The 57,164-nt window shown below is 53.6% G+C and carries 53 protein-coding genes and 4 tRNA genes (1 of these 57 running past the window's edge); 44 read left to right on the top strand and 13 right to left on the bottom strand.

All coding sequences use genetic code 11. From position 1 onward, the window contains the following. The 11 genes from rffC to OGX94_RS03320 all read left to right on the top strand — a co-directional run. Nucleotides 1-317: the 3' portion of a dTDP-4-amino-4,6-dideoxy-D-galactose acyltransferase gene (gene rffC, locus OGX94_RS03370; RefSeq protein ID WP_286568715.1), read on the top strand. It extends 361 nt beyond the left edge of the window; only the last 317 of its 678 coding nucleotides appear in the window; its start codon lies beyond the left edge, outside the window; the stop codon is at nucleotides 315-317. 4 nt (nucleotides 318-321) lie between these two features. After that, nucleotides 322-1,452, top strand: coding sequence for a dTDP-4-amino-4,6-dideoxygalactose transaminase (rffA, locus tag OGX94_RS03365; RefSeq protein WP_286568713.1), 1,131 nt, complete (start codon nucleotides 322-324; stop codon nucleotides 1,450-1,452). 1 nt (nucleotide 1,453) lies between these two features. Further along, the gene (gene wzxE, locus OGX94_RS03360) at nucleotides 1,454-2,704 is read left to right on the top strand and encodes a lipid III flippase WzxE (protein WP_257662377.1); all 1,251 of its coding nucleotides are present in this window, start codon (nucleotides 1,454-1,456) and stop codon (nucleotides 2,702-2,704) included. After that, complete coding sequence (locus OGX94_RS03355) at nucleotides 2,701-3,780, top strand: TDP-N-acetylfucosamine:lipid II N-acetylfucosaminyltransferase (RefSeq protein WP_257662376.1); 1,080 nt, start codon at nucleotides 2,701-2,703, stop codon at nucleotides 3,778-3,780. Before wzxE ends, OGX94_RS03355 begins: the two co-directional genes overlap by 4 nt. Next, on the top strand, nucleotides 3,777-5,132 hold the full coding sequence (wzyE, locus tag OGX94_RS03350; RefSeq protein ID WP_257662375.1) for an ECA oligosaccharide polymerase: 1,356 nt from the start codon (nucleotides 3,777-3,779) through the stop codon (nucleotides 5,130-5,132). The genes OGX94_RS03355 and wzyE overlap by 4 nt, the downstream gene beginning before the upstream one ends. Continuing rightward, a complete protein-coding gene (gene wecG, locus OGX94_RS03345) occupies nucleotides 5,132-5,872 on the top strand; it encodes a lipopolysaccharide N-acetylmannosaminouronosyltransferase (protein WP_003828982.1) in 741 nt (246 codons plus the stop codon). Before wzyE ends, wecG begins: the two co-directional genes overlap by 1 nt. Nucleotides 5,873-6,150: 278 nt before the next feature. Beyond that, on the top strand, nucleotides 6,151-7,536 hold the full coding sequence (thrP, locus tag OGX94_RS03340; RefSeq protein WP_003828980.1) for a bifunctional threonine/serine APC transporter ThrP: 1,386 nt from the start codon (nucleotides 6,151-6,153) through the stop codon (nucleotides 7,534-7,536). A gap of 102 nt (nucleotides 7,537-7,638) precedes the next feature. Then, nucleotides 7,639-7,715 (top strand) — tRNA-Arg (locus OGX94_RS03335). Nucleotides 7,716-7,771: 56 nt separating this feature from the next. Then, nucleotides 7,772-7,847 (top strand) — tRNA-His (locus tag OGX94_RS03330). A gap of 20 nt (nucleotides 7,848-7,867) precedes the next feature. Then, nucleotides 7,868-7,953, top strand: a tRNA-Leu gene (locus OGX94_RS03325). Between the two features lie 41 nt (nucleotides 7,954-7,994). Then, nucleotides 7,995-8,071 (top strand) — tRNA-Pro (locus tag OGX94_RS03320). A gap of 455 nt (nucleotides 8,072-8,526) precedes the next feature. Here the strand turns inward: OGX94_RS03320 and hemY are convergent. The 4 genes from hemY to hemC are packed head-to-tail and all read right to left on the bottom strand — an operon-like array spanning nucleotide 8,527 to nucleotide 12,604. Continuing rightward, a complete protein-coding gene (gene hemY, locus OGX94_RS03315) occupies nucleotides 8,527-9,726 on the bottom strand; it encodes a protoheme IX biogenesis protein HemY (RefSeq protein WP_257662385.1) in 1,200 nt (399 codons plus the stop codon). Between the two features lie 2 nt (nucleotides 9,727-9,728). Continuing rightward, entirely contained in the window at nucleotides 9,729-10,904 is a 1,176-nt protein-coding gene (gene hemX / locus OGX94_RS03310) for a uroporphyrinogen-III C-methyltransferase (RefSeq protein WP_257662374.1), read from the bottom strand. Nucleotides 10,905-10,925: 21 nt separating this feature from the next. Next, nucleotides 10,926-11,666: a uroporphyrinogen-III synthase gene (gene hemD, locus OGX94_RS03305; RefSeq protein WP_079939629.1), complete on the bottom strand. Its 741-nt coding sequence runs from the start codon at nucleotides 11,664-11,666 to the stop codon at nucleotides 10,926-10,928. Beyond that, a complete protein-coding gene (gene hemC, locus OGX94_RS03300) occupies nucleotides 11,663-12,604 on the bottom strand; it encodes a hydroxymethylbilane synthase (protein WP_003828972.1) in 942 nt (313 codons plus the stop codon). The genes hemD and hemC overlap by 4 nt, the downstream gene beginning before the upstream one ends. Nucleotides 12,605-12,998: 394 nt before the next feature. On the opposite strand from hemC, the gene cyaA reads away from it, so the two are divergent. Beyond that, a complete protein-coding gene (gene cyaA / locus OGX94_RS03295; protein ID WP_032934207.1) occupies nucleotides 12,999-15,545 on the top strand; it encodes a class I adenylate cyclase in 2,547 nt (848 codons plus the stop codon). 75 nt (nucleotides 15,546-15,620) lie between these two features. Here cyaA and cyaY read toward each other — a convergent pair whose 3' ends face one another. Next, nucleotides 15,621-15,941, bottom strand: a complete 321-nt coding sequence (gene cyaY, locus OGX94_RS03290; RefSeq protein ID WP_181633065.1) for an iron donor protein CyaY — start codon at nucleotides 15,939-15,941, stop codon at nucleotides 15,621-15,623. A 138-nt stretch (nucleotides 15,942-16,079) separates the two neighbouring features. On the opposite strand from cyaY, the gene lptM reads away from it, so the two are divergent. The 8 genes from lptM (at nucleotide 16,080) to corA (ending at nucleotide 23,137) form a co-directional block, all read left to right on the top strand. Then, a complete protein-coding gene (lptM, locus tag OGX94_RS03285) occupies nucleotides 16,080-16,283 on the top strand; it encodes an LPS translocon maturation chaperone LptM (protein WP_003017937.1) in 204 nt (67 codons plus the stop codon). A gap of 49 nt (nucleotides 16,284-16,332) precedes the next feature. Next, nucleotides 16,333-17,157: a diaminopimelate epimerase gene (gene dapF, locus OGX94_RS03280; protein ID WP_003017933.1), complete on the top strand. Its 825-nt coding sequence runs from the start codon at nucleotides 16,333-16,335 to the stop codon at nucleotides 17,155-17,157. Continuing rightward, nucleotides 17,154-17,861: a DUF484 domain-containing protein gene (locus OGX94_RS03275; RefSeq protein WP_008787084.1), complete on the top strand. Its 708-nt coding sequence runs from the start codon at nucleotides 17,154-17,156 to the stop codon at nucleotides 17,859-17,861. The genes dapF and OGX94_RS03275 overlap by 4 nt, the downstream gene beginning before the upstream one ends. Next, the gene (gene xerC, locus OGX94_RS03270; protein ID WP_257662373.1) at nucleotides 17,858-18,760 is read left to right on the top strand and encodes a tyrosine recombinase XerC; all 903 of its coding nucleotides are present in this window, start codon (nucleotides 17,858-17,860) and stop codon (nucleotides 18,758-18,760) included. The genes OGX94_RS03275 and xerC overlap by 4 nt, the downstream gene beginning before the upstream one ends. Continuing rightward, nucleotides 18,760-19,476, top strand: a complete 717-nt coding sequence (gene yigB / locus OGX94_RS03265) for a 5-amino-6-(5-phospho-D-ribitylamino)uracil phosphatase YigB (RefSeq protein WP_257662372.1) — start codon at nucleotides 18,760-18,762, stop codon at nucleotides 19,474-19,476. The genes xerC and yigB overlap by 1 nt, the downstream gene beginning before the upstream one ends. An 88-nt stretch (nucleotides 19,477-19,564) precedes the next feature. Next, nucleotides 19,565-21,727, top strand: coding sequence for a DNA helicase II (uvrD, locus tag OGX94_RS03260; protein ID WP_003828957.1), 2,163 nt, complete (start codon nucleotides 19,565-19,567; stop codon nucleotides 21,725-21,727). 247 nt (nucleotides 21,728-21,974) lie between these two features. Beyond that, complete coding sequence (gene ysgD / locus OGX94_RS03255; protein ID WP_212723238.1) at nucleotides 21,975-22,031, top strand: YsgD/CorL family protein; 57 nt, start codon at nucleotides 21,975-21,977, stop codon at nucleotides 22,029-22,031. Nucleotides 22,032-22,186: 155 nt separating this feature from the next. Continuing rightward, complete coding sequence (gene corA, locus OGX94_RS03250; RefSeq protein WP_003017920.1) at nucleotides 22,187-23,137, top strand: magnesium/cobalt transporter CorA; 951 nt, start codon at nucleotides 22,187-22,189, stop codon at nucleotides 23,135-23,137. Between the two features lie 73 nt (nucleotides 23,138-23,210). Here corA and rarD read toward each other — a convergent pair whose 3' ends face one another. Both rarD and yigI read right to left on the bottom strand, forming a co-directional pair. After that, nucleotides 23,211-24,104, bottom strand: a complete 894-nt coding sequence (rarD, locus tag OGX94_RS03245; protein ID WP_003828953.1) for an EamA family transporter RarD — start codon at nucleotides 24,102-24,104, stop codon at nucleotides 23,211-23,213. Between the two features lie 51 nt (nucleotides 24,105-24,155). Further along, nucleotides 24,156-24,623: an acyl-CoA thioesterase YigI gene (yigI, locus tag OGX94_RS03240; RefSeq protein WP_003828949.1), complete on the bottom strand. Its 468-nt coding sequence runs from the start codon at nucleotides 24,621-24,623 to the stop codon at nucleotides 24,156-24,158. A 165-nt stretch (nucleotides 24,624-24,788) separates the two neighbouring features. On the opposite strand from yigI, the gene pldA reads away from it, so the two are divergent. The 3 genes from pldA (at nucleotide 24,789) to rhtC (ending at nucleotide 28,260) form a co-directional block, all read left to right on the top strand. Beyond that, on the top strand, nucleotides 24,789-25,658 hold the full coding sequence (pldA, locus tag OGX94_RS03235; protein WP_003828947.1) for a phospholipase A: 870 nt from the start codon (nucleotides 24,789-24,791) through the stop codon (nucleotides 25,656-25,658). 88 nt (nucleotides 25,659-25,746) lie between these two features. Continuing rightward, complete coding sequence (gene recQ / locus OGX94_RS03230; RefSeq protein WP_008787089.1) at nucleotides 25,747-27,576, top strand: ATP-dependent DNA helicase RecQ; 1,830 nt, start codon at nucleotides 25,747-25,749, stop codon at nucleotides 27,574-27,576. A 63-nt stretch (nucleotides 27,577-27,639) separates the two neighbouring features. After that, nucleotides 27,640-28,260 carry a threonine export protein RhtC gene (gene rhtC / locus OGX94_RS03225; RefSeq protein ID WP_003828942.1) on the top strand — a complete coding sequence of 207 codons (621 nt, stop codon included), beginning with the start codon at nucleotides 27,640-27,642 and terminating at the stop codon, nucleotides 28,258-28,260. Between the two features lie 45 nt (nucleotides 28,261-28,305). On the opposite strand, the gene rhtB is transcribed toward rhtC, so the two are convergent. Then, complete coding sequence (gene rhtB / locus OGX94_RS03220; protein WP_257662370.1) at nucleotides 28,306-28,926, bottom strand: homoserine/homoserine lactone efflux protein; 621 nt, start codon at nucleotides 28,924-28,926, stop codon at nucleotides 28,306-28,308. 110 nt (nucleotides 28,927-29,036) lie between these two features. Here rhtB and pldB point away from each other — a divergent pair, with 110 nt between their 5' ends. From pldB to OGX94_RS03205, 3 genes are all read left to right on the top strand, one after another. Beyond that, complete coding sequence (gene pldB / locus OGX94_RS03215) at nucleotides 29,037-30,053, top strand: lysophospholipase L2 (protein WP_286568707.1); 1,017 nt, start codon at nucleotides 29,037-29,039, stop codon at nucleotides 30,051-30,053. A gap of 15 nt (nucleotides 30,054-30,068) precedes the next feature. Further along, entirely contained in the window at nucleotides 30,069-30,866 is a 798-nt protein-coding gene (yigL, locus tag OGX94_RS03210; RefSeq protein ID WP_191221989.1) for a sugar/pyridoxal phosphate phosphatase YigL, read from the top strand. An 82-nt stretch (nucleotides 30,867-30,948) separates the two neighbouring features. After that, complete coding sequence (locus tag OGX94_RS03205) at nucleotides 30,949-31,848, top strand: carboxylate/amino acid/amine transporter (protein ID WP_003828930.1); 900 nt, start codon at nucleotides 30,949-30,951, stop codon at nucleotides 31,846-31,848. Here the strand turns inward: OGX94_RS03205 and metR are convergent. Further along, on the bottom strand, nucleotides 31,736-32,689 hold the full coding sequence (gene metR / locus OGX94_RS03200; protein WP_003017908.1) for an HTH-type transcriptional regulator MetR: 954 nt from the start codon (nucleotides 32,687-32,689) through the stop codon (nucleotides 31,736-31,738). The genes OGX94_RS03205 and metR overlap by 113 nt on opposite strands. Before the next feature lie 248 nt (nucleotides 32,690-32,937). On the opposite strand from metR, the gene metE reads away from it, so the two are divergent. Then, nucleotides 32,938-35,199 (top strand): 5-methyltetrahydropteroyltriglutamate--homocysteine S-methyltransferase, encoded by a 2,262-nt coding sequence (gene metE / locus OGX94_RS03195; protein WP_257662369.1) that lies wholly within the window; start codon nucleotides 32,938-32,940, stop codon nucleotides 35,197-35,199. 96 nt (nucleotides 35,200-35,295) lie between these two features. Here the strand turns inward: metE and OGX94_RS03190 are convergent, their stop codons facing one another. Continuing rightward, nucleotides 35,296-36,102: a dienelactone hydrolase family protein gene (locus OGX94_RS03190; protein WP_003828924.1), complete on the bottom strand. Its 807-nt coding sequence runs from the start codon at nucleotides 36,100-36,102 to the stop codon at nucleotides 35,296-35,298. Between the two features lie 265 nt (nucleotides 36,103-36,367). Here OGX94_RS03190 and udp point away from each other — a divergent pair, with 265 nt between their 5' ends. The 9 genes from udp (at nucleotide 36,368) to tatD (ending at nucleotide 44,309) form a co-directional block, all read left to right on the top strand. Beyond that, nucleotides 36,368-37,129: a uridine phosphorylase gene (gene udp / locus OGX94_RS03185; RefSeq protein ID WP_003828923.1), complete on the top strand. Its 762-nt coding sequence runs from the start codon at nucleotides 36,368-36,370 to the stop codon at nucleotides 37,127-37,129. A gap of 140 nt (nucleotides 37,130-37,269) precedes the next feature. After that, nucleotides 37,270-38,700 carry a DNA recombination protein RmuC gene (rmuC, locus tag OGX94_RS03180; protein WP_095533171.1) on the top strand — a complete coding sequence of 477 codons (1,431 nt, stop codon included), beginning with the start codon at nucleotides 37,270-37,272 and terminating at the stop codon, nucleotides 38,698-38,700. A gap of 94 nt (nucleotides 38,701-38,794) precedes the next feature. Further along, nucleotides 38,795-39,550: a bifunctional demethylmenaquinone methyltransferase/2-methoxy-6-polyprenyl-1,4-benzoquinol methylase UbiE gene (gene ubiE / locus OGX94_RS03175; protein WP_003017897.1), complete on the top strand. Its 756-nt coding sequence runs from the start codon at nucleotides 38,795-38,797 to the stop codon at nucleotides 39,548-39,550. A gap of 13 nt (nucleotides 39,551-39,563) precedes the next feature. Continuing rightward, entirely contained in the window at nucleotides 39,564-40,169 is a 606-nt protein-coding gene (ubiJ, locus tag OGX94_RS03170) for a ubiquinone biosynthesis protein UbiJ (protein WP_003828918.1), read from the top strand. Beyond that, entirely contained in the window at nucleotides 40,166-41,806 is a 1,641-nt protein-coding gene (gene ubiB, locus OGX94_RS03165; RefSeq protein WP_003828916.1) for a ubiquinone biosynthesis regulatory protein kinase UbiB, read from the top strand. The genes ubiJ and ubiB overlap by 4 nt, the downstream gene beginning before the upstream one ends. 78 nt (nucleotides 41,807-41,884) lie before the next feature. Beyond that, nucleotides 41,885-42,139, top strand: coding sequence for a Sec-independent protein translocase subunit TatA (gene tatA / locus OGX94_RS03160; protein ID WP_003017888.1), 255 nt, complete (start codon nucleotides 41,885-41,887; stop codon nucleotides 42,137-42,139). A gap of 3 nt (nucleotides 42,140-42,142) precedes the next feature. Then, complete coding sequence (gene tatB / locus OGX94_RS03155; protein ID WP_257662368.1) at nucleotides 42,143-42,691, top strand: Sec-independent protein translocase protein TatB; 549 nt, start codon at nucleotides 42,143-42,145, stop codon at nucleotides 42,689-42,691. 2 nt (nucleotides 42,692-42,693) lie between these two features. Next, nucleotides 42,694-43,485 (top strand): Sec-independent protein translocase subunit TatC, encoded by a 792-nt coding sequence (gene tatC, locus OGX94_RS03150; RefSeq protein ID WP_003828911.1) that lies wholly within the window; start codon nucleotides 42,694-42,696, stop codon nucleotides 43,483-43,485. Nucleotides 43,486-43,526: 41 nt separating this feature from the next. Then, nucleotides 43,527-44,309, top strand: coding sequence for a 3'-5' ssDNA/RNA exonuclease TatD (gene tatD, locus OGX94_RS03145; protein WP_257662367.1), 783 nt, complete (start codon nucleotides 43,527-43,529; stop codon nucleotides 44,307-44,309). Between the two features lie 5 nt (nucleotides 44,310-44,314). Here the strand turns inward: tatD and rfaH are convergent, their stop codons facing one another. After that, a complete protein-coding gene (gene rfaH, locus OGX94_RS03140) occupies nucleotides 44,315-44,803 on the bottom strand; it encodes a transcription/translation regulatory transformer protein RfaH (protein WP_003017881.1) in 489 nt (162 codons plus the stop codon). Between the two features lie 204 nt (nucleotides 44,804-45,007). Between rfaH and ubiD the strand changes: the two genes are divergently transcribed. The 4 genes from ubiD (at nucleotide 45,008) to OGX94_RS03120 (ending at nucleotide 49,375) form a co-directional block, all read left to right on the top strand. Beyond that, nucleotides 45,008-46,501 carry a 4-hydroxy-3-polyprenylbenzoate decarboxylase gene (gene ubiD / locus OGX94_RS03135; RefSeq protein WP_003828905.1) on the top strand — a complete coding sequence of 498 codons (1,494 nt, stop codon included), beginning with the start codon at nucleotides 45,008-45,010 and terminating at the stop codon, nucleotides 46,499-46,501. A gap of 40 nt (nucleotides 46,502-46,541) precedes the next feature. After that, a complete protein-coding gene (gene fre / locus OGX94_RS03130) occupies nucleotides 46,542-47,243 on the top strand; it encodes an NAD(P)H-flavin reductase (protein WP_003828903.1) in 702 nt (233 codons plus the stop codon). A gap of 228 nt (nucleotides 47,244-47,471) precedes the next feature. Then, nucleotides 47,472-48,398, top strand: coding sequence for an ROK family protein (locus OGX94_RS03125; protein ID WP_257662366.1), 927 nt, complete (start codon nucleotides 47,472-47,474; stop codon nucleotides 48,396-48,398). Further along, nucleotides 48,395-49,375 (top strand): LacI family DNA-binding transcriptional regulator, encoded by a 981-nt coding sequence (locus tag OGX94_RS03120; protein ID WP_063941792.1) that lies wholly within the window; start codon nucleotides 48,395-48,397, stop codon nucleotides 49,373-49,375. The genes OGX94_RS03125 and OGX94_RS03120 overlap by 4 nt, the downstream gene beginning before the upstream one ends. Nucleotides 49,376-49,529: 154 nt before the next feature. Here the strand turns inward: OGX94_RS03120 and fadA are convergent, their stop codons facing one another. Together fadA and fadB are read right to left on the bottom strand one after the other, a co-directional pair. Further along, entirely contained in the window at nucleotides 49,530-50,693 is a 1,164-nt protein-coding gene (fadA, locus tag OGX94_RS03115; RefSeq protein ID WP_003828895.1) for an acetyl-CoA C-acyltransferase FadA, read from the bottom strand. 9 nt (nucleotides 50,694-50,702) lie between these two features. Then, complete coding sequence (fadB, locus tag OGX94_RS03110) at nucleotides 50,703-52,892, bottom strand: fatty acid oxidation complex subunit alpha FadB (RefSeq protein WP_257662365.1); 2,190 nt, start codon at nucleotides 52,890-52,892, stop codon at nucleotides 50,703-50,705. Between the two features lie 188 nt (nucleotides 52,893-53,080). Here fadB and pepQ point away from each other — a divergent pair, with 188 nt between their 5' ends. Genes pepQ through hemG form a run of 4 tightly spaced genes read left to right on the top strand, consistent with a single transcriptional unit; the run spans nucleotide 53,081 to nucleotide 57,073 of the window. Further along, nucleotides 53,081-54,412: a Xaa-Pro dipeptidase gene (pepQ, locus tag OGX94_RS03105; RefSeq protein WP_032950648.1), complete on the top strand. Its 1,332-nt coding sequence runs from the start codon at nucleotides 53,081-53,083 to the stop codon at nucleotides 54,410-54,412. Beyond that, nucleotides 54,412-55,026 (top strand): IMPACT family protein, encoded by a 615-nt coding sequence (locus OGX94_RS03100; protein WP_257662364.1) that lies wholly within the window; start codon nucleotides 54,412-54,414, stop codon nucleotides 55,024-55,026. Before pepQ ends, OGX94_RS03100 begins: the two co-directional genes overlap by 1 nt. A 38-nt stretch (nucleotides 55,027-55,064) precedes the next feature. Further along, entirely contained in the window at nucleotides 55,065-56,516 is a 1,452-nt protein-coding gene (gene trkH / locus OGX94_RS03095; protein ID WP_003017848.1) for a Trk system potassium transporter TrkH, read from the top strand. Between the two features lie 11 nt (nucleotides 56,517-56,527). Then, a complete protein-coding gene (gene hemG, locus OGX94_RS03090) occupies nucleotides 56,528-57,073 on the top strand; it encodes a menaquinone-dependent protoporphyrinogen IX dehydrogenase (RefSeq protein ID WP_257662363.1) in 546 nt (181 codons plus the stop codon). Nucleotides 57,074-57,164: the final 91 nt, after the last annotated feature.

Raw genomic sequence — 57,164 nt, 5'->3', positions numbered from 1 at the left:
CGCGTTTTTACGCGCAGTGGATTGAAAACGCGGTGCTGGGGACGTTCGATCATCAATGCCTCGTTTTTCGTACACCGGTTGGTGATATTCGTGGCTATGTCTCGTTGCGTGAACTGAATGCGACCGAGGCGCGAATTGGCCTGATGGCCGGGCGTGGGGCGGGAGCAGAACTGATGCAGGCTGCCCTTTGCTGGGCGCAGGCTCGCGGTAAAACAACATTGCGCGTGGCGACCCAAATGGGCAATACCGCCGCGCTTAAACGCTATATACACAGTGGTGCGAATGTGGAAAGCACCGCGTATTGGTTATACAGGTGACACGATGATTCCATTTAACGCACCGCCGGTGGTGGGCACTGAACTCGATTACATGCAGTCTGCGATGAACAGCGGCAAGCTGTGTGGCGACGGTGGTTTTACCCGTCGCTGCCAACAGTGGCTGGAACAGCATTTTGGCAGCGAGAAAGTATTGCTGACGCCTTCCTGCACAGCATCGCTTGAGATGGCGGCATTGCTGCTGGATATCCAGCCTGACGATGAAGTCATTATGCCGAGCTATACGTTTGTCTCCACGGCCAATGCTTTCGTGCTGCGCGGTGCGAAAATTGTCTTTGTTGATATCCGCCCGGATACCATGAACATTGACGAAACGCTGATTGAAGCGGCGATCACCGACAAGACCCGCGCTATCGTTCCGGTGCATTACGCGGGCGTAGCCTGTGAAATGGATACCATCATGGCGCTGGCGACCAAACATAACCTGTTTGTCGTGGAAGATGCGGCCCAGGGCGTCATGTCGACTTACAAAGGTCGGGCGCTGGGGACGATTGGTCACATCGGTTGCTTTAGCTTCCATGAGACCAAAAACTATACCGCAGGCGGTGAAGGTGGTGCGACGCTGATTAATGATAAAAAATTAGTCGAACGTGCAGAGATCATCCGTGAAAAAGGAACTAACCGCAGCCAGTTTTTCCGCGGTCAGGTGGATAAGTATGCCTGGCGTGATATTGGCTCCAGCTATCTGATGTCCGATCTGCAGGCTGCCTATCTGTGGGCGCAACTGGAAGCGGCTGACCGTATTAACCAGCAGCGTCTGGCGCTGTGGCAGAACTACTATGATGCTCTCGAACCGCTGGCGCGTGCCGGACGTATCGAGCTACCTTCTGTCCCGGACGGCTGCGTGCAAAACGCCCATATGTTTTATATCAAGCTGCGCGATATCGACGATCGCACGGCGTTGATTAACTTCTTGAAAGAAGCTGAAATTATGGCGGTGTTCCACTATATCCCGCTACATGATTGTCCGGCTGGCGATAAATTCGGCGTATTTGCCGGTGTTGATCGTTTCACCACTAAAGAGAGCGAGCGTCTGCTGCGCTTGCCGCTGTTTTACAACCTGTCGCCAGTAAACCAGCGAACGGTCATTTCGACCTTACTCAACTACTTCGCCTGATATGTCGCTTGCTAAAGCGTCCTTATGGACGGCAGCCAGTACGCTGGTAAAAATTGGTGCAGGATTGCTGGTCGTGAAGCTGCTGGCGGTGTCGTTTGGCCCGGCAGGTGTGGGGCAGGCGGGTAACTTCCGCCAGATGGTCACCGTGCTTGGTGTCCTGGCGGGGGCCGGCATTTTCAACGGCGTCACGAAATATGTTGCGCAGCACCATGACGATCCGACCCAGCTCCGTAAGGTAGTCGGTACATCTTCCGCGATGGTGCTCGGATTCTCTACGCTGATGGCGGTGATTTTTCTGCTGGCGGCCGCGCCAATCAGTCAGGGATTGTTTGGCCATACTCATTATCAGGGGCTGGTAAGACTGGTTGCGCTGGTGCAGATGGGTATTGCCTGGGCGAACCTGCTGCTGGCGTTGATGAAGGGCTTTCGCGATGCGGCGGGTAACGCGCTGTCGCTGATTGTGGGTAGCCTGGTGGGCGTAGTGGCTTATTATGGCTGTTATCGCCAGGGAGGGTATGAAGGCGCTTTGCTGGGTCTGGCGTTAGTGCCCGCGTTGGTCGTTATCCCCGCCGCTATTATGCTGATTAAGCGTGGGGCAATTCCCCTGCATTACCTGAAACCCTCGTGGGATAACGGTCTGGCTGGACAGCTAAGCAAGTTTACCCTGATGGCGCTGATTACCTCCGTAACGCTGCCTGTGGCATACGTGATGATGCGAAACCTGCTGGCGGCGCAGTACAGTTGGGATGATGTGGGGATTTGGCAGGGAGTAAGCAGTATCTCTGATGCTTATCTGCAATTCATTACCGCCTCATTCAGCGTTTACTTGCTTCCGACGTTGTCTCGACTGACCGAAAAACGCGACATTACGCGCGAGGTGGTTAAGTCGCTGAAGTTCGTGTTACCGGCGGTTGCCGCTGCGAGCTTTACTGTTTGGTTGCTGCGTGATTTTGCGATCTGGCTGCTTTTCTCCGCAAAATTCACCGCCATGCGCGATCTGTTTGCCTGGCAACTGGTCGGCGATGTACTGAAAGTAGGGGCGTATGTCTTTGGGTATCTGGTGATCGCGAAAGCATCGCTGCGGTTTTATATTTTGGCTGAAATTAGCCAGTTCATGTTATTGACGGTGTTTGCTCACTGGCTGATCCCTGCACACGGTGCGCTGGGAGCGGCACAGGCTTATATGGCAACGTACATCGTCTATTTTTCTCTTTGTTGTGGCGTGTTTTTACTCTGGCGTAGGCGGGCATGACTGTACTGATTCACGTTCTGGGATCGGATATCCCTCACCATAACCAAACCGTGCTGCGGTTTTTCAACGACTCGCTGGCTGCGACGAGCGAGCATGCGCGCACGTTTATGGTTGCCGGTCAGGATGCGGGACTCAGTGAGAGCTGCCCGGCGTTATCGCTAAGCTTCTACAGCGGGAAAAAGGCGCTTGCTGACGCTGTGATCGCGAAAGCAAAAGCGGATCGCCAGCAGCGATTCTTCTTCCACGGTCAGTTCAACACCAGCCTGTGGCTGGCGCTGCTGAGTGGCGGGATTAAACCGGCGCAGTTTTACTGGCATATCTGGGGCGCTGATTTATACGAAGTCTCCAGTGGGCTGAAATTCCGCCTGTTTTACCCGATTCGCCGCATGGCACAGAATCGTGTGGGCTGCGTGTTTGCCACACGGGGCGATTTACGTTATTTCGCCGAGCAACATCCCCGTGTGCGGGGTGAGTTGCTCTATTTCCCAACGCGAATGGACCCTTCACTCAATAACATGAGCAATGATTGCCAGCGCAGCGGCAAGATGACGGTGCTGGTTGGCAACTCTGGCGGTCGCAGCAATGAGCATGTTGCCGCGCTTCGCGCCGTCCATCAGCAGTTTGGCGACACGGTGAATGTGATTGTGCCGATGGGTTATCCCGCCAATAATACGGCCTATATCGATGAGGTTCGTCAGGCCGGTCTGGCGTTATTTAGCGCTGACAATCTGCAAATTTTGAGTGAAAAGCTGGAATTTGATGCCTATCTAACATTATTGCGGCAGTGTGATTTGGGTTACTTTATTTTTGCCCGTCAACAGGGAATCGGTACCCTGTGTTTGCTGATCCAGGCGGGTATCCCATGCGTGCTCAACCGTGAAAATCCCTTCTGGCAGGATATGGTGGAACAAAATCTTCCGGTGTTATTTACCACTGATGATCTCAATGAAGGCGTCGTACGTGAAGCGCAGCGCCAGTTGGCATCGGTAGATAAAAATACTATTACCTTCTTTAGCCCGAATTATCTGCAGCCGTGGCACAACGCGCTGCGCATTGCTTCAGGAGAAACCGTATGAGCCTGATGCAATTCAGCGGTCTTCTGGTGGTCTGGCTGCTCTCCACCTTGTTTATCGCCACGCTGACCTGGTTTGAGTTCCGCCGCGTGCGTTTTAACTTCAATGTTTTCTTCTCATTGTTGTTCTTGCTGACGTTCTTCTTCGGATTCCCGTTAACCAGCATCCTGGTGTTCCGCTTTGATGTGGCAGTGGCTCCGCCGGAGATCCTTCTACAGGCCTTGCTGTCAGCCGCCTGTTTCTATGCCGTCTACTACGTGACGTATAAAACGCGCTTGCGCAAACGAGTAGATGATAAGCCGCGCAGGCCGCTGTTTACCATCAATCGCGTTGAAGCCCATTTGACCTGGGTTATCCTGATGGCGATTGCGCTGGTGAGCGTGGGCATCTTCTTTATGCACAACGGATTCCTGCTGTTCAGACTGCAATCCTATAGCCAGATTTTTTCCAGTGAAGTCTCTGGCGTCGCTCTGAAGCGTTTCTTCTACTTCTTCATTCCGGCAATGCTGGTGGTTTATTTCTTACGTCAGGACAGCAAAGCGTGGGTGTTCTTCCTGGTGAGTACCGTCACGTTTGGTTTGCTGACCTATATGATTGTGGGTGGGACGCGGGCCAATATCATTATCGCGTTTGCCATCTTCTTGTTTATCGGCATTATTCGCGGCTGGATTTCGCTGTGGATGTTGGCCGCTGCAGGCGTGTTGGGCATTGTCGGGATGTTCTGGCTGGCGTTGAAGCGCTACGGAATGAGCGTTAGCGGCGATGAGGCGTTCTATACGTTCCTGTACCTTACGCGCGACACCTTCTCGCCGTGGGAGAACCTGGCGCTGTTGTTGCAGAATTACCACAATATTGAGTTCCAGGGGCTGACGCCGATCGTCCGTGACTTCTACGTCTTTATCCCCTCCTGGCTGTGGCCTGGGCGGCCGAGTATTGTACTCAACTCAGCGAACTACTTTACCTGGGAAGTGTTGAACAACCACTCAGGACTGGCGATTTCGCCGACGTTAATTGGTTCACTGGTGGTGATGGGCGGGGCGCTGTTTATACCATTAGGCGCGATTGTTGTTGGGCTCATCATCAAGTGGTTCGACTGGCTGTATGAGCTAGGTAACCGAGAAACCAATCGATATAAGGCGGCGATTTTGCACAGTTTCTGTTTTGGCGCCATTTTCAATATGATTGTGTTGGCACGTGAAGGGCTGGATTCGTTTGTCTCACGAGTGGTCTTTTTCCTCGTGATTTTCGGCGTTTGCCTACTGGTGGCAAAACTGCTGTTCTGGCTATTCGATAGCGCGGGACTCATCCATAAACGAATTAAATCGCTGCCCCGTACACAGATTGAAGGATCGTAATGACAGATAACACAACTGCGCCGCTGTATTCGTTGCGCGGATTACAACTGATTGGCTGGCGCGATATGCAACATGCGCTGAATTACCTGTTTGCCGAAGGACACCTCAGGTCAGGAACGCTGGTGGCTATCAACGCTGAGAAGATGCTGACAGCAGAAGATAACCCTGAAGTGAGGGAGCTGATCAACGCCGCGGAGTTCAAATATGCGGATGGAATTAGCGTGGTGCGTTCGGTGCGCAAAAAATTCCCGCAGGCACAGGTTTCACGCGTGGCCGGAGCTGACCTTTGGGAAGCGCTGATGGCGCGAGCCGGGCAAAACGGAACGCCTGTTTTCCTGGTTGGTGGCAAGCCTGAAGTTCTGGCGCAAACAGAAGCAAAACTACGTGCGCAGTGGCGCGTGAACATTGTGGGTAGTCAGGACGGTTATTTTGCCCCAGAGCAGCGTCAGGCGTTGTTTGAGCGTATTCACGCCAGCGGTGCGCAAATTGTGACGGTGGCGATGGGTTCGCCAAAACAAGAGATCTTTATGCGTGATTGCCGCAAGACTCACCCTGACGCGCTGTATATGGGCGTAGGGGGCACCTACGACGTCTTTACCGGTCACGTTAAGCGTGCGCCTAAAATCTGGCAAAATCTGGGGCTGGAGTGGCTGTATCGCTTATTGTCGCAGCCGAGCCGTATTACTCGACAACTTCGCTTATTACGCTATCTCCGTTGGCACTATACCGGCAACCTCTGACGCCCTTTCTCCTCTGGTAAGTAGCGTGATCTGCTAATTACGCTACTTATTCACAACATTATCGCTGCTTTCTCGTACAATCTATTTATTTTTTGAATGCTTTAATTGCCATTTAAGCGATTTTAGGAAACCATTCGCAACAATCATTGCAGTGCCATGGTGTGTTTGGCGCCAACCGTTAAGCGGTCGGTGCCGTATGGCCTGTTATGGCATAACAAGATGTACCCATAACGAGAACCGGTAATACCGGACAGCATGCAAACACAACAAGAGGATTTATGGCCGAGAACAAACCTGAGCTACAGCGTGGGCTGGAGGCTCGTCACATCGAATTAATTGCCCTTGGGGGCACTATTGGCGTTGGGCTATTTATGGGGGCCGCCAGTACCCTTAAATGGGCGGGACCTTCGGTTCTGCTGGCGTATATCGTCGCCGGGCTGTTCGTCTTTTTCATCATGCGTTCTATGGGGGAGATGTTATTCCTCGAGCCGGTTGCCGGTTCATTCGCTGTTTACGCCCACCGTTATATGAGCCCCTTCTTTGGCTATCTTACCGCCTGGTCATACTGGTTTATGTGGATGGCGGTGGGGATCTCAGAGATTACCGCCATCGGGGTGTACGTACAGTTCTGGTTCCCGGAAATGGCACAATGGATACCCGCACTGATCGCAGTCGGACTGGTTGCGTTGGCAAACCTCGCTGCGGTTCGCCTGTATGGTGAAATTGAGTTCTGGTTTGCCATGATCAAAGTGACCACCATCATTGTGATGATCGTCATTGGGGTTGGGGTGATTTTCTTCGGCTTCGGCAATGGCGGCCAGGCGATTGGTTTTGGCAACCTGACCGAGCACGGTGGCTTCTTTGCTGGGGGCTGGAAGGGCTTCCTGACGGCATTGTGTATTGTTGTGGCGTCTTACCAGGGCGTGGAGCTGATCGGCATCACTGCAGGGGAAGCGAAGAATCCACAGGTCACGCTGCGTAGCGCGGTGGGTAAAGTGTTGTGGCGCATTCTGATTTTCTACGTTGGTGCGATTTTTGTCATCGTCACTATTTTCCCGTGGAATGAGATTGGCAGCAACGGTAGCCCGTTTGTGCTCACCTTTGCCAAGATTGGTATTACTGCTGCGGCAGGGATTATTAACTTTGTGGTGCTGACGGCGGCGCTGTCTGGCTGTAACAGCGGCATGTACAGCTGTGGGCGTATGCTCTACGCGCTGGCAAAGAATCGCCAGCTTCCTGCCGTTGTTGGAAAAGTATCACGCCATGGCGTGCCGGTTGCCGGAGTGGCTATTTCTATCGCGATCCTGCTGATTGGCTCATGCCTGAACTACATCATTCCTAACCCGCAGCGCGTGTTTGTTTATGTCTATAGTGCCAGCGTGTTGCCGGGGATGGTGCCGTGGTTTGTGATCCTGATAAGCCAGTTGCGTTTCCGTCAGGCGCATAAAGCGGCGATTGCCAGTCATCCATTCCGCTCCATTCTGTTCCCGTGGGCGAATTATTTGACGATGGCGTTCCTGATTTGCGTATTAATTGGCATGTACTTTAATGAAGATACCCGAATGTCGCTTTTTGTTGGCATGGGTTTCTTACTGGCCGTGACGCTCATTTATAAGGTTTTTGGTCTGAATCGTCATGGCACAGCCCATAAATTGCGGGAATAAGCGACAAAACGCACAAACCATGACCAAACGATAATTTATTTTAAAAAAGCACTAGACAGAAGACCGAGACCTCCGTAATATCCAGCCCCGCAACGGCGCTAAGCGCCCGTAGCTCAGCTGGATAGAGCGCTGCCCTCCGGAGGCAGAGGTCTCAGGTTCGAATCCTGTCGGGCGCACCATTTAGTAGGGTGCCAGAGCTGCGGTGGTTTTAATACCGCGTAAAAGATTTGCAGTGGTGGCTATAGCTCAGTTGGTAGAGCCCTGGATTGTGATTCCAGTTGTCGTGGGTTCGAATCCCATTAGCCACCCCATTAATTTAAAGTTGTGAAATGCGAAGGTGGCGGAATTGGTAGACGCGCTAGCTTCAGGTGTTAGTGTCCTTAGGATGTGGGGGTTCGAGTCCCCCCCCTCGCACCACGACTTAAAGAATTGAACTAAAAATTCAAAAAGCAGTAAAACGGCGAGTAGCGCAGCTTGGTAGCGCAACTGGTTTGGGACCAGTGGGTCGGAGGTTCGAATCCTCTCTCGCCGACCAATTTTGAACCCCGCTTCGGCGGGGTTTTTTGTTTTCAGATTTTCCCTTCTTAGCCTTCGCACCTGCGAATTTCCTGAAGTCTTAAAAAGTCCGAATACCTGGTTTTTGCAGTGCAATCGTGGCATGCGTTGTGCAATAATATGCGGGTAGATGCTCATTCCATCTCTTATGTTCGCCATCTGGCCTCATAAACTCAGGAATGATGCAGAGCCGTTTACGGTGCTTATCGTCCACAGACAGATGTCGCTCAAGCCTCATCAAACACCATGGACATAACGTTGAGTGAAGCACCCATTTATGTTGTCATACAGACCTGTTTAACGCCTGCTCCTTACCGAGCGGGCGTTTTTTTATGCATAAACAAAATCCTTCGAGCGACTTCTCGAAGGATTTTGTTTATACGATTGAAAAATATGTAGGCCCGGTAAGCGAAAGCGCCACCGGGCATTCAGGAGTTACTGCGGGGGATTGTTGTTCTGCAGCGTCAACATCAGGCCATCGCGGCGCATGGTGGCGGCTTCTTCCGGCTGGTGCAGTCTGTCCAGCGCGTCAGCAAGCCAGGCGTAGTCATAGGCATCCGGGCGCTGTTTGAGAGCGGCACGGAAGGCGAGCGTAGCTTCCTGCCATTCCCCATGCTTCATTAACGACTGACCCAGCGTACTCCACAGCAACGGGCGATCGCCCACGGCTTTAATCTGCTGGCGCAGCACTTTTTCTATCTGTTCCGGATTATTGGTTTTCAGACGCGGGATCGGCAGCACCAGGCGGTCATCGTACTGACGTTTCAAACCATCAATGATGACCTGCTGCGCCGTATCGTGATCGTCACACTCAATCAGATGTTCAGCCATCGCTACCTGCAAAGCAACCTGATGACGGGTTTTACGGCTCTGGTTTTTCCACCATGCACGCAGCCCCTCGCTGCCCTGATCGGCGCGGACCTGATCCATCAAACCAACCCATGCCTGTTGTTCCAGCATGGCGCGGTGCTCGTCATCACCCACATGCGCTTTTGCCATGGATGAGATGATATCCAGCAAGGAGCTCCATGCGCCGGTGCGAATGTAAGCCTGCTCAGCCAGACGCAGTACTTCCGGATGACGTGGCGTCACTTCCAGCAGTTTGTCTACGCTGTGGCGTGCGGCGTGATTTTCATTGCGCGCCAGTTGCAGGCGAACGCGAGCGATTTCTACCGGGATCGTATCATTTCCGGCCAGTTCGGCAGCACGCTCAAGGTGTTGGTTGGCGCGCGCTTCGTCACCGCGCTGCTGAGCCGCTTCTGCCGCCAGCAGGTAATTCACTACCGGCTGTTCTGCATGATCGGCATTTTTCGACATCAGCTTCTCAACCTGCTGATAGTCACCTTCTGCCAGTTTGAGCAGCGCCTGTTCGGTCTGCTTACGGGCGCGACGACGCTTACGACCCACAAACCACCCACGGGTATGTGCGCCGGTGCGGAAAATTCGGCGCAACAGCCATTCAATCGCAAACAGGACGACCATGGCGACGATCAGGATGATCACCAGGCCCGTCACGCTGGTTTCGATATTGTAGTTATCCGTCTGGATCAGCACGTAACCCTGATGACCGGCTATCATCGGACCGACGACGATCCCGGCGATCAACAGCACAAAGAGCAACAATACTTTTAGCATCATTATTCTCCTTGCGGCGCGGTTGCCGGAGCGTCTGTCGAAGGCGCTGGCGCTGCTGCTACCGGTGCTGTGGCAGGCTGCGCCAGTAAATTACGTACGCGGGTCTGCATTAACTTGTCGAGAATAGCCTGGCTCTGCAGCGTTTCTGGAACATCCATACTGATGCTTTGCTGGCTCAGTTGGTCTACTTCTTCAAGGAACGCTTTGGTCGCTGCATCGTCGGTGTCGTAGTAAGCACGCACCCATGTGGAGACATTTTCCAGCGCCTGGCGGTATGTCTCTTCCTGATGACGCGGCACGGCCTGGGCAGCCACTAACAGGCGGGAACGGATATTTTCACGTAAGTAAACGTCCTGGTTCGGCGCCAGCAGCGGGACGGCGGTTTCATCACGATGGCGAATAGTGATAAAGCTGTCCATAAAGTTCTGCCAGCTTTTTTGCAGATTGACGCGCCATTCGCTAATTGAGCTGGAAAGCTCGCTGCTGTCTGAGTCCATTGGAGAATCGTCGGTGTCGTTGTCGGCCAGACGCAGGTTATCAATCTGATTAGAGAGCTGATTCACTTTCAGGATAATGCCGTCATAGTCGACCTGAGTCACCGCGGAGAGGCTCGCAATGTCGTCAGTAATCGCGCGACGGGCGGTAATTAAGCTCGGGTCGTTCATATCTGCCAGACTGGCGTCGGCGCTTTTCAACAGCGCCGCGGCGGTGGTGACGTCCTGATCGCTCCATAATTTGCGACCGGCCAGTTTCACCAGAAAATCAGCCTGCGCCAGCAGCCATGTGCCAGCATCGCTGCCGGAGATGGTGGCGACTTTTTGCTGGACTTCATCAAGCTGTTTGACCAGCGCGGCCTGCTGGCGAGTGGCTTCATCCAGCTGCGTTGCCTGCTGTTTAATAATACCTTCCAGCTCAGCTTTTTGGCTTTCCTGCGCTTTTTGCAGTGCCGTCAGCTGGTTCGCCAGCGCATCGCTGGTTGCCGTTTGTGTTGTTGCCTGTTGTTTCCCCCAGCCGTATAACCCAACGCCTGCAGCCAGCGCAATAGCAATCGCCACAGCGCTCAGAATCAGCGCCGTGCTGTTCTTACTCTTTTTTTCAGTATTAACTGGCTGTGACGTGGTTTCCACGGCCTCCCTGGTCTCTTCAACCACGGCGGAGGATTTTTCTTGTTCCGTCATTATGGCATCCCATTATGAGAGTTATTGTAATGCGCGTAGTAGCGCATCGTTGTCGGCGTTATCAGCGACCTTAATATCTTGCCAGCCCAGTTCCCGGGCGAGGTGCGCCAGACGCTCACTGACGACCAGTAGCCGACAGCGTAGTAACCAGTGCTCACGATACCATTGCGGAATGAGCGACCAGAGCTGCTGTAGCATCTCTCCGCTGGTGACAACTACCGTGGTTACGCCACGGGATTGCCAGCGCATCGCTTCTTCTGCACCATCGTAATATTTTGCACTGCGTTGATAACATTCACAAAAATCGACATCGGCTCCGCGTGCCGTCAGGGTTTCACCTATCAGCTCCCGGCCACCGTTGCCGCGTAATATAAGCGCGCGTTTTCCCGCAATATTTTGTAATTCAGGTAATTGTAGCAAGACTTCGCTAATTTCCCGATCCAGAGGGTAGTGAATATTGAAGCCGCTAACAGTATGCAGCGCCAGCGCCGTTGTACGGCCAATGGCAAAATAACGCGGAAGGGATGGCCAGCTTTTCTCTTGCTGCTGAAGCTCGGCATCGGCAAAGGTGACCGCGTGCTGCGAGAGGGCGAAGACCAGATCGTTCTCCGTCAGCGCCGACAGTCGGGAAGCAAGCGTTGCCAGCTCCCGACCTGGTGAAAACTCGATGAGTGGAAAACTCCAGGCCACCTGCCCCAGTGTGCGCAGTCGGCTCACTAACTCTTCCCCTGCGGGAGACGGGCGGGTGACCAGAATACTCATGCGGGGGCTTCTCCGTTATAAACTTCCGCCAGAATGGCGCGCGCACCGTTCTCCAGCAGTTCTTCTGCCAGAGAGATGCCCATCTGTTCGGCATCCTGTGTGGCACCGCGACGTTCTCCGCATACCATCTGTGAACCGTCTGGCGCGCCGACCAGCGCACGTAGCCAAATCTCACCGTCGATGATTTCGGCATAGCTTCCAATAGGTACCTGACATCCCCCTTCCAGGCGGGTGTTCATGGCGCGTTCTGCTTTGACGCGTAGCGCAGTCTCTTCATGGTTGAGCGGCGCTAGCAGCGCCTGAGTGCGCATATCATCCAGTCGACATTCTATGCCTACTGCGCCTTGCCCGACTGCGGGCAGGGAGACTTCCGGCGGCAGAGCGGTGCGGACTCGCGACTCAAGACCTAAACGTTTTAATCCGGCGACCGCCAGAATAATGGCGTCATAATCGCCGTTATCCAGTTTGCTGAGGCGCGTGCCTACGTTGCCGCGCAGCGAACGGATGACGAGATCCGGGCGACGTTTTGCCAACTGGCACTGGCGGCGCAAACTGGATGTCCCGACGATGCTGCCTGCGGGGAGTTCATCCAGCGAGTTGTACTTATTTGAGACGAAAGCATCACGCGGATCCTCTCGCTCACAAATGGTGACCAGCCCAAGACCATCAGGGAATTCAACCGGCACATCCTTCATGGAATGCACAGCGATATCGGCGCGTTTTTCCAGCAGCGCGACTTCCAGCTCTTTAACAAACAACCCTTTCCCCCCGACCTTCGCCAGCGGGGTATCAAGGATCACATCGCCACGGGTTACCATAGGAACCAGTTCCACGATCAGACCGGGGTGGTTTGCCATTAAGGCGTCTTTGACATAATGTGCCTGCCAGAGCGCAAGGGGGCTTTGGCGTGTGGCAATTCTCAAAACATTGTCTAACATGCTTGTTACCGTCATTATCAATCATTGACCATCCTAACATCCTTATCAAAGGGATGTCAGCGTTACGCTCAAACGTAAGTGAGAGGAAAAGGCGCTGCATCATCACTGGCAGTGAATAATGACGAGAAACCTCCCGACCGTATGAAGGAATTTACACGTAACGAACGGTGCTACACTTGTATGTAGCGCATCTTTCTTTACGGTCAATGAGCAAGGTGTTAAATTGATCACGTTTTAGACCATTTTTTCGGCTGAACAGCATAAAAAAATATGGGCGAAAAACAGGTAACGGTTATTTTTGACATACGGTTTATCCGAATTGATGGCGATTATTGTGAGCGCTTGCGCCGCGGCAATCGACAACATGACGGATAGCAACATCAGGCGATACGTCTTGTACCTCTATATTGAGACTCTGAAACAGAGACTGGATGCCATAAATCAACTGCGTGTGGATCGCGCGCTTGCTGCCATGGGACCTGCCTTCCAGCAGGTATACAGTCTGCTGCCGACATTATTGCACTACCACCATCCGCTGATGCCGGGTTACCTCGATGGTAACGTTCCCAAAGGCATATGCTTTTACACGCCTGATGAAACCCAACGCCACTACCTGAACGAACTGGAACTGTACCGCGGTATGTCGCCGCAGGATCCTCCCAAGGGCGAACTGCCGATCACTGGCGTTTACTCAATGGGCAGCACCTCTTCGGTAGGGCAAAGCTGTTCCTCTGACCTTGATATCTGGGTCTGCCATCAATCCTGGCTGGATAGCGAAGAGCGCCAGCTGCTGCAGCGAAAATGTAGTCTGCTGGAAAGCTGGGCCGCCTCGTTGGGCGTGGAAGTCAGTTTCTTCCTGATTGATGAAAACCGTTTCCGTCACAATGAAAGCGGCAGTCTGGGTGGTGAAGACTGTGGCTCGACGCAGCATATCCTGTTGCTTGATGAATTCTATCGCACCGCTGTGCGCCTCGCGGGTAAACGTATTCTGTGGAATATGGTGCCGGGCGACGAAGAAGAGCATTACGACGATTACGTCATGACGCTCTACGCACAGGGGGTGCTAACGCCAAACGAATGGCTGGATCTCGGCGGGCTCAGTTCGCTTTCCGCCGAAGAGTACTTTGGCGCCAGCCTCTGGCAGTTGTACAAGAGTATCGACTCCCCGTACAAAGCGGTGCTGAAAACGCTGCTGCTGGAAGCCTATTCCTGGGAATACCCAAATCCACGCCTGTTGGCGAAAGATATTAAACAGCGCCTGCATGACGGCGAGATCGTCTCTTTTGGTCTCGATCCTTACTGTATGATGCTGGAGCGCGTTACCGAGTACCTCACGGCGATCGAAGATCCGACGCGCCTGGATTTAGTGCGTCGATGTTTCTACTTAAAAGTGTGTGAGAAACTGAGCCGTGAGCGCGCCTGCGTGGGCTGGCGTCGTGAAGTATTAAGTCAGTTAGTGAAAGAGTGGGGCTGGGATGACGCCCGTCTGACCATGCTGGATAACCGCGCTAACTGGAAGATTGACCAGGTACGCGAAGCGCATAACGAACTGCTCGATGCGATGATGCAGAGCTATCGTAACCTGATCCGCTTTGCGCGGCGCAATAACCTCAGCGTCAGCGCCAGCCCGCAGGATATCGGCGTGCTGACCCGTAAGCTGTATGCCGCGTTTGAAGCGTTGCCGGGTAAAGTCACGCTGGTGAACCCACAGATATCTCCGGATCTCTCGGAACCGAATCTGACCTTTATCCATGTACCGCCGGGTCGTGCTAACCGTTCAGGTTGGTATCTCTACAACCGCGCGCCTAACATGGACTCGATCATCAGCCATCAGCCGCTGGAATATAACCGCTATCTCAACAAGCTGGTGGCGTGGGCCTGGTTCAACGGCCTGCTGACCTCGCGTACGCATTTGTTTATTAAGGGCAACGGCATTGTTGATTTGCCGAAGCTGCAGGAAATGGTCGCCGACGTGTCGCACCACTTCCCGCTGCGACTGCCTGCACCAACACCGAAAGCGCTGTATAGCCCATGCGAAATTCGCCATCTGGCGATTATCGTTAACCTCGAATATGACCCAACGGCCGCATTCCGTAATCAGGTGGTACATTTTGATTTCCGTAAGCTGGACGTCTTCAGCTTTGGCGAAGAGCAAAATTGCCTGGTAGGAAGCGTCGACCTGCTGTACCGCAACTCGTGGAATGAAGTGCGTACGCTGCACTTCAACGGCGAGCAGGCGATGATTGAAGCGTTAAAAACGATTCTGGGCAAAATGCACCAGGATGCCGCGCCGCCGGATAGCGTCGAAGTGTTCTGCTATAGCCAGCATCTGCGCGGTTTAATTCGCACCCGCGTGCAGCAACTGGTGTCTGAGTGCATCGAGCTACGCCTCTCCAGTACCCGTCAGGAAACCGGACGTTTCAAAGCGCTGCGTGTTTCCGGCCAGACGTGGGGATTGTTCTTCGAGCGCCTGAACGTTTCGGTACAGAAGCTGGAAAACGCAATTGAATTCTATGGTGCGATTTCACATAACAAACTGCACGGCCTTTCCGTCCAGGTTGAGACCAACCATGTGAAACTGCCGTCGGTGGTCGACGGTTTTGCCAGCGAAGGGATTATTCAGTTCTTTTTTGAAGAAACGGGTGATGAGCAGGGCTTTAATATCTACATTCTGGACGAAAGCAATCGGGCCGAGGTGTATCACCACTGCGAAGGTAGCAAAGAGGAGTTGGTACGCGACGTAAGCCGCTTCTACTCATCGTCGCACGATCGCTTTACCTACGGCTCCAGCTTCATCAACTTTAACCTGCCGCAGTTCTATCAGATTGTGAAAACCGACGGGCGCGCGCAGGTGATTCCTTTCCGCACCCAGCCGATTAGCGCTGTTCCGCCAGCCAGTCAGGACAACGACACGCCGCTGTTACAGCAGTATTTCTCGTGAATTAACTTGCCCGGTGGCGCGACGCTTACCGGGCCAAAGTAGGCCGGATAAGCGAAGCGCATCCGGCACTAAAGCTTAGCGGAAGCTCACCTCTTCACCCGCCTGCTGTGTTGCCGCCTGCTCCAACAGATCCCAGAACGTTTCGCCGCTTCGGTCGCAGATCCACTCGTCGCCTTTCAGGTCAAAGTGGTAGCCGCCCTGTTTGGTCGCCAGCCACACCTGGTGCAGCGGCTCCTGACGGTTAATGATAATTTTGCTGCCGTTTTCGAAGCTGATGGTCAGCACGCCGCCGTTGATCTCACAATCGATATCGCTGCCGCCATCCCAGTCATCCAGACGTTCTTCAATGGTCATCCACAGGGTGTCAGCAAGGCGATGAAATTCACTGTCGTTCATTTTCTTATCCTATTTTTCGTGATGCTCGCAGTATAACGTGGAATAAATCGCGATGCAGTTTTTAGCCAAACTCTTGCTTTTACGCCTTCTCCTGCGATGATAGAAAACAGAAAGCATGAACTTTACAGGCAATCCATAATGAAAAACGTGTTAAAGCCACTCGCTGTCATTTTTACTCTGTTCAGCCTGACGGGCTGTGGGCTAAAAGGCCCGCTCTATTTCCCGCCAGCTGATAAAACCGCGCCGCCTCCGACCAAGAGCGTTCAGCCGCAATCGCAATCCACCACGCCTGAGAAAAACGATCGTGGGATTAGTGATGGGCCTTCTCAGGTGAATTACTAACGGCAGAAATAGATTTTACATTTCTGTACCCGCGTGAACGGAGTGAATGATGCAATTCTCTAAAATGCATGGCCTTGGCAACGATTTTATGGTCGTCGACGCGGTAACGCAGAATGTCTTTTTCTCACCAGAGCTGATCCGCCGCCTGGCCGACAGACATCTCGGCGTTGGATTTGATCAACTGCTGGTGGTTGAGCCTCCGTATGATCCGGAGCTGGATTTCCACTACCGTATTTTTAATGCCGACGGCAGTGAAGTGTCACAGTGTGGCAATGGCGCCCGCTGTTTTGCCCGTTTTGTTCGCCTGAAAGGGCTGACTAATAAACGTGATATTCGCGTCAGTACCGCGAATGGTCGTATGGTATTAACCGTAACCGACGACGAGCTGGTGCGGGTGAATATGGGCGAACCCAATTTTGAACCCTCGCAGGTTCCTTTTCGCGCTAACAAAGCAGAGAAGACCTATATTATGCGCGCGGCCGAACAGACAGTATTGTGCGGCGTGGTTTCAATGGGGAACCCGCACTGCGTGATTCAGGTTGATGATGTTGATACGGCCACGGTAGAAACACTGGGACCGGTTCTGGAAAGCCACGAACGCTTTCCTGAACGCGCCAATATCGGATTTATGCAGGTGGTAAAACGCGAGCATATCCGACTGCGCGTCTATGAGCGCGGCGCGGGTGAAACGCAGGCCTGCGGCAGCGGTGCGTGCGCTGCCGTTGCGGTCGGTATCCAGCAGGGTCTGCTGGCAGAAGAAGTGAGGGTGGAATTACCGGGCGGTCGACTTGATATCGCCTGGAAAGGTCCGGGTCATCCGCTGTATATGACTGGCCCGGCGGCACATGTCTACGACGGATTTATTCACTTATGAAGCAACCAGGGGAAGAACTACAGGAAACGCTCATGGAGCTGGACGACCGGGCGGTCGTCGATTACCTGCAACGTAATCCTGAGTTTTTTATCCGTAATGCCCAGGCCGTTGAAGCGATGCGAGTTCCGCACCCAGTGCGGGGCACGGTCTCTTTAGTGGAATGGCATATGGCGCGGGCACGTAATCATATTAACGTGCTGGAAGAGAACATGGCGTTGTTGATGGAACAAGCCAACGCCAATGAAAGCCTGTTCTATCGTCTGTTAAATCTGCAAGGGCGGCTGGTGTCGGCCAGCAGTCTTGACGACATGCTGATGCGATTTCATCGCTGGGCGCGTGAGTTAGGGCTGGCCGGAGCGACGGTTCGTCTGTTCCCGGATCGCTGGCGACTTGGCGCGCCATCAAAATTCACCCATCTGGCATTAAGCCGTCAGGCTTTTGAACCGCTGCGTATCCAGCGTCTGGGTCAGTCACAGCACTATCTTGGGCCGCTTAATGGTCCGGAATTGCTGGTCATGATGCCGGAGGCGAAAGCCATAGGCTCGGTGGCGATGTCGATGCTCGGGCAAGATGGCTCTCTGGGCGTGATGCTGTTTAGCAGCCGTGACGTTAATCATTACCAGCAGGGGCAAGGCACGCAATTGCTGCAGGAAATCTCGCTGATGTTGCCGGAGCTGCTGGAGCGCTGGATTGAACGCGTATGACCGATTCACCCCTTTCTCAGGATGTGGCGCGCTTTTTGCGCTATCTGGGCGTTGAGCGTCAGCTTAGCCCGGTCACATTGCTTAATTATCAGCGTCAGCTTGATGCCATCATTGCGTTAGCCGGAGAGACCGGTCTGCAAAGCTGGCAACAATGTGATGCTGCGATGGTACGCAGTTTTGCTGTTCGCAGCCGTCGTAAGGGACTGGGGCCGGCGAGTCTGGCGCTGCGTCTCTCTGCGTTACGCAGTTTCTTCGACTGGCTGGTTAATCAGGGCGAGCTGAAAGCCAATCCGGCAAAAAGCGTTTCCGCGCCGAAAGCACCGCGTCATCTCCCTAAAAATATCGATGTCGACGATGTTAATCGTCTGCTGAATATCGATCTCAACGATCCCCTTGCCGTGCGCGATAGAGCAATGCTGGAAGTGATGTACGGCGCGGGTCTGCGTTTATCTGAGTTGGTTGGGCTGGATATTAAACATCTCGACCTCGACACCGGCGAAGTGTGGGTGATGGGTAAGGGCAGTAAAGAGCGTCGCCTGCCGATTGGCCGCAACGCGGTGGCGTGGATTGAGCACTGGCTGGATCTACGCGGGCTATTTGGCAGCGATGACGATGCGCTATTTCTGTCCAAACTGGGCAAACGTATCTCGGCGCGTAACGTGCAGAAACGCTTTGCTGAATGGGGTATCAAGCAGGGGCTGAACAGCCACGTACATCCCCACAAATTGCGTCACTCCTTTGCGACGCATATGCTGGAGTCGAGCGGCGATCTGCGCGGAGTGCAGGAGTTATTGGGTCATGCCAATCTCTCCACGACTCAAATCTATACCCATCTTGATTTTCAACACCTGGCTTCAGTGTACGATGCGGCGCATCCGCGCGCCAAACGGGGGAAATAATGCGTTTTTACCGGCCTTTGGGGCGCATTTCTGCGCTCACCTTTGACCTTGATGACACCCTTTACGATAACCGTCCCGTTATCACTCGCACCGAGCAGGAAGCGCTCGCGTTTGTACAGAATTACCATCCGGCGTTGAATTCGCTGCAAAATAGCGACCTACAGCGCTTACGTCAGGCCGTTCGCGACGCCGAGCCGGAAATCTACCACGATGTTACCCAATGGCGTCACCGTGCCGTAGAGCGCGCTATGCTGGAGGCGGGGTTGTCAGCGGCAGAAGCCAGAATGGGGGCGAATGCGGCAATGATGAATTTTGCCAAATGGCGTAGCCGCATTGAAGTCCCGCAGACGACGCATGACACGCTGAAGGCGCTGGCCCGCAAATGGCCGCTGGTGGCGATCACCAACGGTAACGCGCAGCCGGAACTGTTTGGCCTGGGTGATTACTTTGAGTTTGTGCTGCGCGCCGGTCCCGACGGGCGATCAAAGCCCTTTAGCGACATGTACACGTTGGCGGCGGAAAAACTGAAAATGCCTGTGGGTGAGATTCTGCACGTGGGTGATGACCTGACAACGGACGTCGTGGGCGCCATCCGTTGTGGTATGCAGGCCTGCTGGATCAAACCGGAAAATGCCGACCTGATGCAAACCGCAGACAGTCGTTTGCTTCCGCATATCGAAATTTCACAGTTGGCATCTCTGACCTCGCTGATATAATCACCAGCAGAACTCTGTATATATACCCAGCTTTTTGGCGGATGGCGCTACGCTTATCCGCCTTACCTACTTTTACGCGGCGGTGCCAATGGACGTTTCTTACCTGCTCGACAGCCTTAATGATAAACAGCGTGAAGCGGTGGCCGCGCCACGCAGCAACATGCTGGTTCTGGCAGGCGCGGGGAGTGGTAAAACGCGCGTGCTGGTGCACCGTATCGCCTGGTTACTGACGGTTGAGAACAACTCGCCGTACTCCATTATGGCGGTGACCTTTACCAACAAAGCGGCGGCGGAAATGCGCCACCGTATCGGCCAGATCATGGGAACCAGCCAGGGCGGTATGTGGGTAGGTACATTCCACGGTCTGGCCCACCGTCTGCTGCGCGCGCACCATATGGATGCGAACCTGCCGCAGGATTTTCAGATCCTCGACAGCGAAGACCAACTGCGTTTGCTCAAGCGTCTGATCAAGGCGATGAACCTTGATGAGAAGCAGTGGCCGCCGCGTCAGGCGATGTGGTTCATCAACAGCCAGAAAGACGAAGGGCTGCGTCCGCACCACCTGCAAAGCTACGGCAACCCGGTTGAGCAAACCTGGCAGAAAGTGTATCAGGCTTACCAGGAAGCGTGTGACCGCGCGGGGCTGGTGGATTTCGCCGAGCTGCTGCTGCGCGCTCACGAGCTGTGGCTCAACAAGCCGCATATCCTGCAGCACTACCGCGAACGCTTTACCAATATCCTGGTGGACGAATTTCAGGATACCAACAACATTCAGTACGCGTGGATCCGCCTGCTGGCGGGCGATACCGGCAAGGTAATGATCGTCGGCGATGACGATCAGTCAATCTACGGCTGGCGCGGAGCGCAGGTGGAGAACATCCAGCGCTTCCTTACTGACTTCCCCGGCGCAGAAACTATTCGCCTGGAGCAAAACTACCGCTCAACTAACAATATCCTCAGCGCGGCCAACGCCCTGATTGAAAACAACAACGGGCGTCTGGGTAAAAAACTGTGGACCGACGGCGTCGACGGCGAACCGATCTCGCTGTACTGCGCGTTCAACGAGCTTGATGAAGCGCGCTTTGTGGTCAATCGCATCAAGACCTGGCAGGACAACGGCGGAGCGCTGGAACAGTGCGCCATTCTTTATCGCAGTAACGCCCAGTCGCGCGTACTGGAAGAGGCGTTGTTACAGGCTAGCATGCCGTATCGGATCTATGGCGGGATGCGCTTCTTCGAACGCCAGGAAATCAAAGATGCACTTTCCTACCTGCGCCTGATCGCCAACCGCAATGACGACGCCGCGTTTGAGCGCGTGGTGAATACGCCAACCCGCGGGATTGGCGATCGTACTTTAGATGTGGTGCGTCAGACCTCCCGTGACCGCCAGCTAACACTGTGGCAGGCCTGTCGTGAGCTGTTGCAGGAAAAAGCCCTCGCGGGTCGCGCCGCCAGCGCCTTACAGCGCTTTATGGAGCTGATTGACGCACTGGCCCAGGAGACCGCCGATATGCCGCTGCACGTGCAGACTGACCGGGTGATTAAAGACTCCGGCCTGCGCATGATGTACGAGCAGGAAAAAGGTGAGAAAGGCCAGACGCGTATCGAAAACTTAGACGAACTGGTGACGGCAACGCGCCAGTTCAGCTACAACGAAGAAGACGAAGACTTAATGCCGCTGCAGGCGTTCCTGTCTCACGCCGCGCTGGAAGCGGGCGAAGGGCAGGCGGATACCTGGCAGGACGCGGTACAGCTGATGACGCTGCACTCGGCGAAAGGTCTGGAGTTCCCGCAGGTGTTTATCGTGGGAATGGAAGAAGGCATGTTCCCCAGCCAGATGTCGCTGGACGAAGGTGGTCGCCTCGAAGAAGAGCGCCGCCTGGCTTACGTCGGTGTAACCCGCGCGATGCAGAAGCTGACGCTGACCTATGCCGAGACGCGTCGTCTGTACGGCAAAGAGGTTTACCATCGTCCGTCGCGCTTTATCGGCGAACTGCCGGAAGCGTGCGTTGAAGAGGTTCGCCTGCGTGCCACGGTTAGCCGCCCGGTGAGTCATCAGCGGATGGGCACGCCAATGGCGGAAAATGATACCGGCTACAAGCTCGGCCAGCGCGTGCGCCACGCTAAGTTTGGCGAGGGCACCATCGTTAATCTGGAAGGAAGCGGCGAACACAGTCGTTTGCAGGTCGCATTCCAGGGGCAGGGGATCAAATGGCTGGTTGCCGCCTACGCCAGACTGGAAACGGTATGATCGCCTGATGTCGCTGCGCTTATCAGGCCTACGCAGAACGTAATATTTTGATTTCCAGGCCGGATAAGGCGAAGCCGACATCCGGCAACCTGTCGGTTAATATTCTGAAATCATAGATAAATAATTCCCCTCTGCTAACCTTTCTGTATAAGGGGAAATTATTACTTTTTCGCCATCCGTTGCGTGTTGACGTCAAAATTTTGCTGGCGTAACATGCGCGCACGATTACGCTAAGAGGACATTCGCCTTGGACACACCCAGTAGATACTGGCTCATTATCCTGTCATCCAGGATCAACTCCTAAGGCTATCCCTTTTTGCTGATAGCCTTCGCGGTTGTCAGCGACCTTCTGTTTTTTTCCCGTCGCGCTGAGTCAGGCTGTTTAATGGTCTGAAACCCAATTTGTTTCTGTGTGCCCTCCGAACTGTCCGATAATTTTTTGCATTGGGAGTCCCGGTCATGCTGAGCGCATTTCAACTGGAAAACAATCGTTTAACTCGCCTTGAGGCAGACGAGATCGAGCACCTGGCCAGTTCGGTCTGGGTCGATTTAGTCGAGCCGGATGACGAAGAACGAAACCGTGTGCAAAAGGACTTGGGCCAGAATCTGGCTACGCGCCCTGAACTGGAAGACATCGAAGCATCCGCACGTTTTTTTGAAGACGAAGACGGTCTGCACATCCACTCCTTCTTCTTTTACGAAGACGCCGACGATCACGCAGGTAACTCAACCGTCGCATTTACCATTCGCGAAGGCCGCCTGTTTACTCTGCGCGAGCGCGAACTGCCGGCCTTCCGCCTGTACCGCATGCGTGCGCGTAACCAGGCGATGGTGGATGGCAACGCCTACGAGCTGTTGCTCGACCTGTTCGAAACCAAAATTGAACAGCTGGCGGATGAGATCGAAAACATCTACAGCGACCTGGAAAAACTCAGCCGTGTGATCATGGAAGGGCGTCAGGGCGATGAGTATGATGAAGCGCTGTCGACATTGGCGGAACTGGAAGATATCGGCTGGAAGGTACGTCTGTGTCTGATGGATACCCAGCGCGCGTTGAACTTCCTGGTACGTAAAGCGCGTTTGCCGGGCAGTCAGCTGGAGCAGGCGCGTGAGATCCTGCGCGATATCGAGTCCCTGCTGCCGCATAATGAATCGCTGTTCCAGAAGGTTAACTTCCTGATGCAGGCGGCGATGGGCTTTATCAACATCGAGCAGAACCGCATCATCAAGATCTTCTCGGTGGTTTCTGTGGTATTCCTGCCGCCGACGCTGGTGGCTTCCAGCTACGGGATGAACTTTGAGTTTATGCCGGAATTGCACTGGAGCTTCGGTTACCCGGGCGCGATTGTCTTTATGATGCTCGCGGGTCTGGCGCCGTATCTGTACTTTAAGCGCAAGAACTGGCTGTAATCACTGTACTTTATCCGGCCTACGGCGATGTGCTTTTGTAGGCCGGATAAGCGAAGCGCCATCCGGCACTCCCCTAGCTCCGACGAACCCGTCGTTGCGTATAAATCGCATCCATCACGAAAATCGCCAGCGCCACCCAGATAAACGCAAACGTGACCATTTTATCCGTTCCCGGAACTTCACCATAGAAGGTGACGGCCAGCAGGAACATCAGCGTAGGCCCGATATACTGGAAGAATCCCAGCGTTGACAGACGCAGGCGGGTTGCCGCGCCGGTAAAGCACAACAGCGGAATGGTGGTCACGACACCCGCGGCAATCAACAGCAGGTTGAGCGACATGGGGTTTTGCCCCATATGGCTGGTTGAGCTGTCCGCAATGCCAAACAGATAGATGGCGGCGACAGGTAAAAGCCACAGGGTTTCGATCAGCATGCCGGTTTGTGCTTCGACGGCAATCTTCTTGCGCACCAGCCCATAGAACGCAAAGCTGAACGCCAGTCCCAGCGCGATTATTGGCAGCGATCCGAAGGTCCACAGCTGTACCAGCACGCCGCAGGCGGCTAACAGTACCGCCAGCCACTGCATGCGACGAAAGCGCTCACCGAGGAATAGCATTCCCAGCACAATATTCACCAGTGGGTTAATAAAATAGCCGAGGCTGGCTTCCAGCATATGGTGATTATTGACCGCCCAAATGAACAGCAGCCAGTTTCCGCCGATGAGCACTGCAGAGAGCGCCAGCAGGAAGATCTTCTTTGGCGTTTGTAGCAGCGTTTTGACACCTGACCACTGGCGGCTGATGCTCATCAGTACCACCATAAAGAAAAAGGACCAGATGACGCGGTGCGTCAGGATCTCATCCGCCGGAACATAGTAAATCAGCTTGAAGTAGGCGGGAGCGATACCCCAAATAAAATAAGCAGCAAGAGCGAGTAGCACGCCCTGCCGCGTTTGTTTAGCATCCATCGGGAAAACTCATTGCAGAAATGTAACAGCAGTTTACCTTTTTTTAGGCACTTACCCCACCATATAAGTGGCGGTTGCGCTGGCAATATAAAGCTGTTCTTCGTTATGCAGTTCCACGCGCGCCACAGCGACTTTATTGCCCGCCCGCAGCAGGCTACTGGTGGCGGTAAAGCGGCTCCCTCTTCCGGGGCGCAGATAATCAACACGCAAATCGATTGTGCCCATGCGTGACATTCGCTGACGCAGTTCGTCCTCGCTGATCGTTTCATGGCGGGTCAGCGTACTCCCAACGCATACCAGCCCCGCGGCGACGTCCAGCGCCGAGGCGATCACGCCGCCATGCAGAATGCTTTGCGCCCAGTTGCCGACCATCATCGGTTGGTTATTAAAGGCTAATTGAGCAAATTCTTTCTCATAGCGTTCGAGCTCCAGTCCCAGCGCCCGGTTAAACGGCATATGATAGACAAACATTTCACCCACTAACTTCAGCGCTTCCTCAGCAGTAAGTACGGCAGACATACGATCCCTACATCTCAATGGTTAATGAAATGTTGATATTATGCTTATTATTTGTTGTTTTCTACTTTAGGACGGGATAACTAACGAGGAACTAGCTAAGTATGTAGAATACTTGCCAGATAATTATACAATTCATCAATATTTTGGTTCAGGAGAACATTACCGATGCGGGCGATTCTGGGATGGTTACTACCAGCAATTATGCTGCCGTTGACCGCGTATGCGCAGGAAGCGACAGTGAAAGAGATTCATGATGCACCGGCGGTTCGTGGCAGTATTATCGCCAATATGCTGCAGGAACATGACAACCCTTTCACGCTTTATCCGTATGACACCAACTATCTTATTTACACCAATACCAGCGACATGAACAAAGAGGCGATCAGCAGTTATAGCTGGTCCGAAAATGCGCGCAAAGATGAGGTTAAGTTTCAGCTAAGCCTGGCGTTTCCGCTCTGGCGCGGGATATTAGGCCCCAACTCGGTACTTGGCGGTTCCTATACCCAGAAGTCCTGGTGGCAGCTTTCGAACAGTGAAGAGTCTTCACCGTTTCGCGAAACCAACTACGAACCGCAATTGTTCCTCGGTTTCGCCACAGACTATCGCTTTGCCGGTTGGACGCTTCGTGATGTCGAAATGGGTTATAACCATGACTCCAACGGCCGATCCGATCCCACTTCACGTAGCTGGAACCGTCTTTATACCCGTCTGATGGCTGAAAATGGTAACTGGCTGGTGGAAGTTAAGCCGTGGTACGTGATTGGTAGCACCGACGATAACCCTGATATCACTAAATACATGGGCTACTATCAGCTGAAAATGGGGTATCACCTGGGTGACGCGGTTATCAGCGTGAAAGGCCAGTACAACTGGAATACCGGCTACGGCGGCGCAGAGCTGGGGGCCAGTTACCCCATCACGAAGCATGTGCGTCTATACACTCAGGTCTACAGTGGTTACGGCGAATCGCTGATTGACTACAACTTCAATCAGACGCGTGTTGGTGTGGGCGTGATGCTCAACGATATCTTCTGATAAGTATTGAGAGTATTTTAATCATTGCAGTTTCTCTCTCAGGCGCTGAAAATAGCGCCTGTTTTTATTTCGGGCGAATGGGGTTAATGTGGCGCAGGCGGAAGTGTTGAATCTGGAAATGGGCGCTAAACAGGTTTTGCAGGAAACCTTTGGCTACCAACAGTTTCGCCCCGGTCAGGAAGAAATCATTGATACCGTGCTCTCTGGTCGCGACTGCCTGGTCGTTATGCCGACCGGCGGCGGTAAATCCCTGTGCTATCAAATTCCCGCATTATTGCTAAACGGACTCACCGTTGTTGTTTCCCCGCTGATTTCCCTGATGAAAGATCAGGTCGATCAACTGCTGGCCAACGGCGTGGCGGCGGCGTGCCTGAATTCTACTCAAAGTCGTGAACAGCAGCTTGAGGTGATGGCGGGCTGTCGCAGCGGGCAGATTCGCTTACTGTATATTGCGCCCGAACGCCTGATGCTGGATAACTTCCTTGAGCATCTGGCGCACTGGAATCCGGTGCTGCTAGCGGTTGATGAAGCGCACTGTATTTCGCAGTGGGGGCATGATTTCCGCCCCGAGTACGCTGCGCTGGGCCAGTTACGTCAGCGTTTCCCAACCCTGCCGTTTGTGGCGCTGACCGCGACCGCGGATGAGACAACCCGGCTGGACATTGTGCGTCTGCTGGGACTGAACGATCCGTTAATTCAGATCAGCAGCTTTGACCGCCCGAACATTCGCTACATGCTGATGGAGAAGTTTAAGCCGCTCGATCAGCTGATGCGCTACGTGCAAGAGCAGCGCGGTAAGTCTGGCATTATTTATTGTAACAGTCGCGCCAAAGTCGAAGACACCGCCGCGCGTCTGCAAAGCCGTGGCATCAGCGCCGGGGCTTATCATGCCGGGCTGGAAAATGCCGTACGCGCCGAGGTGCAGGAGAAATTCCAGCGTGATGACCTACAAATCGTAGTGGCGACCGTGGCGTTCGGTATGGGGATCAACAAACCTAACGTACGCTTCGTGGTGCATTTCGATATTCCGCGCAACATCGAATCCTATTACCAGGAAACCGGCCGCGCCGGGCGTGATGGCCTGCCTGCGGAAGCGATGCTGTTTTACGATCCGGCTGATATGGCATGGCTACGCCGCTGCCTCGAAGAGAAACCCGCTGGGCAACTGCTGGATATCGAACGTCATAAGCTCAATGCGATGGGGGCGTTTGCCGAGGCGCAGACCTGTCGTCGTCTGGTGCTGCTGAACTATTTTGGCGAAGGGCGTCAGGAACCGTGTGGTAACTGCGACATCTGCCTCGACCCGCCAAAACAGTACGACGGACTCATGGATGCGCGCAAAGCGCTGTCGACGATTTACCGTGTTAACCAACGCTTCGGCATGGGGTACGTCGTGGAAGTGCTGCGCGGAGCGAATAACCAGCGTATTCGCGAACTGGCTCATGACAAACTGCCGGTCTATGGCATTGGTCGCGAGCAAAGCCACGAACACTGGGTGAGCGTTATTCGCCAGCTTATTCACCTGGGCCTGGTGACGCAGAATATTGCTCATCACTCCGCGTTACAGCTAACCGAAGCCGCGCGTCCGGTGTTGCGCGGTGACGTTGCGTTACAGCTTGCTGTACCGCGTATTGTGGCGCTGAAACCGCGTGCGATGCAGAAATCCTTCGGTGGTAACTACGACCGCAAACTGTTCGCCAAATTGCGTAAGCTGCGTAAAGCCATTGCCGACGAAGAGAACATTCCGCCGTACGTGGTGTTCAACGACGCCACGCTGATTGAAATGGCGGAGCAGATGCCGGTTTCACCGAGTGAAATGCTAAGCGTCAACGGTGTGGGGATGCGGAAACTTGAGCGTTTCGGTAAAGAGTTTATGGCGCTTATTCGCGCACACGTTGATGGTGACGACGAAGAGTAGTCAGCCGGGCAAAAAAGTGCCAGGATGGTGACTCACTGAACTATTCCCCCGCGAGTCATTTTTATGTTAACGCTATTTTTCACCGTTGCGTTGGTGCATATCGTTGCGCTGATGAGCCCCGGTCCCGATTTCTTTTTTGTTTCTCAAACTGCGGTTAGCCGTTCGCGCAAAGAAGCTATGATGGGCGTGCTGGGCATTACCTGCGGCGTCATGGTCTGGGCTGGCGTGGCACTGCTCGGCCTGCATCTGATTATCGAAAAAATGGCCTGGCTGCATACCATTATTATGGTTGGCGGGGGGCTGTATCTGTGCTGGATGGGTTATCAGATGCTGCGCGGCGCGTTTAAAAAACAGGATGTTGCAGCGCCCACTCCGCAGGTGGAGCTGGCGCAGAGCGGACGCAGCTTTTTGAAAGGTCTGCTGACCAACCTGGCGAACCCTAAAGCCATTATCTATTTTGGCTCCGTCTTCTCATTGTTCGTTGGCGACAACGTGGGAACGGGCGCGCGTTGGGGGATCTTTGCTCTGATTATCGTGGAAACGCTGGCGTGGTTTACCGTGGTCGCCAGCCTGTTTGCTCTGCCAAAAATGCGTCGTGGCTATCAGCGTCTGGCGAAGTGGATCGATGGCTTTGCCGGCGCGCTGTTCGCGGGTTTCGGTATCCATCTGATCATTTCGCGCTAAGCTCCCTTCATGCCGGATAAGCGCTAACGCCATCCGGCACCGTTATCAGGCATGCCTTGCCGATGCCAGCAGGGCACCTATCAGCATAAACAGTGAACCAAACACTTTGTTCAGCGCTTTCATTTGCTTTGGTCCCTTAATCCAGCCAGCAATGCGCGTAGCCAGCGTCGCGTAACCGATCATCACAATAATATCGACCACAATGGTCGTGACGCCAAGCACCACATACTGCATCACCTGCGGTTCCCGCGGCAGGATAAACTGCGGGAACAGGGCGGCAAGAAAAACTATGCTCTTGGGATTGGTCAGATTAACAAAGACCGCGCGTTTGAACAGCCGACTGCGCGATTGCGTATTTGCCATAGTGTTCAGATCGATAGCACCCGCCGCGCGCCATTGCTGAATACCCAGCCAAATCAGATAGGCCGCTCCCGCCCACTTCAGCACCTCAAATGCGATTACCGAACGTGAAAATAGCGTTCCCAGTCCTACGCCAACCAGAACGATATGAATACCCAACCCGGTCTGCAAACCCGCAATCGACGCGCTGGCACCGTGATATCCGTGGCTGATGGCGGTGGTCATGGTATTGATTGCGCCAGAGCCTGGGGACAAGCTCAAAATAATAGAGGTCAGCAGGTAGGCGAACCACCATTCAAAGGTCATGAGAAACTCCCGGATTGTCTATTTTTATGCCACAATACGCTACTGCCGTTAGGTTGTGTCAGTGACGGCGAAAAAAACGATTTTACTTGGTCAGCGAGGCTGGATACCCGATGTTTCAGCAGCAAAAAGACTGGGAAACAAGAGAAAACGCGTTTGCTGCTTTTTCCATGGGGCCACTGACAGATTTCTGGCGTCAGCGGGAAGAAGCAGAATTTACGGGCGTGGATGATATTCCCGTACATTTTGTTCGTTTTCATGCAGAAAAAAACGATCGCGTCATCGTCGTCTGTCCTGGACGCATTGAAAGTTACGTGAAATACGCTGAACTGGCGTATGACCTGTTTCATTCTGGTTTTGACGTTCTCATTATCGATCACCGTGGCCAGGGGCGTTCCGGGCGTATGCTTTCGGATCCGCACCGCGGTCATGTCGATAACTTTAATGATTATGTCGACGATCTAACCGCCTTCTGGCAGCAGGAAGTGCTACCCGGTCCGTGGAGAAAACGCTATATACTGGCGCATTCTATGGGCGGTGCGATTGCCACATTGTTCCTGCAGCGCCACCCGAATCAGTGTGATGCTATCGCGCTTTGTGCACCGATGTTTGGTATTGTGATGCGCTTTCCCGACTGGATGGTGCGCCATATTCTGGACTGGGCTGAAGGGCATCCGCGGATCCGCGAAGGCTATGCGATGGGAACCGGGCGCTGGCGGGCGCTGCCATTCGGTATGAATGCGTTAACGCATAGTCGACAGCGCTATCGGCGCAATCTGCGCTTCTATGCGGATGAGCCGCGACTGCGCGTTGGCGGCCCCACCTACCACTGGGTTCGTGAAGGTATTCTGGCAGGCGAACAGGTTCTGGCCGGAGCAGGAGACGACGCGACGCCGACGCTGCTGATTCAGGCTGAAGAAGAGCGGGTGGTAGATAACCGCATGCACGATCGTTTTTGTGAACTCTGCGCCGCAGCGGGCCATCCTGTAGAAGGGGGTCAGCCGCTTGTCATCAAAGGCGCGTACCATGAGATCCTTTTTGAAAAGGACGCCATGCGCTCAGTCGCGCTTAACGCTATTGTCGAATTTTTCGACAAGCATAACTCATCCAGCGGAACCCGCTTTGCCTAGAGGTTGAATTTTCTTATGTATCAGGTTGTTGCGTCTGATTTAGACGGTACGCTGCTTTCTCCCGACCATACTCTGTCCCCTTATGCCAAAGAGACGCTGAAGTTATTGACCGCTCGCGGCGTTAACTTCGTGTTTGCGACTGGCCGTCATCATGTTGATGTGGGGCAAATTCGCGATAACCTCGGCATTAAAACCTACATGATCACGTCCAACGGCGCGCGCGTGCATGATTCTGACGGGGATCTGGTGTTTTCCCATAACCTGGATCGCGATATTGCCAGCGACCTGTTTGGCGTAGTGAATGCAAACCCGGACATCGTGACCAACGTTTATCGCGATGATGAGTGGTTTATGAATCGCCATCGTCCGGACGAAATGCGTTTCTTCAAAGAAGCGGTGTTTAACTATTCACTGTTTGAACCTGCATTACTGGAGCCTGAGGGCGTCAGCAAAGTGTTCTTCACCACCGACTCTCACGAAAGGCTACTGCCGCTGGAGCAGGCGATTAACGCCCGCTGGGGCGATCGCGTTAACGTCAGCTTCTCTACGCTTACCTGTCTGGAAGTCATGGCTGGCGGCGTATCGAAAGGTCATGCGCTGGAAGCGGTAGCAAAAGCGATGGGCTACAGCCTGAAAGACTGCATCGCCTTTGGCGACGGGATGAACGATGCGGAAATGCTCTCCATGGCAGGTAAAGGCTGCATCATGGGCAACGCCCACCAGCGCCTGAAGGATCTGCACCCGGAACTGGAAGTCATTGGTCTTAATGCCGACGATGCCGTGCCACACTATCTGCGTGAACTGTTTTTGTAGTAACCTACTGTTCGTTAGTTGACCAGTTGTCAACTAAAAACTTCGCTACAATGGGTGTACCTTTTGTTAAGAGACATCCATTGTGGCGTTACTCATCATTACCACAATTCTGTGGGCCTTTTCCTTTAGCCTGTTTGGCGAGTACCTTGCCGGTCATGTCGATAGCTATTTTGCGGTGCTGGTGCGCGTTGGGCTGGCTGCGCTGGTGTTCCTGCCGTTTCTACGTACTCGTGGGCACAGCGTAAAAACGATCGGGCTGTATATGCTGGTGGGTGCCATGCAGCTTGGCATTATGTACATGCTGAGTTTTCACGCCTATCTGTACCTGACGGTTTCAGAACTGCTGCTCTTTACCGTGCTGACGCCGCTCTACATTACGCTGATTTATGATCTGATGAGCGGACGTCGTCTGCGCTGGAGTTACGCCTTTAGTGCGTTACTGGCGGTGATTGGTGCGGGGATCATTCGTTACGATCAGGTGACCAGCCACTTCTGGACCGGTCTGCTGCTGGTGCAGTTGTCCAATATCAGCTTTGCCATTGGTATGGTGGGCTATAAACGTCTGATGGAGACGCGGCCAATGCCGCAGCACAACGCCTTTGCCTGGTTTTATATGGGCGCCTTTATGGTGGCTGTCGTGGCCTGGTTCATGCTGGGCAATGCGCAGAAAATGCCTGCAACCACGCTACAGTGGGGAATTCTGGTCTTTCTTGGCGTGGCGGCGTCCGGCATTGGTTACTTTATGTGGAACTACGGTGCGACCCAGGTGGATGCGGGCACGCTGGGCATCATGAACAATATGCATGTCCCTGCCGGACTGTTGGTTAACCTGGCTATCTGGCATCAACAACCTCACTGGCCAAGCTTCATCATTGGTGCGGCTGTGATAGTGGCTTCACTGTGGGTACATCGAAAGTGGGTCGTTCCGCACTCCGTACAAACGGCAGGTGATCGCAGGCGTGATTCCGCGCTGAGCGAATAAACGCTTCTGTGACCGGCTGTCGCTGCTCGCCATCACGCACGGCGGCGTACAGTCGGCTCCACAATCCATCACCCAGGGTTTTGGTCACTACCAGGCCCTGGCGTTCAAAACTCTCCACCACCCAGTGAGGTAACGCCGCGATACCCATTCTGGCTGCAACCATCTGAATCAGCAGCAAGGTGTTATCCACGCTTTTCAGCGACGGACTAACGCCTGCAGGTTGCAGGAAATGCCGCCATACATCCAGTCGACTCCGCTGTACCGGGTAAATCAGCAGCGTTTCGCTGGCCAAATCTTCCGGTGTGATTTGTGTTTTGCTGGCCAACGGATGGTCAGGCGCCAGTACCAGGCGGACTTCAAAATCGAACATCGGCGAGTAGTGCAATCCGCTGCGCGGCAAGATGTCGGAGGTTAACACCAGATCCAGCTCATCCTGCTGTAGCGCTGGTTGCGGATCGAACGTCACGCCGGATTTAAAGTCCATCTCCACCTGCGGCCAGTTGGCACGAAAATTCTCCAGCGCGGGCGTCAGCCATTGAATACAACTGTGACATTCAATCGCGATTCGCAACCGGGTTTGCTGCGGTTCGTTGCAGGCCTGCAGCGCACGACCAATTTGCGGCAACACCTGATTGGCTAACTGCAGCAGGATTTCTCCCTGCGGCGTAAAGCGCAGAGGCTGGCTTTTACGGATAAAAAGTCGAAAGCCAAGGCGCTGCTCCAGATCGCTGAACTGGTGAGAAAGGGCGGATTGGGTCTGATGCAACGTCGCCGCTGCGGCTGCCAGAGAACCACTATTCCGCAACGCCTGGAGCGTTTTCAGGTGTTTAATCTCGATCATGAAAGTCCTTCACTTCGGCATGAACAAATTGCGCTTGAGGAATATACAGTAACCGCCAATTATGGATGTGTAAACATCTGGACGTCCAAAACTCGTCATATTTCGGCTTGCAGATGCGTTGGCTTCCTCGCTTACCCCAGTCACTTACTTCAGTAAGCTCCTGGGGATGCGCTGTGTCGCCGCCTTCCTGCAAACCGAACTATTTAGAGTTTTTGCTTCAGATTCAATAAAATAAGAGAGGAAGAAAAATGACAATATTGAATCACACCCTCGGTTTCCCTCGCGTTGGCCTGCGTCGCGAGTTGAAGAAAGCGCAAGAAAGCTACTGGGCGGGAAATTCTTCCCGTGAAGATTTGCTGACCGTTGGCCGCGAGCTGCGTGCCCGCCACTGGGATCAGCAGAAGCAGGCGGGCGTTGACCTGCTGCCGGTGGGTGATTTTGCCTGGTACGATCACGTGCTGACCACCAGCCTGCTGCTCGGCAACGTTCCGGCTCGCCATCAAAATAAAGACGGCTCGGTCGATATCGATACCTTATTCCGCATTGGCCGTGGCCGCGCACCAACGGGTGAACCCGCGGCGGCGGCAGAAATGACCAAATGGTTTAACACCAACTATCACTACATGGTGCCAGAGTTCACTAAAGGTCAGCAGTTCAAACTGACCTGGACCCAATTGCTGGATGAAGTCGATGAAGCGCTGGCGCTCGGCCACAAGGTGAAACCTGTGCTGTTAGGGCCGGTAACTTACCTGTGGCTGGGGAAAGTGAAAGGCGAACAGTTTGACCGCCTGAGCCTGTTGAACGACATTCTGCCGGTTTACCAGCAGGTGCTGGCTGAGCTGGCGAAACGCGGTATTGAGTGGGTGCAGATTGACGAACCCGCTCTGGTGCTGGAATTGCCGCAAGCGTGGCTGGAGGCCTTCAAACCAGCTTATGACGCGCTGACGGGTCAGGTGAAGCTGCTGCTGACCACCTACTTCGAAGGCGTAACGCCAAACCTGGATACCATTACCGCCCTGCCGGTGCAGGGACTGCACGTTGACTTCGTGCACGGCAAAGATGATGCAGCCGAGTTGCATAAACGTCTGCCTGCCGACTGGCTGCTGTCAGCGGGGCTGGTGAACGGCCGCAACGTCTGGCGTGCCGATCTCAGCGAAAAATACGCACAAATCAAAGATATCGTCGGGAAACGTAACCTGTGGGTGGCTTCTTCCTGCTCCCTGCTGCACAGCCCAATCGATCTCAGTGTTGAAACCCGCCTTGATACAGAAGTGAAGAGCTGGTTTGCCTTCGCCCTGCAAAAATGCGGCGAGCTGGCGCTGCTGCGCGATGCGTTGAATAGCGGTGATACGGCGGCAATTGTCGAGTGGAGCGCACCGATTCAGGCTCGTCGTCACTCTACCCGCGTACACAACGCCGCAGTGGAAAAACGTCTGGCGGCAATCACCGCCCAGGACAGCCAGCGCGCTAATGCTTACCCGGTTCGTGCCGAGGCGCAACGTGCCCGCTTTAATCTGCCGGCATGGCCGACTACGACTATCGGTTCATTCCCGCAAACCACGGAAATTCGCGGATTACGCCTGGACTTCAAAAAGGGCAACCTGGATGCTGGTAACTATCGCACCGGAATTGCAGAACATATCAAACAGGCGATTGTTGAACAGGAACGTCTGGGTCTCGACGTGCTGGTACACGGTGAAGCCGAGCGTAATGACATGGTCGAATACTTTGGTGAGCACCTGGACGGCTTCGTCTTCACCCAGAACGGTTGGGTGCAGAGCTACGGCTCTCGCTGCGTGAAGCCGCCGGTGGTCATTGGCGACGTCAGCCGCCCGGAAGCGATCACCGTGGAGTGGGCGAAATATGCCCAGTCGCTGACCGATAAACCGGTAAAAGGCATGCTGACCGGTCCGGTGACCATTCTCTGCTGGTCATTCCCGCGTGAAGACGTGACGCGTGAAACCATCGCGAAGCAGATTGCGCTGGCGCTGCGTGATGAAGTGGCGGATCTGGAAGCGGCGGGTATCGGCATCATCCAGATTGATGAACCGGCACTGCGCGAAGGTCTGCCGCTGCGTCGCAGCGACTGGGCGGCGTATCTGGAGTGGGGCGTGGAAGCCTTCCGCATTAACGCGGCGGTAGCGAAGGATGAAACCCAGATCCACACCCACATGTGTTATTGCGAGTTCAACGACATCATGGACTCCATTGCGGCGCTGGATGCGGACGTGATTACCATTGAAACCTCGCGCTCTGATATGGAGTTGCTGGAATCGTTTGAAGAGTTCGATTATCCGAACGAAATCGGGCCGGGCGTATACGATATTCACTCGCCGAACGTCCCGAGCGTGGAGTGGATTGAAGCCCTGTTGAAGAAAGCCGAGCTGCGCATTCCAGCAGAACGTCTGTGGGTGAACCCAGACTGCGGCCTGAAAACCCGCGGCTGGCCGGAAACCCGTGCCGCGCTGGCGAACATGGTCAAAGCGGCGCAGAATTTGCGTCAGGCGTAATTCGGTGCCCGGGAAGCGCTGGGGCTTACCCGGGTTACAGGAAATCGCAATAGTTGTAGGCCCGGTCAGGCGTCGCTGCCACCGGGCAATTAACGTTTATTTCTTCCCACCGTATTGCACGAACCACTCCAGCATTCTCTGCCAACCGTCTTTCGCGGACTCTTCGTGATAGCTCGGGCGATAATCGGCGTTGAACGCATGTCCGGCATCGGGATAGACCACGATTTCCGCTTTAGCATTGGCGGCGCGCAGTGCCTGGCGCATTGTTTCAACGGTATCTTGCGGAATGCTGGTGTCCTGGCCGCCATAAAGCCCCAAAACGGGGGCGTTAAGATCGGTTGCGATATCAACGGGATGTTTTGGCGAGTTAAGGGTTTTATCACCCACCAGTTTGCCATACCACGCCACGGCCGCTTTTAACTGCGGATTATGTGCGGCATACAGCCAGGTGATGCGCCCACCCCAGCAAAATCCGGTGATCATCAACTGGTGTGCATCTCCTCCGTTGCGGGAGGCCCAGCTAGCGACGTGGTCCAGATCGGCCAGTACCTGAGAGTCGGGCACTTTGGCGACAAGGCCACTAAGCAGCGTAGGGATATCGGCAAAGTCATTGGGATCGCCTTCGCGAAAATAGAGTTCTGGTGCGATAGCCAGATACCCTTCCAGAGCCAAACGACGGCAAACGTCACGAATGTGCTCATGAATACCAAAAATCTCCTGCACGACAATGACTACGGGCAGCAGGCCATCAGTCTGTTTTGGTCGTGCGTGATACGCTGGCATATCATCGCCTTGTGAAGGTATGGACGTTACACCGGCGATAATTGCATTATCCGGGGTGTGAACCGTGGTAGACGTCGGTGGAGATACAGCAGGTGCAAAGCCAGATTGTCGTGTTGTCATGGTATTCTCCGTACCCTTAAATATTCAGCAAAAAAGCGCATTGTTAACTATAGACACATGCAACGAACCACATTGCCTTAAACGGGCTATCTTTTGTGCAGGGCTTCCTTACATCACATCATTTATGTGACATTAATCACTTTTTGATGGTAATTGAATGCAATTGATTTACATCATAGTGATGACTGTCACGAAAATATGTTTATGCCTTCGGTAAAGTGTGTTTTTGCTTCTTCTGACAAAACCGATTCACAGAGGAGTTTTTATGTCTAAGTCTGATGTTTTTCATCTCGGCCTCACTAAGAACGATTTACAAGGGGCTACGCTTGCTATCGTCCCTGGCGACCCGGAGCGTGTGGAAAAGATCGCCGCGCTGATGGATAAGCCGGTTAAGCTGGCATCTCATCGCGAGTTCACTACCTGGCGTGCTGAGCTGGATGGTAAAGCCGTGATCGTTTGTTCTACCGGTATCGGCGGCCCGTCCACCTCTATTGCCGTAGAAGAACTGGCACAGCTGGGCATTCGTACCTTCCTGCGTATCGGTACGACTGGCGCTATCCAGCCGCATATCAACGTAGGTGATGTACTGGTTACCACTGCATCTGTTCGTCTGGACGGCGCAAGCCTGCACTTCGCACCAATGGAATTCCCGGCCGTTGCGGACTTCGAGTGCACCACCGCGCTGGTGGAAGCGGCGAAATCTATCGGCGCCACCACTCACGTGGGGGTCACCGCGTCTTCTGACACCTTCTACCCGGGCCAGGAGCGTTATGACACCTTCTCTGGTCGCGTCGTGAGCCGTTTCAAAGGCTCAATGGAAGAGTGGCAGTCTATGGGCGTCATGAACTACGAAATGGAATCTGCTACGCTGCTGACCATGTGCGCAAGCCAGGGGCTGCGTGCCGGTATGGTCGCAGGTGTTATCGTGAACCGTACTCAGCAAGAGATCCCTAATGCGGAAACGATGAAACAAACGGAAAGTCACGCGGTGAAAATCGTGGTTGAAGCCGCGCGTCGTTTACTGTAATTCCCCCTTCTATTCAAAAAGGCCGACGCGTTCGGCCTTTTTATTTTGCGTAGTGCCTCGCAGGAAATTCCTTTTAAACTGGACGTTTATACAGCACAATTCTATTTTGTGCGGGTAAGTCGTTGCTGTAAGGGGGCGTTGTGGATATTTCAATTATGATGAGTGCCGTGTTGGCGTTAGCCGCAGGGCTACTGGTAGGGTGGCTGGCGACAAAAGCACGCGCCGATCAAATCCGTGCCGACCTCATCGAAGAGCGACGTGAACTGGATATTGCGCTAAGCGCCGCTCGCCAGCAGCTCTCGCAGGAAGCTCACTGGCGTGATGAGTGCGAACTACTCAATAACGAATTACGCAGTCTGCACAGTATCAACACCTCTCTGGAAGCCGATCTCCGTGAAGTCACTACCCGGCTGGAAGCAACCCAACAGCATGCGGAAGATAAAATCCGCCAGATGATCAACAGCGAACAGCGTCTGAGCGAACAGTTTGAAAATCTGGCGAATCGTATTTTTGAGCACAGCAACCGCCGTGTTGATGAGCAAAATCGCCAAAGTCTGAACAGCCTGCTTGCGCCGCTTCGTGAACAACTGGACGGTTTTCGTCGCCAGGTTCAGGATAGCTTTGGTAAAGAGGCGCAAGAACGCCATACTCTGGCACACGAAATTCGTAATCTCCAGCAACTGAATGCGCAGATGGCGCAGGAAGCGGTAAACCTGACGCGGGCATTAAAAGGCGATAACAAAACGCAGGGTAACTGGGGAGAGGTCGTACTCACGCGGGTACTCGAAGCCTCTGGTCTGCGTGAAGGTTATGAATATGAAACCCAGGTTAGCATCGAAAACGACGCCCGTTCGCGAATGCAGCCTGATGTCATCGTTCGGCTACCGCAGGGTAAAGATGTGGTGATCGATGCGAAAATGACGCTGGTCGCCTATGAGCGCTATTTTAACGCAGAAGATGAATACACCCGCGAAAGTGCATTGCAGGAGCACATCGCCTCGGTGCGCAACCATATTCGACTACTGGGTCGCAAAGATTATCAGCAGCTTCCTGGGCTGCGTACGCTTGACTATGTGTTGATGTTTATCCCCGTTGAGCCCGCTTTTTTGCTGGCGCTCGACAGACAGCCCGAACTGATTACCGAAGCGCTTAGAAATAACATTATGCTGGTGAGTCCTACCACGCTGTTGGTGGCATTGCGCACGATCGCCAACCTGTGGCGCTACGAGCATCAGAGTCGTAATGCGCAACAAATTGCCGATCGGGCCAGCAAACTTTATGACAAGATGCGGTTGTTTGTGGATGATATGTCGGCAATAGGCCAAAGCCTGGACAAAGCCCAGGACAACTACCGACAGGCGATGAAAAAACTCTCTTCCGGTCGTGGAAACGTCCTGTCGCAGGCAGAAGCGTTTCGTAGTTTAGGCGTGGAAATTAAGCGTGAGATTAATCCTGAGCTGGCTGAACAAGCTACTACACAGGATGAAGAATACCGCTTGCGCTCGGTCCCTGAGACGCAACAAGATGCGTCTTACCCCGAGGATGAAGCGGTAAATCAGCAATCAAACTAGTCCATTTGGGGTAGTTGAACCCGGTAGAAGGGTAGGGCAAATTGGCCCAATCTGTTACACTTCTCGAACATTTTTTGGATGAGCAGGCACTGAGATGGTGGATAATTCACAAGAAACGACGCACTTTGGCTTTCAGACCGTCGCTAAAGAGCAGAAAGCTGACATGGTGGCCCACGTTTTTCATTCTGTGGCGTCTAAATATGACGTTATGAATGACTTAATGTCATTTGGCATTCATCGTTTGTGGAAGCGCTTCACCATTGATTGCAGTGGCGTGCGTCGCGGGCAAACCGTTCTCGATTTAGCAGGCGGTACCGGCGATCTGACGGCGAAATTCTCTCGCATGGTTGGTGAAACCGGCAAAGTTGTGCTGGCGGATATCAATGACTCAATGCTCAAAATGGGTCGCGAAAAGCTGCGTAATATTGGCGTGGTAGGTAACGTTGAGTACGTTCAGGCGAATGCGGAAGCATTACCTTTCCCTGACAACACGTTTGACTGCATCACCATCTCTTTCGGTCTGCGCAACGTAACGGATAAAGACAAAGCATTGCGCTCCATGTACCGCGTATTGAAGCCGGGCGGACGTCTACTGGTGCTGGAATTCTCCAAACCCATCATCGAACCGTTGAGCAAAGCCTACGACGCATACTCTTTCCATGTTCTGCCGCGCATAGGTTCAATGGTAGCAAGCGATGCGGACAGCTACCGTTATTTGGCGGAGTCCATCCGTATGCATCCCGATCAGGACACCTTAAAAGCAATGATGCAAGATGCCGGGTTCGAAAGCGTTGATTACTACAACCTGACAGCAGGTGTCGTTGCGCTGCATCGTGGTTACAAGTTCTGACAGGAGAGTGGGGATGCCTTTAAAACCCTTAGTAACCGCAGGCGTTGAAAATCTGCTCAACACCTTTCTGTACCGTTCTCCTGCGCTGAAGTCAGCCAGAACGCGTTTACAAGGGAAGGTGCTGCGTGTTGATCTCAAAGGATTTTCAACACCGTTAGTCCTGGTGTTTAGCGAGCGCCAGGTCGATGTGCTGGGGGCATGGGAAGGCGAAGCCGATTGCACCGTAATCACATATGCCAGTGTGTTACCGAAATTGCGTGACCGACAGCAACTCACCACGCTTATCCGCAGTGGTGAGCTGGAAGTCCAGGGCGATATCCAGGTAGTACAGAACTTTGTTGCGCTGGCCGATCTGGCGGAGTTGGATCCTGCAGAACTGTTAGCACCCTATACCGGCGATATCGTCGCAGAAGGGGTCAGCAAAGTCTTGCGTGGTGGAGCGAAGTTCCTGTGCCATAACTTTCAGCGCCAGCAGCGCTATGTCGCCGAAGCGATCACCGAAGAGTGGCGCATGGCTCCTGGTCCACTAGAGGTTGCATGGTTTGCTGAAGAAACGGCAGCCGTTGAGCGCGCGGTTGAATCTCTGGCCAAACGGCTGGAAAAACTGGAGGCCAAATGACGCCAGGTGAAGTACGGCGCCTTTATTTCATCATTCGCACTTTTTTAAGCTACGGTCTTGATGAACTCATCCCCAAAATGCGAATCACGCTGCCGCTTCGGTTGTGGCGTTACTCGTTGTTCTGGATGCCCAACCGACATAAAGACAAACCGCTGGGAGAAAGGCTGAGACTGGCTTTACAGGAACTCGGCCCGGTGTGGATCAAGTTTGGGCAAATGCTCTCTACCCGTCGTGACCTTTTCCCTCCGCACATCGCCGATCAGCTTGCGCTATTGCAGGATCGGGTTGCCCCGTTCGATGGGCTTAGAGCGAAAAAACAAATCGAAGAGGCTATGGGCGGGCTGCCCGTCGAGGAATGGTTTGATGATTTTGAGATCACGCCGCTGGCATCTGCGTCTGTTGCTCAGGTCCACACTGCGCGGTTGAAATCGAATGGCAAAGAGGTGGTGATCAAAGTTATTCGCCCGGACATACTTCCGGTCATCAAAGCGGATTTAAAACTGATCTACCGCCTGGCTCGTTGGGTTCCTCGTCTGCTGCCAGATGGGCGTCGCCTGCGACCAACAGAAGTCGTCCGTGAATATGAAAAAACGTTGATCGATGAACTGAATCTGCTGCGCGAATCGGCGAACGCCATTCAGCTACGACGTAATTTTGAAGATAGTCCGATGCTGTACATCCCGGAAGTGTATTCCGACTATTGTAGTCAGAACATGATGGTGATGGAGCGCATTTACGGCATCCCGGTTTCAGATGTCACCACGCTTGAGAAGAACGGCACCAATATGAAATTGTTGGCCGAGCGTGGTGTTCAGGTCTTCTTTACTCAGGTATTCCGCGACAGCTTTTTCCATGCGGATATGCACCCCGGGAACATTTTTGTCAGTTATGAGCACCCTGAAAACCCGAAATACATTGGTATTGATTGTGGGATTGTGGGCTCTTTAAACAAAGAAGATAAGCGTTACCTGGCTGAAAACTTCATTGCGTTCTTTAACCGCGATTACCGCAAAGTTGCTGAACTGCACGTGGATTCTGGTTGGGTTCCGCCGGATACCAACGTAGAAGAGTTTGAATTTGCCATTCGTACCGTGTGCGAGCCGATTTTTGAAAAACCGCTGGCGGAGATTTCCTTTGGTCACGTGCTGCTGAATCTGTTCAACACTGCGCGCCGCTTCAATATGGAAGTTCAGCCTCAACTGGTATTGCTCCAGAAGACGCTGCTGTACGTAGAAGGTGTCGGACGACAACTCTACCCGCAGTTAGATTTGTGGAAAACGGCTAAGCCATTCCTCGAATCCTGGATTAAAGATCAGGTCGGTATTCCGGCGCTCGTTAGGGCATTTAAAGAAAAAGCACCGTTCTGGGTCGAAAAAATGCCAGAAATACCTGAACTGGTGTATGACAGTTTGCGCCAGGGCAAATATTTACAGCACAGTGTTGATAAGATTGCCCGCGAGCTTCACGCGAATCATGTACGCCAGGGACAATCCCGTTATTTATTGGGCATTGGCGCAACATTGTTGCTAAGTGGAACATTCCTGCTGGTAAGCCGCCCTGAGTGGGGGCTTATGCCGGGCTGGTTAATGGCGGGAGGCGTCATAGCCTGGTTGATCGGCTGGCGCAAAATGCGCTGAATTTTTCATCGCCCAAGGCAGGTCGTGTAACGTATACTACGGCCTTATTAATTCATCATCTATGACAGAGGAACATGTATGGGTGGTATCAGTATTTGGCAGTTGTTGATCATTGCCGTCATCGTTGTACTGCTATTTGGCACCAAGAAACTCGGCTCCATCGGTTCCGATCTTGGCGCGTCGATCAAAGGCTTCAAAAAAGCGATGGGTGATGATGAGCCTAAGCAAGATAAAACCAGCCAGGACGCTGATTTTACTGCTAAATCCATCACCGATAAGCAGGGTGAAGTGAAAAAGGAAGACGCCAAAAGCCAAGATAAAGAGCAGGTATAATCCGTGTTTGATATCGGTTTTAGCGAACTGTTATTGGTGTTCGTGATCGGCCTCATTGTTCTGGGGCCGCAACGATTACCTGTAGCGGTAAAAACGGTTGCTGGCTGGGTTCGCGCTTTGCGTTCCCTTGCAACTACTGTTCAGAATGAACTGACCCAGGAGCTTAAGCTTCAGGAGTTTCAGGACAGCCTGAAGAAAGTAGAGAAAGCGAGCCTGACAAATCTGACCCCGGAGCTGAAAGCGTCAATGGATGAGCTGCGTGAAGCGGCGGAATCGATGAAGCGTTCTTACAGCGTGCACGATCCTGAGAAAGCGAGCGATGAAGCGCACACTATCCATAATCCGGTGGTGAAAGACGGTGAAGCGCAGCGAGAAGGGGTCACCCCTGCCGCCGCTGAAAACCAGGCCAGTTCGCCGGAGCAAAAACCGGAATCCGTGGGTGCTAAAACGCCAGAGCAGACGGAAAACACTTCCGCCACGTTGATGGATGCAGAAAAGAAAGCTGCCGCACCTGTTGTCGAATCCTCCCCCTCGTCGAGTGATAAACCGTAAACATGGCTGTAGAAGATACCCAACCGCTCATTACGCATCTTATCGAGCTGCGTAAGCGACTCCTGAACTGCATTATTGCGGTTATCGTGATCTTTCTGGCGTTGGTTTACTTTGCCAACGACATTTACCATATGGTTGCGGCGCCGCTGATTAAACAGATGCCGCAGGGTGCAACGATGATCGCCACCGATGTGGCCTCGCCGTTCTTTACCCCAATAAAGTTGACCTTCATGGTGTCGCTGATCCTGTCAGCGCCAGTGATCCTCTACCAGGTGTGGGCATTTATTGCGCCTGCTTTGTATAAACATGAACGTCGACTGGTTGTGCCGCTGCTGGTCTCCAGCTCGTTGTTGTTCTACATCGGCATGGCATTCGCCTATTTTGTCGTCTTCCCGTTGGCGTTTGGTTTTCTGGCTAACACGGCTCCGCAAGGCGTGCAGGTATCGACAGATATTGCCAGCTATCTCAGCTTTGTAATGGCGCTATTTATGGCTTTCGGTGTCTCTTTTGAGGTCCCTGTCGCCATTGTGCTGCTATGCTGGATGGGCATTACGACACCTGAAGATTTACGTAAGAAACGACCTTACGTTGTGGTGGGAGCATTCGTCGTCGGGATGTTACTGACTCCGCCAGATGTCTTCTCGCAAACGTTGTTGGCGATACCGATGTACTGCCTGTTTGAAGTGGGCGTTTTCTTCTCTCGTTTCTATGTCGGTAAGCGACGTACGCGAGATGAGGACAACGAGGCTGAAGAAGCAAAAGAAGCCGAAGCCACCGAGAAAACAGAAGAGTAAATTCAACCGCCCGTCAGGGCGGTTGTCATATGGGAGGTAGCATGTTTGATATTGGCGTTAATTTAACCAGTTCACAATTTGCGAAAGACAGGGATGATGTTGTGGCGCGCGCCTTTGCTGCGGGCGTAAACGGTATGCTTCTGACCGGAACAAACCTGCACGAAAGCCAGCAGGCGCTGAAGTTGGCGCAACATTATCCACGTTGCTGGTCCACGGCTGGCGTGCACCCGCATGACAGTAGCCAATGGCAATCCTCAACGGAAGACGAGATTATCGCGCTGGCAAACCAGTCTGAGGTGGTCGCTATTGGCGAGTGCGGTCTGGATTTCAATCGCAATTTCTCCACGCCACAGGAGCAGGAACGTGCTTTTGAGGCACAACTGCGCATTGCCGCTGAACTGCAGATGCCGATTTTCATGCATTGTCGGGATGCCCATGAGCGTTTTCTGACGTTGCTGGAGCCGTGGCTGGACAGCCTGCCCGGCGCGGTGCTGCACTGTTTCACCGGAACGCGGCAGGAGATGCAGGACTGCGTGGACCGAGGGCTTTATATTGGTATTACCGGCTGGGTCTGTGATGAGCGCCGGGGAATGGAACTGCGTGAGCTGCTGCCGTTTATTCCGGTAGAACGACTGCTGGTAGAAACCGATGCGCCTTACCTACTTCCTCGCGACTTAACGCCTAAGCCGACGTCACGGCGCAATGAACCGGCGCACCTGCCGCATATTCTTGAGCGTATTGCCCACTGGCGCGGGGAAGATCCTCAATGGCTGTCAGCCACCATTGATGCCAACGTCAGAACGCTGTTCGAAGTGACCTTCTAACCGCCTTAAATTTTTCGAAAGCCGGTATTTTTCACGCTCTGCTTAACCTCTTTATTCAACAGGTTAAGCAGTAGCATGGAACGCGCTTCGCCATCCGGTTCGGTGAAGATCGCTTTTAGCCCCTCAAACGCCCCTTCAGTAATAATCACGCTGTCCCCTGGCTGAGGAGTTTGCGGGTCAACAATTCCTTCAGGCTTGTAGATAGAAAGCTGGTGAATAACGGGAGAAGGGACGGTCGCAGGCGTCGCGCCAAAACGGACGAAATGGCTGACACCACGCGTGGCATTGATAGTGGTGGTGTGGATCACTTCCGGGTCGAACTCGACAAACATGTAATTAGGGAATAGTGGTTCACTGACTGTGGTACGTTTACCGCGCACTATTTTTTCCAGGGTGATCATAGGCGTCAGACAGTTCACCGCCTGTCTTTCCAGGTGTTCCTGGGCTCGCTGAAGTTGCCCACGTTTGCAGTACAGTAAATACCAGGATTGCATAATAACTCTTATCCGCTTGTTCTGAGCGCCAGCATAGCAAAAGCCATGCGTTAAGTTAATTATACCCGCCTCAACGCAGGCTGAAACCCAATGGGTATATACTCCCAGGGCTTATATGTATCGCCAGAGTTCACGCTAATTTAACAAAAATACAGCATCACAATGATGAACGCCGTATAATGAAGCGCTTACGAAGAGGCCACAATGGACGCCATGAAATATCACGATTTACGCGACTTCCTGACGCTGCTTGAACAGCAGGGCGAGCTCAAACGCATTTCGCTTGAGGTGGATCCCCACCTGGAAATTACTGAAATTGCCGATCGCACCCTGCGTGCCGGTGGGCCTGCGTTGCTGTTTGAGAATCCGAAAGGCTATTCAATGCCGGTGCTGTGTAACCTGTTTGGCACACCAAAGCGTGTTGCGATGGGGATGGGACAAGAAGATGTCTCGGCGCTACGAGAAGTCGGTAAACTGTTGGCGTTTTTGAAAGAGCCAGAGCCACCGAAAGGATTCCGCGATCTGTTTGATAAGCTGCCGCAGTTTAAGCAGGTGTTGAACATGCCGACTAAGCGGTTGCGCGGTGCACCTTGTCAGCAAAAAATCTACTCGGGCGATGACGTCGATTTAAACCGAATTCCGATTATGACCTGCTGGCCGGAAGATGCCGCGCCACTGATTACCTGGGGGCTAACCGTAACGCGTGGCCCGCATAAAGAGCGGCAGAATCTGGGCATCTATCGTCAGCAGCTGATTGGCAAAAACAAGCTCATTATGCGCTGGCTGTCCCATCGCGGCGGCGCGCTTGATTACCAGGAATGGTGCGCAGCGCATCCGGGTGAACGCTTCCCGGTTTCTGTGGCGTTAGGAGCCGATCCTGCGACCATTCTGGGGGCCGTGACGCCTGTTCCTGATACGTTATCCGAGTACGCATTTGCCGGACTGTTGCGCGGCACCAAAACCGAAGTGGTCAAATGTATTTCCAACGACCTGGAAGTGCCTGCCAGCGCTGAAATCGTGCTGGAAGGGTATATCGAACCGGGCGAGTTGGCCCCGGAAGGGCCGTATGGCGATCATACCGGCTACTACAACGAAGTAGATAGCTTCCCGGTCTTTACCGTCACGCACATTACCCAGCGCGAAGATGCGATTTATCACTCTACCTATACCGGACGTCCGCCAGATGAGCCCGCGGTACTCGGCGTGGCGCTGAACGAAGTTTTCGTTCCTATTCTGCAAAAGCAGTTCCCGGAGATTGTCGATTTTTATCTACCTCCGGAAGGCTGTTCATATCGCCTGGCCGTCGTGACGATGAAAAAACAGTACGCTGGCCATGCCAAACGCGTCATGATGGGTGTTTGGTCGTTTTTGCGTCAGTTTATGTACACCAAATTTGTTATTGTTTGCGATGATGACGTCAACGCACGTGACTGGAATGATGTGATTTGGGCAATTACTACCCGTATGGACCCGGCCCGGGATACGGTACTGGTAGAGAATACGCCAATTGATTACCTGGACTTTGCCTCGCCGGTTTCCGGCCTTGGTTCAAAAATGGGGCTGGATGCCACAAATAAATGGCCGGGCGAAACCCAACGTGAATGGGGACGTCCGATTAAAAAAGATCCTGAAGTGACTGCGCGCATTGACGCAATTTGGGATGAACTGGCCATCTTTAATGACGGCAAAAGCGCCTGAGGCGCGATCGTTTTGCCTATTGATCCGACAGAGAGAGCGCATGACAACCTTAAGCTGTAAAGTGACCTCGGTAGAAGCTATCACTGACACCGTATATCGCGTTCGTTTAGTGCCAGACGCGGCGTTTTCCTTTCGTGCTGGCCAGTATTTAATGGTCGTGATGGACGAAAGGGATAAGCGTCCGTTCTCTATGGCATCAACGCCGGACGAGCAAGGATTCATTGAGCTGCACGTTGGCGCCTCTGAGCTAAATCTTTATGCCATGGCCGTGATGGACCGTATTCTGAAAGACCGGGAGATCAAGGTCGACATTCCGCATGGCGAAGCCTGGCTGCGTGATGAAGACGAGCGCCCGCTGATCCTGATTGCCGGTGGTACAGGGTTCTCTTACGTGCGTTCCATTCTGCTTACCGCGCTGGCGCGCAATCCAAATCGCGATATCACCATTTACTGGGGCGGGCGCGAAGAGAAGCATCTCTACGATCTCTCCGAGCTGGAAGCGCTGTCAGTGAATCACCCGAATTTGCGCGTTGAGCCAGTGGTGGAACAGCCTGAAGACGGCTGGCGTGGTCGTACGGGAACCGTGTTAACGGCAGTATTACAGGATTACGGTACCCTGGCGGAGCATGATATCTACATCGCTGGTCGTTTCGAAATGGCCAAAATCGCGCGCGATCTGTTCTGTAATGAACGCAGTGCGCGTGAAGATCGCCTGTTTGGCGACGCTTTCGCGTTCATTTAAGCGCTGTGCGCCGGAGTCCTTCCGGCGCATTCATCACCAACCTTACTTCTTCTAACAGGGTGCAAGCCCGATCTCGTTGTTTCTCTTTTTTACCACGTTTTTTAGTAAACATATTTTTCCTATCTATTAATCACAAAACTTAGCTTTTGTGACAGGCCTCTTTTTGTTTAGTAAACAAAATTGGCAAACTAGACGCAATCAAATTGCGAGGCGCAAACGAGGAAAACCATGAGGCTCGGACTGGATATTGGCGGGACTAAAATCGAAGCGGTGGTGATTGATAACGCGGGTGAAATTGTTTACCGCGAGCGATGCGCGACACCAAAGCAGAGTTACGGTGATTTTTTCCAGGCCGTGACGGAGATGATTGCTAAGGCCAGACTGGCCGTTAATCAGCCTTTATCGGTTGGCATTGGGGTGCCTGGCGCGGTGGATAGCGAGGGGTTAATTAAGAACTCCAACATCCTGGTGCTCAATCAACAGGCCTTTGCGCAAGACCTTGAGCGAGCGTTAGGAATGCCCGTGCCTGTTACTAATGATGCCAACTGCTTTACCTTGTCGGAAGCGATGGACGGTAGCGGACACGGGCATAGCGTGGTATTTGGCGTGATCCTCGGTACCGGTTGCGGCGGTGGACTATGCATCGATAACCGCTTGATCTCTGGACCTAACGCCTGCGCAGGAGAGTGGGGGCATAATGCATTGCCGCGCTACCACGAATCTCAGGACGGGGCTGGAGTGACATGCTATTGCGGGCAGTTGAACTGTATTGAGAGCTTTATTTCCGGCAGCGGTCTGGAACGCCAGTACATGAATCACACCGCGCAACATGCAGGTGTGCCGCAAATTATGCAACGGGTAGAATTGGGGGATGCAGATGCCTGTTTGTTATGGGAACGCTATTGCGATCAACTGGCGCGTGCGTTGGCGGGCGTGGTGAATACGCTCGATCCCGATGTTATCGTGCTAGGGGGTGGGGTATCCAATATCGATTTACTGTATTCGGGTTTGCAGGCGCGAGTGGCGCAGTACGTATTTGGTAAGCAGTGCCGCACACCGATCGTTCGGGCCCGTCACGGCGACAGCAGCGGTGTACGCGGTGCGGCCTGGCTGGGGGCGCAACAAGCCATAGTAGAATCAATGAGAGTGAAATGACGAAACCTGTACGTATCAGAGATATTGCCGAAGCTTGTGGTGTTTCAGTTGGCGCAGTTTCCCGCGCCCTAAAAGGGCAGCCGGGGCTACGTGAAGACACCCGGCTGCGCATTATTTCTGTGGCGCAGCAGCAGGGTTATGATTTTTCCCGTCTGCGTACTGACAAGATCAAACGCGTCCTGTTTTTGCTTCACCGCCAGCACAATATCAGCCGGGCATTGCCGTTTTATTCTCAACTACTGCTGGGGATAGAAGATAACTGTCGTGACCATGGTATTGCGCTGAGCTTTCTCTCCATTGGTCCAGGCGATGCAGTGAGTGAGCAGGTGCTGCTGCACCAGCCTGATGCACTGATCTGTGCCGGATTTTTTGAGCCTGAATTACTTGGCTTGCTGCAACAGATGAAGCTGCCGTTGGTGCTGGTGGATCTCTGGGCGCCGGGCCTGCCTTGCGTGAACCCGGATAACACTCAGGGTGGGTATCTGGCCACGCAACATTTGATTGCACAAGGTCGCAGCCGTATTGCTTTTCTTGCCAGCACGCTTGCGCACTACAGCATCCGTCAGCGCGAGAAGGGCTACCGTCAGGCATTGTATGAGGCCCGTTTGCTCATGCCGCCAGAGTATGAAGCCGTTGCGCCGCCGCTGTTGGATACCGATCAATCTCTTGTTGAGGCGGTAAATGAGCTACTCAGATTGCCGGAGCCGCCCGACGCTATTTTTGCCTATAACGATGCGGCAGCGCTGGTTGTTCAACGGGTGTGCGCACAGCAGGGGATACGCATCCCGGAAGATCTCGCGCTGGTGGGGTTTGATGATATCGATGCTGCGGCCTGGTCACATCCACCACTCACTACTATTGCGGTTGATAAACAACAATTGGGGCGTGAAGCGCTGCGTTTATTGCTGGAAGAAAATCAGGAAGAGAATCTGCTGTTGCCGGTGCAGTTAGTGGTGCGAGGTAGTTCAGAGAAATAAAAAACCCGCCCCTGACAGGCGGGAAGAACGGCAACTAAATTGTTATACAATGGCATTTGTGTTGTAGGCCGGATAAGACGCATCAGCGTCGCCATCCGGCATAGTCGCCGGGGGCGCTTCGCTTGCCCGGCCTACAATAAGTCACATGCTTTGATTAAACTCGCTCAAATACCGTCGCGATGCCCTGGCCTAACCCGATACACATCGTCGCCAGGCCAAACTGTACGTCTTTGCGTTCCATCAGATTGAGCAAGGTGGTGCTGATACGCGCCCCGGAGCAACCCAGCGGATGACCCAAAGCGATCGCCCCGCCGTTGAGGTTGATCTTCTCATCGATCTGCTCCATCAGCCCCAGATCTTTAATGCACGGCAGGATCTGAGCGGCAAAGGCTTCGTTCATCTCAAACAAACCGATATCGCTGGTGGAGAGTCCCGCTTTTTTCAGCGCCAGTTTTGAGGCCGGAACCGGACCATAACCCATAATTGACGGGTCACAGCCAACAACAGCCATCGAACGAATACGGGCACGCGGCGTCAGACCCAGCTCACGGGCGCGGCTTTCGCTCATGACCAGCATCGCCGCAGCGCCGTCGGAGAGTGCGGAGGAGGTACCGGCAGTGACCGTTCCGCTAACCGGATCGAACGCCGGGCGCAGGGTGGAGAGCGCTTCAACGGTTGTCTCTGGGCGGATAACCTCATCGTAGTTAAACTGCTTCAGCACGCCGTCGGCATCATGGCCACCGGTCGGGATGATTTCGTTTTTAAATGCGCCAGACTGTGTTGCAGCCCAGGCACGAGCATGTGAACGTGCGGCGAAAGCGTCCTGCATTTCACGGCTGATGCCGTGCATGCGAGAGAGCATTTCCGCAGTCAGACCCATCATTCCCGCGGCTTTTGCCACGTTGCGGCTCATGCCCGGATGGAAATCAACGCCGTGACTCATTGGCACATGGCCCATATGTTCCACGCCGCCAATCAGGCACGCCTGAGCATCGCCGGTCATGATCATACGTGCCGCGTCGTGCAGCGCCTGCATTGATGAACCGCACAGGCGGTTGACCGTGACGGCCGGAACGGAGTGCGGAACTTCCGCCAGCAGCGCGGCGTTACGGGCGATGTTGAAACCCTGCTCCAGCGTTTGCTGCACGCAGCCCCAGTAAATATCATCAAGCGCGGATGGCTCCAGCGCAGGATTTCGCGCCAGCAGGCTACGCATTAAGTGTGCGGAGAGATCTTCTGCCCGCACGTTACGAAACGCGCCCCCTTTCGAACGGCCCATCGGGGTACGGATCGCATCAACAATTACAACCTGTTCCATTGTGACTCCTTAAGCCGTTTTCAGGTTGCCAACCGGGCGGGCAGGCTCAACCTGGGGATAATACGGTTCGTTATGGCGCGCCTTATCACGCAGACCAGCCGGAACTTCATACAGTGCTCCGAGGTGCTGATACTGCTGGGCCATATCGAGATACTTCGCGCTGCCGAGCGTATCCAACCAGCGGAACGCGCCACCATGGAACGGAGGGAAGCCCAGGCCATAAACCAGCGCCATATCGGCTTCTGCCGGGCTGGCGATAATGCCTTCTTCCAGACAACGCACCACTTCGTTGACCATTGGGATCATCATGCGGGCGATAATCTCTTCATCGCTGAAGTCGCGTTTCGGCTGGCTGACTTCTGCCAGCAGATCGTCAACGGTGGCATCCTCTTCTTTCTTCGGCTTGCCCTTGTTGTCTTCTTTATAACGCCAGAATCCAAGACCGTTTTTCTGTCCGAAACGGTTCGCATCAAACAGGGCGTCTATCGCGTCGCGATAATCTTTCTGCATACGCTGAGGGAAGCCTGCGGACATCACTGCCTGCGCGTGATGTGCGGTATCAATTCCCACCACGTCCAGCAGATAAGCCGGGCCCATCGGCCAGCCAAACTGTTTTTCCATGACTTTGTCGATTTTGCGGAAATCCGCCCCATCGCGCAGCAGCTGGCTGAAACCGGCAAAATACGGGAACAGCACGCGGTTCACGAAGAAACCAGGGCAGTCGTTGACCACAATTGGTGTTTTGCCCATCTGGCTTGCCCACGCGACAACTTTGGCGATGGTTTCATCCGAGCTTTTCTCGCCGCGAATGATCTCAACCAGTGGCATGCGGTGTACTGGGTTAAAGAAGTGCATTCCACAGAAGTTTTCCGGGCGCTTGAGCGCGCTGGCCAGCTCGTTGATTGGGATGGTAGAGGTATTCGACGCCAGTACGGTGCCCGGGCGTACCTGATCTTCGGTTTCCGCCAGTACCGCTTTTTTCACTTTCGGGTTTTCCACGACCGCTTCAACCACCACGTCCACACGCTCAAAACCGCTATAGTCGAGGGTTGGATGAATAGTGGAAATCACGCCCGCCATTTTCAGACCGTCAATTTTGCCGCGCTCAAGCTGTTTGTTCAGCAGCTTGGCCGCTTCGGTCATGCCCAGCGTTAATGATTTGTCGTTGATATCTTTCATGACAACCGGCACGCCTTTCCAGGCTGACTGGTAAGCGATGCCGCCGCCCATAATGCCCGCGCCCAGCACCGCGGCTTGCTTCGGTGCTTCAATATTTTTGGTGAGCTTTTTGGCTTTGGCTTTCACGAACTGATCGTTAAGGAAGATCCCTACCAGCGCGCGGGCTTCACTGGTGTGCGCCAGTGGAACAAAGCTTTTATTTTCCAGATTCAGCGCTTCTTCACGACCAAAACGGGCTGCTGCTTCAATGGTTTTTACCGCGGTAATCGGTGCGGGGTAATGTTTACCAGCCGTCTGCGCTACCATGCCTTTAGCGATGGTAAAGCTCATCGCCGCTTCAATTTTGCTGAGTTTCAACGGCTCCAGTTTCGGCTGACGTTTGGCTTTCCAGTCGAGGTCGCCGTTAATCGCCTGACGTAATACCGCGATCGCGCCATCAAGCAGTTTGTCTTGCTTCACTACGCCATCGACCAGGCCGATTTTTAGCGCCTGCTCAGCACCAACATCTTTACCTGCCACAATAATTTCCAGCGCGCTGTCCGCACCCAGCATACGTGGCATACGCACGGAGCCGCCAAAGCCCGGCATAATGCCCAGCTTGGTTTCCGGCAGGCCAATGCGCAGGTCCGGCGTTGCCAGACGATAATCGGTTGCCAGAACACACTCGCAGCCGCCACCCAGCGCGTAGCCGTTTACCGCTGACAGGGTCGGAACAGGCAGATCTTCGAGGCGATTAAAGACGCTGTTGGCAAAATGCAGCCACTGGCTCAGTTGTTCTTCAGGCACGAGGAACAGTGAAAGGAATTCGGTGATATCGGCACCAACAATAAAGGCTGCTTTGTTAGAACGCAGCAGCAGCCCTTTTAAATTCGGTTGTTTTTCCAGCACATCAAGCGCATGGCCCAGGCTGGCAACGGTGGCCGTGTCGAGTTTATTGACCGAACCAGGGGCATCGAACACCAGTTCGGCGATGCCATCTTCCAGCCAGTCGAGGTACAGGGTGTCGCCTTTGTAAAGCATGTCAGTCTCCTGAATCCGCAAGGTGATCTGGTCATACCAGATGAATCGAAGTGTGTGTTTTATGTTAATAAAATGCAAATGAATGATTAAAGAAATGACGATTCGATCACGCTCGGCAGAAATCACGCACTCACAAAGCGATGTGCTAAGATGCGGAGACTTGAGGTCAAAAAACAGAAGGATAGAAAATGGAATCGCTGGCCGCACTCTATAAAAATCATATCGTTACCTTACAGGAACGGACGCGCGACGCGCTGGAGCGCTTCAAGCTGGATGCGTTACTTATTCACTCAGGCGAACTTGTTAACGTCTTTCTCGACGATCATCCGTACCCGTTTAAGGTCAATCCGCAATTCAAAGCCTGGGTGCCTGTCACGCAGGTTCCTAACTGCTGGCTGCTGGTGGATGGCGTAAACAAGCCGAAACTATGGTTCTACTTGCCGGTTGATTACTGGCACAACGTTGAGCCGCTGCCTACTTCCTTCTGGACGGAAGAAATTGAGATCATCGCGCTGCCGAAAGCAGATGGTATCGGTAGCCAACTGCCTGCTGCTCGCGGCAATATCGGTTACATCGGCCCGGTTCCTGAACGTGCACTGCAACTGGACATCGCGGCCAGCAACATCAACCCGAAAGGGGTGATCGACTACCTGCATTATTACCGTGCTTATAAAACTGATTACGAACTGGCCTGTATGCGCGAAGCGCAGAAAATGGCGGTAAATGGACACCGTGCCGCAGAAGAAGCGTTCCGTTCCGGAATGAGCGAGTTTGACATCAACCTCGCTTACCTGACTGCCACCGGTCACCGCGACACCGACGTGCCATACAGCAACATCGTGGCGCTTAACGAGCATGCTTCGGTGCTTCATTACACCAAGCTGGATCATCAGGCACCGTCTGAAATCCGCAGCTTCCTGCTCGACGCTGGTGCGGAATACAACGGTTATGCGGCAGATCTGACGCGTACCTGGTCGGCGAAAAGCGACAATGACTATGCGCATCTGGTGAAAGACGTTAACGACGAAGAGCTGGCGCTGATTGCCACCATGAAAGCAGGCACCAGCTACGTGGATTATCACATTCAGTTCCATCAGCGCATCGCGAAGCTGCTGCGTAAGCATCAAATCATCACTGATATGAGTGAAGAGGCGATGGTGGAAAACGATCTTACCGGGCCGTTTATGCCGCACGGTATTGGCCACCCGCTGGGTCTGCAGGTGCATGATGTCGCAGGCTTTATGCAGGATGACAGCGGTACTCATCTGGCCGCGCCGTCGAAGTATCCTTACCTGCGTTGCACCCGCGTACTGCAACCAGGCATGGTTCTGACCATCGAACCGGGCATCTACTTCATTGAATCTCTGCTGGCGCCGTGGCGTGAAGGACAGTTCAGCAAGCACTTCAACTGGCAGAAAATTGAAGCCCTGAAACCGTTCGGCGGTATTCGTATTGAAGACAACGTGGTGGTCCACGAGAACAATATCGAAAACATGACGCGGGATTTGAAACTGGCGTAATGGACAGTTGGTTAATCCCTGCGGCGCCGGTCAGCGTCGTTGAAGAGATCAAAAAAAGCCGCTTCATTACGCTGCTCGCCCATACGGACGGCGTAGAAGCGGCAAAGGCGTTTGTTGAGTCAGTCAAAGCGGAACACCCTGACGCCCGCCACCATTGTGTGGCGTGGGTGGCGGGTGCGCCCAATGACTCGCAGCAGCTAGGATTTTCAGACGATGGCGAACCGGCGGGTACGGCAGGTAAACCGATGCTCGCGCAGCTGATGGGGAGCGGTGTCGGCGAGATTACCGCTGTAGTCGTGCGCTACTACGGCGGTATCCTTCTCGGTACTGGAGGGTTGGTAAAAGCCTACGGTGGCGGTGTGAATCAGGCGTTGCGCCAGTTAACGGCACAGCGCAAGACGCCATTAACCGAATATACTTTGCAGTGTGAGTACGGTCAGCTGGCAGGCATTGAAGCCTTGCTGGGGCAGTTTGACGGTAAAGTCGTTGCCAGTGATTACCAGGCTTTTGTTCGGCTCAGGGTGGCGCTTCCTTTTGCCAGAGTGGATGAGTTTTCGGCAAAACTGGCGGATTTTAGTCGTGGTTCATTGCAATTGTTAGCGATTGAAGAATAATCCCCACCTCATTTTAAAGAACTAAGGAAGCGGCAGAGATGCATTTTCGCGCCATCACCCGAATCGTTGGACTACTGGTCATCTTATTCTCGGGGACAATGATTATCCCCGGACTGGTAGCGCTCATCTACCGCGATGGGGCAGGGCGTGCATTCACCCAAACTTTCTTCGTTGCTCTGGCGATCGGCTCCATGCTGTGGTGGCCAAACCGTAAAGAGAAGGGTGAACTGAAATCGCGCGAAGGATTTCTGATTGTCGTTTTGTTCTGGACCGTTCTGGGCAGTGTGGGTGCGCTACCGTTCATCTTTGCGGAAAGCCCTAACCTGACGATAACCGACGCTTTTTTTGAATCCTTTTCCGGATTAACCACTACAGGTGCGACGACGCTGGTGGGGCTGGATTCATTGCCACACGCGATTCTCTTTTATCGCCAGATGCTGCAATGGTTCGGCGGGATGGGGATCATCGTGCTGGCGGTGGCTATCCTGCCTATTCTTGGCGTTGGTGGGATGCAGCTCTATCGTGCAGAAATGCCGGGGCCGCTGAAAGATAATAAAATGCGCCCGCGTATTGCCGAAACGGCGAAAACGCTGTGGCTAATCTATGTATTGCTGACGGTGGCGTGCGCGCTGGCGCTATGGTTTGCCGGGATGCCCGCGTTTGACGCCATTGGGCACAGTTTTGCCACAATCGCCATCGGTGGTTTTTCCACACACGATGCCAGCGTGGGGTATTTCGACAGTCCCACGATTAACACCATCATTGCTATCTTCTTGCTGATCTCCGGTTGTAACTATGGTCTGCACTTCTCTTTATTAAGTGGGCGTAGTCTGAAGGTCTACTGGCGGGATCCGGAATTCCGCATGTTTATCGGCGTGCAGCTGACGCTGGTGGCAGTCTGTACGTTGGTGCTATGGATACACAATACCTATGGCTCGGCGCTCACGACGATCAACCAGGCCTTTTTCCAGGTGGTATCGATGGCGACGACCGCCGGATTTACCACGGACAGTATTGCCCGCTGGCCCTTGTTCCTGCCAGTGCTGTTGCTGTGTTCTGCTTTTATCGGCGGCTGTGCCGGGTCGACGGGCGGTGGCTTGAAGGTGATTCGTATCCTGCTGCTGTTTAAGCAGGGTAACCGCGAATTGAAACGACTGGTCCATCCGAATGCGGTTTACAGTATCAAACTGGGTAACCGTGCGTTGCCGGAGCGAATTCTTGAAGCCGTATGGGGATTCTTCTCTGCCTATGCGCTGGTCTTTATTATCAGTATGCTGGCGATTATTGCGACCGGTGTTGATGACTTCTCCGCGTTTGCCTCCGTAGTGGCAACGTTGAATAACCTGGGGCCTGGACTGGGGGTTGTCGCTGACAACTTTGCCAGTATGAACCCTGTGGCGAAGTGGATCCTGATTGCCAATATGCTGTTTGGTCGTCTGGAGGTCTTTACTCTGCTGGTGCTCTTTACCCCTACCTTCTGGCGTGAATAATGGAGTAACACGTGAAAACACTGATTCTTTTTTCTTCCCGGGACGGACAAACGCGTGAAATCGCTGAATATCTGGCTTCTGAACTCAAAGAGCTGGGCGTTTGGGCAGATGTTGTTAATTTGCATCGTACTGCGGAGCCGGACTGGCAAAATTATGACTGCGTGGTAATTGGCGCCTCGATTCGTTACGGTCATTACCATGCTGCTTTTCAGGAGTTTGTGAAAAAGCATGCCACACGGCTGAATTCGATGCCGAGCGCGTTCTACTCCGTAAACCTGGTTGCCCGTAAACCGGAGAAACGTACGCCGCAAACCAACAGCTATGCGCGTAAGTTCCTGATGAGTTCGCCGTGGCGACCAGACCACAGTGCAGTTATTGCGGGTGCTTTGCTGTATCCACGCTATCGCTGGTATGACCGCGTTATGATCCAACTGATAATGAAGATGTCAGGTGGTGAAACGGATACGAATAAAGAAGTGGTGTATACCGATTGGGAACAGGTTGCGAGATTCGCGCGGGAAATAGCCCAATTAACCAACAAAGCGTCGTTAAAATAAGCGTAAAGAATAAAAAATACGCACTCGGAAGATTATTTTAAATTTCCCCTTGTCAGCCTGAAATAACTCCCTATAATGCGCCTCCACTGAC

The organism is Citrobacter sp. Cpo037, assembly GCF_030332945.1.
Taxonomy (GTDB): Bacteria; Pseudomonadota; Gammaproteobacteria; order Enterobacterales; family Enterobacteriaceae; genus Citrobacter; species Citrobacter portucalensis.
Note: the sequence above shows the minus strand (reverse complement) of the source record. Positions and strands in the feature narration are given on the sequence as shown.

What these genes read in the sequence shown, in the direction of transcription:
- rffA (WP_286568713.1), top strand. Translation starts at nt 322, where the DNA reads ATGATTCCATTTAACGCACCGCCGGTGGTGGGCACTGAACTCGATTAC.
- wzxE (WP_257662377.1), top strand. Translation starts at nt 1,454, where the DNA reads ATGTCGCTTGCTAAAGCGTCCTTATGGACGGCAGCCAGTACGCTGGTA.
- OGX94_RS03355 (WP_257662376.1), top strand. Translation starts at nt 2,701, where the DNA reads ATGACTGTACTGATTCACGTTCTGGGATCGGATATCCCTCACCATAAC.
- wzyE (WP_257662375.1), top strand. Translation starts at nt 3,777, where the DNA reads ATGAGCCTGATGCAATTCAGCGGTCTTCTGGTGGTCTGGCTGCTCTCC.
- wecG (WP_003828982.1), top strand. Translation starts at nt 5,132, where the DNA reads ATGACAGATAACACAACTGCGCCGCTGTATTCGTTGCGCGGATTACAA.
- thrP (WP_003828980.1), top strand. Translation starts at nt 6,151, where the DNA reads ATGGCCGAGAACAAACCTGAGCTACAGCGTGGGCTGGAGGCTCGTCAC.
- hemY (WP_257662385.1), bottom strand. Translation starts at nt 9,726, where the DNA reads ATGCTAAAAGTATTGTTGCTCTTTGTGCTGTTGATCGCCGGGATCGTC.
- hemX (WP_257662374.1), bottom strand. Translation starts at nt 10,904, where the DNA reads ATGACGGAACAAGAAAAATCCTCCGCCGTGGTTGAAGAGACCAGGGAG.
- hemD (WP_079939629.1), bottom strand. Translation starts at nt 11,666, where the DNA reads ATGAGTATTCTGGTCACCCGCCCGTCTCCCGCAGGGGAAGAGTTAGTG.
- hemC (WP_003828972.1), bottom strand. Translation starts at nt 12,604, where the DNA reads ATGTTAGACAATGTTTTGAGAATTGCCACACGCCAAAGCCCCCTTGCG.
- cyaY (WP_181633065.1), bottom strand. Translation starts at nt 15,941, where the DNA reads ATGAACGACAGTGAATTTCATCGCCTTGCTGACACCCTGTGGATGACC.
- lptM (WP_003017937.1), top strand. Translation starts at nt 16,080, where the DNA reads ATGAAAAACGTGTTAAAGCCACTCGCTGTCATTTTTACTCTGTTCAGC.
- dapF (WP_003017933.1), top strand. Translation starts at nt 16,333, where the DNA reads ATGCAATTCTCTAAAATGCATGGCCTTGGCAACGATTTTATGGTCGTC.
- OGX94_RS03275 (WP_008787084.1), top strand. Translation starts at nt 17,154, where the DNA reads ATGAAGCAACCAGGGGAAGAACTACAGGAAACGCTCATGGAGCTGGAC.
- xerC (WP_257662373.1), top strand. Translation starts at nt 17,858, where the DNA reads ATGACCGATTCACCCCTTTCTCAGGATGTGGCGCGCTTTTTGCGCTAT.
- yigB (WP_257662372.1), top strand. Translation starts at nt 18,760, where the DNA reads ATGCGTTTTTACCGGCCTTTGGGGCGCATTTCTGCGCTCACCTTTGAC.
- uvrD (WP_003828957.1), top strand. Translation starts at nt 19,565, where the DNA reads ATGGACGTTTCTTACCTGCTCGACAGCCTTAATGATAAACAGCGTGAA.
- corA (WP_003017920.1), top strand. Translation starts at nt 22,187, where the DNA reads ATGCTGAGCGCATTTCAACTGGAAAACAATCGTTTAACTCGCCTTGAG.
- rarD (WP_003828953.1), bottom strand. Translation starts at nt 24,104, where the DNA reads ATGGATGCTAAACAAACGCGGCAGGGCGTGCTACTCGCTCTTGCTGCT.
- yigI (WP_003828949.1), bottom strand. Translation starts at nt 24,623, where the DNA reads ATGTCTGCCGTACTTACTGCTGAGGAAGCGCTGAAGTTAGTGGGTGAA.
- pldA (WP_003828947.1), top strand. Translation starts at nt 24,789, where the DNA reads ATGCGGGCGATTCTGGGATGGTTACTACCAGCAATTATGCTGCCGTTG.
- rhtC (WP_003828942.1), top strand. Translation starts at nt 27,640, where the DNA reads ATGTTAACGCTATTTTTCACCGTTGCGTTGGTGCATATCGTTGCGCTG.
- rhtB (WP_257662370.1), bottom strand. Translation starts at nt 28,926, where the DNA reads ATGACCTTTGAATGGTGGTTCGCCTACCTGCTGACCTCTATTATTTTG.
- pldB (WP_286568707.1), top strand. Translation starts at nt 29,037, where the DNA reads ATGTTTCAGCAGCAAAAAGACTGGGAAACAAGAGAAAACGCGTTTGCT.
- yigL (WP_191221989.1), top strand. Translation starts at nt 30,069, where the DNA reads ATGTATCAGGTTGTTGCGTCTGATTTAGACGGTACGCTGCTTTCTCCC.
- metR (WP_003017908.1), bottom strand. Translation starts at nt 32,689, where the DNA reads ATGATCGAGATTAAACACCTGAAAACGCTCCAGGCGTTGCGGAATAGT.
- metE (WP_257662369.1), top strand. Translation starts at nt 32,938, where the DNA reads ATGACAATATTGAATCACACCCTCGGTTTCCCTCGCGTTGGCCTGCGT.
- OGX94_RS03190 (WP_003828924.1), bottom strand. Translation starts at nt 36,102, where the DNA reads ATGACAACACGACAATCTGGCTTTGCACCTGCTGTATCTCCACCGACG.
- udp (WP_003828923.1), top strand. Translation starts at nt 36,368, where the DNA reads ATGTCTAAGTCTGATGTTTTTCATCTCGGCCTCACTAAGAACGATTTA.
- ubiE (WP_003017897.1), top strand. Translation starts at nt 38,795, where the DNA reads ATGGTGGATAATTCACAAGAAACGACGCACTTTGGCTTTCAGACCGTC.
- ubiJ (WP_003828918.1), top strand. Translation starts at nt 39,564, where the DNA reads ATGCCTTTAAAACCCTTAGTAACCGCAGGCGTTGAAAATCTGCTCAAC.
- ubiB (WP_003828916.1), top strand. Translation starts at nt 40,166, where the DNA reads ATGACGCCAGGTGAAGTACGGCGCCTTTATTTCATCATTCGCACTTTT.
- tatA (WP_003017888.1), top strand. Translation starts at nt 41,885, where the DNA reads ATGGGTGGTATCAGTATTTGGCAGTTGTTGATCATTGCCGTCATCGTT.
- tatC (WP_003828911.1), top strand. Translation starts at nt 42,694, where the DNA reads ATGGCTGTAGAAGATACCCAACCGCTCATTACGCATCTTATCGAGCTG.
- tatD (WP_257662367.1), top strand. Translation starts at nt 43,527, where the DNA reads ATGTTTGATATTGGCGTTAATTTAACCAGTTCACAATTTGCGAAAGAC.
- rfaH (WP_003017881.1), bottom strand. Translation starts at nt 44,803, where the DNA reads ATGCAATCCTGGTATTTACTGTACTGCAAACGTGGGCAACTTCAGCGA.
- ubiD (WP_003828905.1), top strand. Translation starts at nt 45,008, where the DNA reads ATGGACGCCATGAAATATCACGATTTACGCGACTTCCTGACGCTGCTT.
- fre (WP_003828903.1), top strand. Translation starts at nt 46,542, where the DNA reads ATGACAACCTTAAGCTGTAAAGTGACCTCGGTAGAAGCTATCACTGAC.
- OGX94_RS03125 (WP_257662366.1), top strand. Translation starts at nt 47,472, where the DNA reads ATGAGGCTCGGACTGGATATTGGCGGGACTAAAATCGAAGCGGTGGTG.
- OGX94_RS03120 (WP_063941792.1), top strand. Translation starts at nt 48,395, where the DNA reads ATGACGAAACCTGTACGTATCAGAGATATTGCCGAAGCTTGTGGTGTT.
- fadA (WP_003828895.1), bottom strand. Translation starts at nt 50,693, where the DNA reads ATGGAACAGGTTGTAATTGTTGATGCGATCCGTACCCCGATGGGCCGT.
- fadB (WP_257662365.1), bottom strand. Translation starts at nt 52,892, where the DNA reads ATGCTTTACAAAGGCGACACCCTGTACCTCGACTGGCTGGAAGATGGC.
- pepQ (WP_032950648.1), top strand. Translation starts at nt 53,081, where the DNA reads ATGGAATCGCTGGCCGCACTCTATAAAAATCATATCGTTACCTTACAG.
- OGX94_RS03100 (WP_257662364.1), top strand. Translation starts at nt 54,412, where the DNA reads ATGGACAGTTGGTTAATCCCTGCGGCGCCGGTCAGCGTCGTTGAAGAG.
- trkH (WP_003017848.1), top strand. Translation starts at nt 55,065, where the DNA reads ATGCATTTTCGCGCCATCACCCGAATCGTTGGACTACTGGTCATCTTA.